This window comes from Methylomonas sp. Kb3, from assembly GCF_002834115.1.
Lineage (GTDB): Bacteria > Pseudomonadota > Gammaproteobacteria > Methylococcales > Methylomonadaceae > Methylomonas > Methylomonas defluvii.
Genome location: NZ_PIZT01000024.1, coordinates 1 through 56,620 on the forward strand (window position 1 = coordinate 1; position 56,620 = coordinate 56,620).

A 56,620-nucleotide genomic window follows, 5' to 3' on the forward strand; every position below is an offset into this window, starting at 1 on the left:
GGAACCAGCCGGCAACGTTGCCATGACCACGGACTTCGCCGTCGATGGAGATGTTGTTGTCGTCGTAGAAGGCGATCAGTTTACCCAGTTTCATGGAGCCGGCCAGGGAGCAGGCTTCGTGGGAGATACCTTCCATCAAGCAACCGTCACCCAGGAATACGTAGGTGTGGTGGTCGACGATGTCGTGACCGGGACGGTTGAATTGGCCGGCCAGGGTGCGTTCGGCCAAGGCGAAACCGACGGCATTGGTGATGCCTTGTCCCAAGGGCCCTGTGGTGGTTTCCACACCTTCGGTGTAACCGTATTCAGGATGACCCGGGGTTTGCGAGTGCAGTTGGCGGAACTGTTTCAGTTCTTCGATCGGCAGGTTGTAGCCAGCCAAGTGCAGCAAGGAATAAATCAGCATGGAGCCGTGACCGTTGGACAGGATGAAGCGGTCGCGGTTGGGCCATTTGGGGTTGCTGGGGTTGTGTTGCAGAAAATCATTCCACAATACTTCTGCGATGTCGGCCATCCCCATCGGGGCTCCGGGGTGACCGGAGTTGGCTTTCTGTACGGCGTCCATGCTAAGTGCGCGGATGGCGTTCGCTAAGTCTCGGCGCGANTAATTCTCCTTTGAATCTGGTAGTGCGAGCCGGCTCGTGATCGGCCGTGCCCGGTAAAAACTGGGGGTTATAACGAACGAAAGGACGAGTGGCGCTAACCACCCGTCCTTATATTTCCTAACAAATAGGAATTGACAAAGCTGGTTTATGCAGCAGCAGCGTCAACCAGTTCGCGGATTTCGCGAGCAGCTGTTGCTGGGCATGGTGCGCCATAGATAGCAGCACCAACCACGATGATGTTAGCGCCAGCTTCAACGACTTGTTGAACAGTCGCTTGTTTGATACCGCCAGCAACAGAAATACGTACGCCCAAGCCCAAACGAGCGATGTCGTTCAAGTCGCCAAATGGGGTTTGGCCTGCCGCTTGTGCATCCAAACCGGTGTGAATACCGACGATTTGCGCGCCCAATTTAACAGACTCTCTCGCGCACTCGGCTTTGTCAGCCACGTTGATCAAGTCGATTTGGGTTTCGGCAGCGTGTTTTTTTGCTGCTTTGATAACGCCAGCGATAGTAGCCAAACCGGATACGCCCAACACGGTGCAGATGTCTGCGCCTGCAGCGTAGAAAGCGCCTGCTTCGTATTCGCCGGCGTCCATGGTTTTCAGGTCAACCAACAACAATTTGTCTGGGTAACGTTGTCTCAGTTCTTTAACCAGGTTGATACCGTTGTATTTAATGCAAGGAGTGCCGATTTCAAAAATATCGACATAAGGCGCTACTTTATCAGCCAATTCGACAGTTTGGTTGAAATCCAGTGAATCCAACGCCATTTGAATTAATGGTCTTGCCATATTTATGTGCTCCGATTGTTATAGTTACAGTTATTGTTTTAAGACCCACCCCCCAACCAAACACCATTTTCAGGTCTTTAAGTCGAGAGCGCCGCAAGCCTTTGTCGATGGGCATTTTTCGCGAGTGCGGCAACTCTAAATCAGAATAAGGCACCCTGTCAATTGAAGACCGACTATTTACCCGGCAAAAACCCTGTATTTAGTCGAGACCGATAAAAACTTAACCGCCCAGACCCGTCCAAGGCTTGAATAGCCCTGTCGCGTCCACCCCAAACATATCCAGAATTCGCCCCACCCCCTCATCAACCATTGCCCGCACGGAATCGGTCTTGTTGTAAAAAGCCGGCATCGGCGGATAGATAACCCCGCCCATTTCCGTAACGCTGGCCATATTGCGGATATGCGCCAAATTTAACGGGGTCTCGCGGGGCACCAGCACCGTTTTGCGGCGCTCTTTCAACGCCACGTCCGCCGCTCTGGAAATCAAGTTATCGCCAAACCCATGCGCTACCGCCGCCAGCGTCTTCATCGAACACGGCGCAATCACCACGCCTTCGGTCTTGAAAGAGCCGCTGGCAATACAGGAAGCAATATCGTTTATGCCATGCGTAACATCCGCCAGTTCATACAAAGCAGCCCGATCCATATCTAGTTCGTATTTCAGGTTAACCAAACCGGCGGACGATACCACCAGATGCGTTTCCCATTCGTCTTGCTCTCGCAATATTTGCAGCATCCTGACGCCGTAAATAGCCCCGGTAGCACCGGTCATGCCGATGACCAGTCGTTTTTTATTGCTCATAATGCCCTTGTCTACGCTAAAAGCCTGGCCATTTCATCGGTCGCGGATACTAACGCATCGATCATTTCGTCGCCCCGCGCAATGTGGCCGGCATTAGGCAGCACTACGAAACGAGATTGCGGTAAGGCCTGACGCAGGCGCCAACCGGCTTCTATAGGACAGGTCAAATCGTTTCTGCCGTGAATGATGATAGTTGGTATCGACTGTAACGCCGCACAGTTTTCCAGGATTTGATTTTCGCGGATGAAATAATCATGGATGGCATAAGACAATTCCATTTTTACTTGCCGTAGCATTTGCTCGCTAACCGACTCCATACTTTCCAGATAGTCATTCCCCAGCGCCACTTGCCCGCTCCAGGCTTGCCATTGTTGAGCAGCACGTTTAGCCACATCCTGATCGGCACCAAAAATCGCCTCCACCAATCGCTCCAGGACATTGGCATCCGGCAAATTGGGCAAAGCATCCAGCAAGATCTGCCAGCGTTCGGGGTAGATTTTATTGACGCCGTTACCCAGAAACCACTCCATATCGGCCTGCCGCGCTAAAAACACGCCGCGCAAGATCATAGCCAACACCTTTGTCGGATGCTGCTGAGCATAAAGCAAAGCCAACGTACCACCCCAGGAACCGCCGAATAACAACCAACTATCAATCCGTAATTGCGTGCGGATACGCTCCATATCGGCCAGCAAATCCTGAGTGGTATTGCCTTGCAATTCACCAAACGGCTCGGATAATCCGCAGCCACGCTGATCCATCAGGATAATGTGGTAACGCTCGGGATCGAAAAAACGCCGATGATCCGGCTTGGTGCCGGAACACGGGCCGCCATGCAAAAAAATCGCCGGAATACCGGCCGGATTGCCGGATTGCTCGACATAGACGCGATGCTCGCTATCGGTTTCCAGAAAAAAGGCATGAAACGGCGAAATGTCCGGATAGAGGGTTTTCATTGATTTTCATCCATAAAAAAAGGGAAGGCTGTGACACCTTCCCTTTTGCGTGCTAACTAAGTGTCAACTTAGAATTTGAAACCCACGTAGCCGCCAGCATTGAAACCGTCGGTAGGTGTACCGTCCAGTTTGCTGGTTGAGTAGTGGTAACGCACGTCAGTACCCAATACGATGCCTCTGTAAAGATCGTATTCAGCACCAGCGCCGAAGTTCAAACCGGCATTCAACACAGAAACCGCGTTGGACGGAACGCCCAGAATGTTGATGTCAAGACCGACAGGGATAATCCATGGGCGCAATTTGCTGTCGTGCATGAATTTAATTTTTGGAGATGCATTGATTCTCAAGCGAGCGTCTGTTGCTCTTGGAGAAGCGCCATTAACCCTTACAGCACCAGTACCGCCTTCTGATACAGGAACCACAACAGTGCCATCAGTCAAAGTATTAGGTCCTGATCCGTACTGAGCATATTCAATACCCAACTCGATGGCGAAAGAAGTATCGTCCATCAAGCCGAACAAATCATTATTAACATTGAAATCAAACGCACCACCAAAGTAGTAGCCTTCGTTGTTTCTGTTGTTCGATAAAAAAGCACCATCTGTCAATACGTTGGTGTTACCTCTGGCATGATCCAGCGCTGACCAACCGCCACGAACCGCTACCAAGTTATCTTTGGCAGACGCTTGCGCAGGAGTTGACTTAACAGACGCCATCCATTGATCCAACTCTTGAACTTTTGCATTCGCAGCAGTGGAGCTGGCAGATGAAGATTTAACGCGGCTCAATTCAGCTTGCATGGCTTGCATTTGCTCGGCCATTTGTTGCATTTGCGCTTCCAGAGCTTCGGTTTTTCTGGCGGCCGCGTCAGCGACGCGCTCGGCACTGGAACCGGCAGCTTGGGCTTGTGGGGCAATGAATGCTCCAGCCATTGTTAAAGACGCTGCGGCAACACCCAGCGCTAATTTGCTTTTAGTAAAACTCATTGTTGTTCCCCCCAAGGGTAATTATTGTTAAGACTGAATAGCTTTAAAGCAACACAGGATTTCTTCACGTGGGCAATAATAGCAGCAAAACACTAGCCTTACAAGTTTTAAGTCTATTTTTTTTACTCAAAAAATTTGTTTTATATCAATAAGATACAAATACTTTGTAAACTATAATCCATATTTGTCAAAAATTAACAACAGCCATTTGCTTTTTCACACACCCATGGACAATCGGCAAACCCTATCAAAATAAGCCGCCTTCGTGTTACCTTAAAAAAGCCTTCTTACACCCGTTTTCCTCGGCATTTGCATGACCACACACCTGGATATTCTGATCATCGGCGGCGGTATCAGCGGCCTATTAGCCGCTCGCGAACTGCGCCTGGCTGGCCGCGACGTCACCATCCTCGACAAATCCAAACCGGGCCAGGAATCCTCATGGGCCGGCGGCGGCATTTTGCTGCCGATTTATCCCTGGCGCCAAGCCGCAGCGATCTCTGATTTGGCGGTCAACAGCTTAAAAAAATACCCGGCCTTAAGCCGGGAACTGCTCGCCGCGACCGGTATCGATCCTGAATGGTATGACTGCGGCATGCTGATCTGCAAAAACCCGGACTACGCACAAGCCATACAATGGTGTGAGCAGTACCACATCGACTACCAGCCGGCCGCAACGGCCTTGACCGAGCCGTTTACCAGCGATCTCGACCAACCGCTATGGCTGCCGGGAATTGCCCAAGCCCGCAATCCCAGATTATTAAAATCGCTCCACGCTTACTTAATACAATCCGGCGCGAAATTTCTGGATAGTACCGAAATTCGCAAGATCGGCATCGCCAACCACCGAGTTGAGCGCATTGACACCAACAACGGTACCTACACCGCTCAGCACCTAATCGTCAGCGCCGGCGCCTGGACCACCGATTTAATGCGGGATTTATTACCGGATTGGCCGGTAGACTTGCAAATCAAGCCGGTCAGAGGACAAATGCTGCTGTTCGATGCCACGCCAACTACCTTGCCTTATATGGTGCTGGATGGCGATCAATATTTGATCCCGCGCCGTGACGGCAAAATCCTGGCGGGCAGCACCGTGGAGCAAGCCGGCTTTCACAAGGTCACCACAGAAGACGCCAAGCAACAGCTTTACCAATTCGCCACCGAATTACTGCCGACCTTGAAAACCTATCCCGTTTGCCATCATTGGGCCGGCCTGCGCCCAGGCAGCCCGCAAGGCATACCTACGGTTGGACAACATCCCGAAATTGAGAATCTCAGCATCAATGCCGGCCATTTTAGAAACGGCTTGGTGATGGGACCGGCTTCCGCAAAGCTGTTGGCGGACCTGATTTTGCAGCGCCCCACCGAAATAGACCCGACCCCGTATTCGCTAACTCGAGCAACCGCGCCATGAACCTTTATCCTTTGCTACGCCCCTTACTGTTCTCCCTGGACCCGGAAACCGCGCATCATGTCACGCTGGATTTGTTAAAACTGGCCCAGCGCAGCGGCTTGTCGGTTTTGAGCAAACCCAAAGTCAGCGACAAGCCGGTCGAAGTGATGGGCTTGAATTTCAAAAACCCGCTTGGCTTGGCTGCCGGCCTGGATAAAAACGGCGATTACATTGATGCGTTGGCCGAGTTGGGTTTTGGCTTTATCGAAATCGGGACTGTTACGCCGCGCCCGCAACCCGGCAACCCCAAACCGCGCCTGTTCCGCCTGCCGGAACACCAGGCCATCATTAACCGCATGGGTTTTAACAACCTGGGTATCGATCATTTGCTGGAACAAGTCGGCACCTGCCGGTATCGCGGCATTTTGGGCATTAATATTGGCAAGAACGCCGATACGCCATTGGAAAACGCGACTGAAGATTATTTGATTGGCTTGCGCAAAAGCTACGCGGCGGCGAGCTATATCACGATCAACATTTCCTCGCCCAACACCAAGAATTTGCGCCAACTGCAGCAAGGGGACGAGATCAAGCAATTGCTCAGCGCTTTGAAGGAAGAACAACTGACGTTGCAAGCGGCACAGGGCAAGTACACGCCCATCGCGGTAAAAATCGCGCCGGATTTAACGGATGAAGAAATCCGCCACATCGCGGCATTGCTGGTGGAATTTGGTATGGACGGAGTGATTGCCACCCACACGACCATCGCCCGCGATAAAATCCAAGGGCATATCCACGCCAACGAAGCCGGCGGCTTGAGCGGCGCGCCGGTTAAAGACAGTTCGACTCGGGTGGTGAAAGCCTTGGCGACGGAATTGAACGGCAAACTACCGATTATCGCGGCCGGCGGCATTCTCAGCAGCGCGGACGCTCAGGAAAAACTCGCCGCGGGCGCCAGCCTGGTGCAAATTTATAGCGGCTTGATCTATAAAGGCCCGGCGTTGATTGAAGAGATATTGAGCGCTATCTGACAGCCAAAGGGTACGCGGTGCGTACCCTGCCAAGCTACGTTGCTTCCGACTTAATTTCTAATCTTGTACCCGGTCTTAAATACCCACCAGACAAAAATCAAACACACGGTCAGAAAACCAAAGGTCATGGCTATGCTCATGGCAACATCCACGTCGGCCATGCCGTAAAAGCTCCAGCGAAAGCAGCTGATCAAATACACCACCGGATTAAACAAGGTGACTTTCTGCCACAAGGGCGGCAGCATATTGATCGAATAGAACGCGCCGCCCAGGAAAGTTAGCGGAGTCACCACCAACATCGGCACCACCTGCAGCTTCTGAAAACTGTCGGCCCACAGGCCGATAATGAAGCCGAACAAGCTAAAGGTCACGGCCGTCAGCAGCAAAAAGCCGATCATCCACAGCGGATGGGCAATCTCGTAGGGCACAAATAGGCGGGCGGTTCCCAGAATTAGCAGACCCAACAGCACCGACTTGGTCGCCGCCGCGCCCACATAACCCAGCAGCACTTCGATCCAGGACACCGGCGCCGACAGCAGTTCGTAAATCGTGCCTGCCCACTTGGGCATGTAAATACCGAACGAAGCGTTGGAGATGCTTTCGTTGAGCAGATTCAGCATCACGAGGCCGGGGATGATGAAGGCCCCGTAGCTCACGCTGTCAATGTCGCCCATCCGCGAACCGATGGCTTTGCCAAAGACAATGAAGTACAGCGAGGTGGTCAGCACCGGCGCGGCGATGCTTTGCGCCAGCGTGCGAAAGGTGCGGGCCATTTCGAAGCGGTAAATGGCGCGAATGCCGTAGATGTTCATGATTGCGTCCCTTGGGATTGGTGAACCAGGCTGACGAAAATATCTTCCAGCGAGCTTTCGCTGGAGCTGAGGTCTTTGAAATCGATCCCGTGTTCGCTTAGCCGGCGCAGTAGTTCGGCAATGCCAGTCTCCTCTTCCTGGGTATCAAAGCTGTAGACCAGGCGTTCGCCGTCTTCTGTCAGCGTCAACGCCCAGGCGTCAAGCTCGGCCGGAATCTCGGACATGGGCTGACGCAAGGTCAGCGTCAGCTGCTTCTTGCCGAGCTTGCGCATCAGCACGGCTTTGTCTTCCACGATGATCAGTTCGCCTTTATTGATGACGCCGATGCGGTCCGCCATATCTTCGGCTTCTTCGATGTAATGCGTAGTCAGAATGATGGTGGTGCCGTTGGCGCGCAGCTCGCGCACCATCCGCCACATGTCGTGGCGCAACTCCACATCGACACCGGCGCTCGGCTCATCCAGAAACAATATTGTCGGCTCATGCGCCAGGGCTTTGGCGATCAGCACCCGGCGTTTCATACCACCGGAAAGCGACATGATTTTCGCGTCGCGCTTGTCCCATAACGATAAATCCCGCAGCACTTTTTCTACATAAACAGGATTGGGCGGCTTGCCGAATAATCCGCGACTGAAACTAACCGTGGCCCATACCGACTCGAAGGCGTCGGTATGCAATTCCTGCGGCACTAGGCCAATGGCGGCGCGCACGGCGCGGTAGTCTCGGACGGTGTCGTGGCCGTCGGCGATGATGGTGCCGGCACTGGCGTTGACGATGCCGCAAATGACGCCGATTAACGTGGTTTTGCCTGCGCCATTGGCACCGAGCAAAGCAAATATTTCACCGCGCCGGATGTCCAGGTTGATATTTTTCAATGCCTGAAAACCGCCGGCATAGGTCTTGTTGACCCCGCGTATGGAAATAATAGGGTCGTTATTCATGGACAATACGCGATTAAGGGTTGCCGATAAGATTTAGTCATGTGGTTTCCTGTGGGCAAAAATTGATATGACTTTCGTTGATGTTGCTATTGCTTGTCGCGGCTAGCGATCGATTCATTGTCGATCCCACTCACCAATGAATCAACTGTCCAGCCGCCGCCAAACGCCCGGTACAACGATACCATCGCCACGCCGACCGCCGTTTCGGCTTTGGCGCGTTCGTCGCTCACAGACAGTTTGCTGCGTTGGGCATCCAAAACGGCCAAATAATTCCCTGCGCCGCGACTATACAAGGTATCGACCAGCCGGTAGGCTTTTTCCGCAGAAGCTTCCGCTTCAGTCAATTTTCCCAAGCTATCGGTGGCGGAACGATGGGCGACGAAGGCGTTTTCGACGTCTTCCAAAGCCAGCAAAAAAGTCTTCTCGTAATTAGCCGCGACTTGCTCCAGCCGGGCATCGGCGGCGGTAATCTGGGCGCGGATGCGTCCGGCGTTGAATATGGGCGCCGAAAGCCCCGAGCCGAGCGCATAAACGCTATCGGCCAGACTCGGAAAACCGCCGACCGCAATCGCGCCTAGACCGCCACTCGCCGACAAAACGATCTTGGGATAAAGATCGGCCCGCGCCGAACCTAGGCTGGCCGCCGCCGCGCTGACTTCGGTTTGCGCCAAACGCAGATCCGGCCGTTGCGCGAGCAAATCGGCCGGCAGTAGCTTGGGCATGATCGGCGTTTGTTTCGGCAACGGGCCGACAGCGGCCAGCCGCGTTCCCAGGCTTTCCGGCGGCTCGCCCAGCAACACGCCCAAACGATGGATCAGGTTTTGCTCGGCGTTGACCAATGTCGGCAGAGTCGCTTCGGTACTCTGTAACAGCGTTTGCTGGCGGGCAAGGTCCGCCTCGTTAGCCAGTCCGGCTTTAACAAATACCTGTACCGTCCTCAACCGCTCGCGCTGCAAGGCGATATTGTTTTGCAGAATGCCGGTGCGTTGCTGCACGCCGCGCAGTTCCAGATAATTGGTCGCCACCTGGGCCAACAGGCCGACTTGCGCCGCATGCAAGCCTTCCTGGCTGCCTTCGGCTTGCGCGGCAGCGGCTTCCGCTTCCAAATGCCGGCCACCAAACACGTCGATTTCCCAACGCGCCGCCAGTCCGCCGCTGACGGCATCGGCGGTCGGCGTAATCAATTTGATGCCTTGCCCGTCCGGCACGCCGACGATGCGGTCGATGCGTTTTTCCCGGCCGCCGGACAGCGAGAAATCCAGACTGGGATACAGCGCCGCTTCGGCAACGGTGACCATGGCGTTGGCTTCGCGGACGCGAGCGGTGGCTATTTTCAGATCGTGGTTGGCGGCCAAAGCCTTGTCTATCAATTCGTCCAGCAAGGGATCTTTGAAACCTTGCCACCAAGTCTTTAGGTCCACCGTTTCGGCGGTTTGAGTATTGGGTGCGTGTTGCCAGGTTGCCGGGCTGTTGAGTGCTACTTGGTCGCCGACGCGGGTTGGTGTACAAGCGATTAGACCAACCAAGGATAGAATGGCTAGCGGTGTTAAATATCGGTTATTCATCGTAAAACTCCGTGGGCGCCGTAGGGTACGCAATGCGTACCCTACGGCTATTTTTTCTCCCCTCTTTGGAAAAGAGGGGCTGGAGGAGATTTTTCAAATAAATCCCCCTCGATCCCCCTTTGTCAAAGGGGGAAGTGTCGTTGATTCGATAGCGTTGCCATTAGCTGAGGGCTTTAACACCTCCGTCCTTGCGCTCTACCCTGAACCACGCCGCATACAGCGCCGGCAGGAAGAACACCGTCGACACAGTTGCCACCGTCAGCCCGCCCATGATGGCGATGGCCTGCGGGCCGAAGAAGTCGTTGCGCGACAATGGAATCATCGCCAGGATCGCCGCTGCCGCGGTCAGCATGATCGGCCGGAAACGCCGCACCGTCGATTCGACGATGGCCGACCAGGTGTCGAGCCCCGACTGTTCGTCCTGATCGATCTGATCCACTAAAATCACCGAGTTGCGCATGATCATGCCGGCCAGCGCCAGGATGCCGAGCAGCGCCATAAAGCCGAACGGTGCCCCGAACAGCAGTAAGGCGAAGGCGGCGCCGATCACGCCCAGCGGCGCGGTGCTGAACACCATGAAAGTCCTGGACAGGTTCTGCAACTGCATCATCAACAAGATCAGCGTGACGATCAGCACCAGCGGAATCCAGATCAGAATCGACTTCTGCGCGGTCCAGGCGTCTTCCTTGGTGCCGCCGGTCTCGATGAAATAACCGGCCGGCAGACTGTCTTGTATCGGTTTAAGTTTCGGGATGATTTGCGCCGACACGTCGGGAGCCAGCATGCCGTCGACCACGTCGGCGCGCACCGAAATGGTGGGGAAGCGGTTGCGCCGCCAGCGCACGCCGTCTTCGAACACGGTCTCGAATTTGACGAACTGCGACAGCGCTACCGACTTGCCATTAGCGGTGCGCACCGCGACGTCCGGCAATTCATCGGCAGCGGTGCGCAATTCGGGACTAGCCCGCCAGACGATGTCGATCAATTTATCCTGCTCGCGCAACTGCCCGACCGGGATGCCGGTGTAATGCGCCTGCAAGGCTTGCGACAGGCTAGCCGTCGACACGCCCAGGGCGCGGGCCTTGTCCTGATCCAACATCAGGCGGAACGACGGCATGCGGTCATGCCAGTCGTCGTTGACGTCCACGGTGCCGGGATGCTCGCGCACGACCTCGGCTACCTGGTCGGCAATGCCGCGCACGATGTTGGGGTTTTCGCCTAATACTCTGAACGCCACCGGATAATCCATCGGCGGACCGACATTCAGGCGCTTGACCCGGCCCCTGACATTCGGGAAATCCGTCTCCAAAATCCGCCGGACGCGCTGCATCACCCGCTCGCGGGCCTGGTTATCCTTGGTCATCACCACCAATTCGGCCAGATTGGTATTCGCCAATTGCTGCACGATCAGCAGGAAAAATCTCGGCGTGCCGCTGCCGATATAGCTGGCGACATGTACCACGTCTTCGTCCTTGGCTAACAGCGCTTCCATGCGTTTGGCGGCGGCTTCGGTTTGCTCGAAGGCGCTACCCTCCGGCAGCCACAGGTTGACAATGACTTCCGGGCGGTTGGAAAGCGGGAAGAACTGTTCGGGGACGTGAACCAAGGTCACGATACCGAGGCCGAACAACGCCAATGTGGCGATGATGACTTTGTTACGGTGCGCCACGCAGGCATCCACCCAACGCCGCAGCCGTTTGTAGAACGGCGTATCGAACAAATCGTGGATAGGACCATCGGCGGCGGTATGGACTTTGAGGATCAAAAATCCCAAATAAGGAGTGAACACCACCGCGCCTATCCACGACAGTAGCATAGCGATGCCCACCACCTGAAAAATCGACACAGTGTATTCGCCGGCTTGCGACTTGGCCAAACTCACCGGCAAGAAACCGGCGGCGGTGATCAAAGTCCCGGTCAACATCGGAAAAGCGGTGGCAGTGTACGCATAAGTCGCGGCACGAATCCGGTCCCAACCTTCCTCCAGCTTGCGGGCCATCATCTCGACGGCAATCATCGCATCGTCCACCAACAGGCCCAGCGCCAGAATCAAAGCACCCAAGGAAATCCGTTGCAAATCGATGCCGCAGAGCAACATCACCAGCAAGGTCGCGGCCAGCACCAGCGGCACGGTCAGGGCCACCACGGAACCGGTGCGCCAGCCCAGGCTCAAGAAGCTGACCACCAACACGGTGGCCAGAGCTTCGAAAAAAGTGCCGCCGAATTCAGACATTTGCGTTTTTACGACATGCCCTTGATTGGCGACCGGCTCCACATCCATACCCAACGGTAACTCGCTTGCCATACCGGCAAGCGTGTCATCCAAGGCGTGCTCCAGGTCGATCACATTGCCTTTCTTGTTCATCGTCACGCCGAGACCAAGAGCTGGCTTGCCGTTGAAACGCATCTTGAATTCGGCGGGATCAATATAGCCGCGCGTCACCTGGGCAAAATCCTTGACCTTGAAGGTGCGATTGGCGATGCGTACCGCCATATTGGCGACGCTGTCTTCCGAGTCGAACGAGCCGGTCAGGCGTATCGGCAGATTGCGTTGCGCGGAATATACCGTGCCGGCCGGGGCCATGCCGTTCTGTGCCTGCAAAGCCTGAGCAACCGCCGCCGTGTCCAAGCCCAGTTCGGCCAGCTTCTTGTCGGAAAACTCGACGAAAATCTTTTCGTCCTGCACGCCGATCAGATCGACTTTCTCGACATCCTTGACCCGCAACAGCTGTTGGCGAACCGAATCGGCCGCCAGTTTGAGGTCGGCATAATTAAAGCCGTCGCCAGAGAAGGCATAGAGCAGACTATAGGTATCGCCGAACTCGTCGTTGAAAAACGGCCCGATGCTGCCGGGCGGCAGCGTCATGCGGATGTCATCGACTTTTTTGCGCACTTGATACCAAAGCTCGGGAATCTCCTTGGGTGGCGTATCTTCGCGCGGGGTGACGAAAATCACCGATTCGCCGGGTTTGGAGTAACTGCGCAGATAATCCAGGTTAGGCAATTCCTGAATTTTCTTTTCCAACCTATCGGTCAACTGCTGCTCGACTTCCAAAGCGGTAGCGCCGGGATAGAGGGTCTTGACCACCATGATACGGAAGGTGAACGGCGGATCTTCCTGCTGGCCCAGCGTGTAATAAGCAAATATCCCACCAAGCATCACCAATACCAGCATGAAGCCGGTGAAGGAACGGTGGTTTAGCACCCATTCGCTGAGGTTGAATGCTTTCATAGCTGTTCCTTGGATAGAGGTTCCTGGCCACCGTGATTGTTAGGCAATCCCGGTTGTTCCGGCAAGCGGACAGCCTGGCCCTCGGCCAGGCGCTGCACGCCGGCGCTGACCAGCAATTGGCCGGGAGTTACTCCATCGACGGCAATGCGTTCGCCGGGCTGCGTCTCGCCCAACTTAACTGGCACGGCTTTGACGGTGGCGGCCTGCTCATCGATCAACCACACGGCGGGATGATCGGGTTGGTTTTGCGGGGTATAGACGGCGGACAGCGGGATGGCGATACCGGAAGCGGTGTTCGCCGTTATATGAACGGTCGCCGTCATGCCCAATTGCGCGGCGTCCAGACCTTCTAGCAAGCTGGCCTTGACGCGATAGGTGCGGCTGGCCGGATCGGCGGCCGAGGCGATCTCGCGGATTCTGGCCTTGAGCGGCCGATCATCGTCTAACCACAACGACACATTAACTTCTTGTTGGCGCTGGATTTCCGCCAGTCTATGCTCGGGCACGTCGAAATGGATTTCCTTTTCGTCGAGCTGGGCCAACGTCACCACTGCCTGACCCGCCGCCAACACTTGCCCGGCCTCGACAGCCAAGGCCGTGACCACGCCGTCGCGGTCGGCATGCAATTCGGTATAGCTCGGTTGGTTATGCGCCTCGGCCAATTGCGCTGCCAGCGCCGCCGTCCGCTCCCGCGCCGTGGTATAGGCGGTTTCGTGCCGTTCGAACTCCGGCGGGCTGATGACTTGCTGGGCCAGCAGTTCGCGGTATCTCACCAGATCGTCGCGTAGAAAAGCGCTGTCGGCCTGAGCGGCAACCAGCTGAGCCTTAATGGCCTGCACGGCGAGGCGGTAATCGTTGCCATCCAGTATCGCCAGCAGTTGGCCTTTGTGCACTGGGTCGCCGACGTCGACTTTGCGCTCCAGCAGTTTACCGCCCACCCGGAAGGATAAGGGCGTCTCGAATCTTGCCCTGACTTCCCCGGCAAAGCTTCTGGCGCCGGCGACGGCGTTTTGCTCGATGCGAAACACCTTCACCGGGCGGACAACCGATTGTGTGGGTTTGTCCTGGTCGCTGCAGCTGGCATTCATCATAAGCGGCAACAGCCCAGCCAGCAGCCAGCCTTTGTTGGTGAAGCGGAATTGCGGCCGGTCAGGGGCAATCGGTGTAAACGGCGTATTTGGTTTCGGCATGTGGCTGCCTCCTTCGGTAAAAGGTTGAGTGATATTCGAAATAATCATTCGCTGCTGTTATTGATCAGGATCTCGGCGGCCAACTTGGCATCGACGGCTGCAGGGGAATTACGCTGCAATGGTTCGGCAAAGCAATGGCCATCAATTAGCCTCTCGCCCGAAAATCAATAATGTCGATGACGCCGAGGCATAGAGCTGGTCTTCTGCATCAATCAGACGGGCTTCGGCAAAAGCGACTCGCTTACCTAACGACAAAACCCTGCCTTCCGCTCTTACCAAGCCCGTGTGCTTGGTCATGGCCTGATGATAGGCAATTTTCAATTCCAAGGTGGTATAGGCCTGCTTTCCGGTTAGTCTGGAATGAACGGCACAGCCGCAGGCGGAATCCAGCAAAGTGGCCGCATAGCCGCCGTGAACGGTGCCCAGGGGGTTATAAGCATGTTCGCCAGGCTTGCCGGCAAACACGGCTTTGCCTAGATCGACTTCCACCAGCTCGAAATCCAGCGACATCAACATTCCCGGCTTACGCTCGGAGGCCATCAGGGCGCGCAACTGGTTTAAGCCATTGAGCCCGGCGCCGGTTTCTGTCACAAGACTCATATCGCTACCGTTCCTTCTCGGACATGCTTACCCACTGTCATGGCATTCTTAGATGAATAGATCATGTGCTTATCTTCCAATCATTCAGACTATCGGCAGCTGGTTAAACTGGCGCAAGCTCTTGTCCACCAAGGCTTCCGGCATGAAACGGCGCAGAACGCGCACTTGGGTTGCCTGTTTTCCGGCGGTATAGCGCCTTTTGGGAGCCACGGCAGTCGCGGCTTTCAACACCGTGTCGGCGACCACCTGCGGAGCGTCGCCCGCATTCACGCCGTTGCGCATGACCACTTCCATACCGGCACGCACCGAGTCGTAGACGGCCAGCGGTTGATCGGGCTTGGTTAGACTGGCTTCGAACGCGGTGCGGGTATATCCCGGTTCAACCAGGACCACCCGGATGCCGAAGCTGCGCAGTTCGTGGTCCAGCGATTCGGAATAGCCTTCGACCGCATGCTTGGTCGCGGCATACAGCGCGTTGTAAGGCGCTGGGATAAAACCAAGGGCGGAGCTGATATTGACGATTCTGCCTTTACCTTGGCTGCGCATGGCCGGCAACACGGCATTGGTCACGCGAGTAATGCCAAAGACGTTGACGTCAAACAAAGCCTGGGCTTGCGCGGTGGACGATTCTTCCGCGCCTCCTAGCAAGCCGACGCCGGCATTGTTGACCAGCAGATCGATGCGTCCGGCCTGTTTCAAGACCTCGGCTACCGTGTCGTTTACCGAGGCTTCGTCGCTGACGTCGCAGCTCAGCATCGTGATGCCGTCGACGCTTGCCGCTGCCTTGCGGCTGGTGCCGAATACGCGGTAACCCGCGCGTTGCAGGGCCTTGGCCGTTACCAACCCAATGCCGGAGGATGCACCGGTGATCAAGGCTACGGCTTGGTCTTTATTATTCATATCAAGTCTCCCGTGAGGTGGATTGTCTATCGCTTAAGTGTTACTATCATTTTGAAATCAATGTTACTATCAATTTAATATTAAGTCACTACTAAAAACGTATGAACGATAAAAATATTTGTGCTGATCCTTGCCCTATCGCGCGCAGCCTGGCTTTTCTCGGCGACGCCTGGAGTCTATTGATTCTGCGGGACGCGCATTTTGGCCTGACGCGCTTCGACCAGTTTCGGAAAAGCCTGGGTATCGCGCCGACGATGTTGACCCGGCGCTTGGCGACGCTGACAGAGGAAGGTATCTTGGAAAAGCGGCTTTACTCGGAGCGTCCGCCGCGCGAGGAGTATGTGTTGACGGCCGCCGGCCGCGATTTTCTGCCGGTGTTGATCATGATAGGTGCATGGGGTAGCCAACACCGTAGTGGCGGCAAACTGGTGTATATCGAGGACGCCGAAACCGGGCAGGCAATTAAACCGGTGGCCATCGACGAGGTGACGGGTGCAAAGATCGGTTCACGGCCGATTCGCTTTGTGTTGCCGGATGGTGGCTAATCTTTGGCCCATTTCTGCGTATAGACCAACCGCATGTCAAGAGCCGGATTCAGCCAAACACTGCATGGTACTATTCGATCACGACACCGTTTGTTTTATAGAGGATGCAATGACCAGCTATTTCTACGGAGCCTGTCGCCAGTGTTTACAGAGACATAAACAAAGTTCCGCATGATTACGTTGTATCAATTTCCCAGAGCCTGGAACATCCCCAATCCAGGCCAGTTTTGCGTAAAGCTGGAAACTTATCTGCGCATGGCCGGCATCGAGTATCGGATCGCTGAAACCCTGCCGCTTTATGCCCCATTGGGCAAACTACCTTTTATAGAAGACAACGGCCAAAAGCTTGCCGATAGCCGGATGATTATTCGCTATCTGCAACAGCATTACGGCGATAGCCTGGATGGGCATCTGTCGGCCGAGCAAAATGCGCAAGCTCTGGCCTGGCAACGCTTATTGGAAGAACATTTGTATTGGGTGTGCATGTATAGCCGCTGGCAATACGGAGCGGAGAATTGGCAGATCAATAAGCAGGCGATCTTTCAAGGTTTGTCCCAACCCATGATGGACATAGTTGCCGCAATCTATAAGCGGCGGATTCGGGGACAACTACGCGGCCATGGCATTGGCCGACTAGCCGCTGCCGACATTTTCGAATTAGGTCGGCGCGATGTGGCGGCTCTTGCCGCCGCGCTTCACGGCAAGGCGTTTTTGTTGGGAGACCGGCCCAGCAGCGTCGATGCTTCGACCTTCGGCTTATTGATCAATCTATTGGCCTGCCCGGTCAGTTCGCCCGTCAAGGATTACGCCTTAACGCAATCCGCTTTAGTCGATTATTGTCGGCGCATTCAAGACCGCTATTTTCCCGAACTGGGTGAACCGAAGTTTGGGGAATGATGGTCCAGCATGGCGCAAGCGGCGCGAATTTCATCCCTTAGCCAGCGGTTGGCAAGGTCCTGGTCTTGCAGCGGATGCCAGACCAGGACCGTATCGTAATGCGGTAAATCCAGCGGCAAGGGCACCCATTGCAATGGCAAGTTCCGGACGAATTGCTCGGCCGTTCGTTTGGGAAAAGCCATGACCATGTCCGTTTGTGCCACGATCAACGATGCGGACAGAAAATGCGACACGGTCAGCGCCACTCGCCGCTCGCGGCCGTGTTCCGCCAACCAGGCGTCCACTTGGCCCATGCCGGCCCCGGTTCTGGATAGCAGAATATGCGGCAAGTCGATATAGTCTTCCAGCGTCAATACCGTATTCACGCGCGGGTGACCGATGCGGGCCACGCAGACCATGAAATCGTCGAACAGGCGTTCGCAATGTAGATGCTTGGGTGGATTCAACATCACCTCAAAACCCAGTATCAGGTCTATCTCGCTTTGCTCCAAGGCATTAATAGGAAAGCGGCTGCTGGTACGTTTGAAATGAATATCCACGCCGGGCGCCTGGCGGGCGATGCGCGGCGCCAGTATCGGCAAGAGCAAGGCTTCCACGTAATCCGTTGCCGCAATGGTAAAAGCGCGCCGGCAGGTGGCGGGATCGAACGGCGCCGGCGCGCGAATCAAGCTTTCCACCTCTTTAAGTACCGCTGTTACGGGAGCCACCAGGGACAGGGCGCGTTGCGTCGGAGTCATACCCTCCGGGGTTTTCACCAGCAAGGGGTCTTCCAATTGTTGCCGCAAGCGTTGCAGCACGTGGCTCATTGCCGATTGGCTAATGAACATTTTTTCCGCGGCCCTCGACACGTTGCGTTCCTTCATCAGCAGATCGAAGGCGATCAATAGATTCAAATCAAACGTTCTTAAGTCGGCCATGGCTGGGTTTCCGGAATGTAAACGCAGGCTATGTTACCGAAAATGCCTGGGGCGTTTGGCATCAATTATTTTCATAGGCGCATGAATACAAAGCATTTTACCGTTTGCCTCCTCAGGCATAGATTTACCGCCGACGCAGCCGCCGGCGCTTAGATCCCCCCAAGGAATTTGCAAGTCAACGCGGTGGCGTCGCCTCACTCTCAATCGTGCATCAAGCCTCAGTTTTTGGCGGGATGCTGATTAAGAACAACAAGGCGGTCAGTGGATCACCAAAACTTACTCAATTATCAGGAGAATCATCATGCCTTTGTGGAAAGTCTACCATCCCAGCGGAGCCTTCAGCGCAGAAGACAAACAGGAACTGGCTGAACAAATCACCAGCGTCTATGCGGCGGTGCCAATCCCAAGATTTTACGCCGTCGTTATTTTCGAAGAAGTGGTTAAAGGCAATTGTTTTGTCGGTGGCGTGCGGAATGACAAGTTTATTCGCTTTAAGGTTGACCAAATCGCCCGGACATTGCCGGGGCCAATCATACGAGAATGGTGGATGCGAACGCTTGACGACGTGATTGCGCCTTTTGTCAAAGAGCGTGGTTTCGATTGGGAGATTTCAATTGACGAAACTCCGTTCGATCTTTGGTCGCTGCAGGGCGAATTGCCGCCGCCTTTCGAGTCGATAGCGGAAAAACGCTGGGTCGAGGAAAACAAGGCTAGCCCTTACACATACCCAGAAAAACTCCCCGCAGGCCACTTTTTACTGACCCCTGGCGTAACGGGTTGATTGACTATTAACCCGGCCCTAATTATCACGGGTATTCCGTTCGGGCTGAGCGGAAGCCCTGGCTGGATTGCCTCTCGACAGTGCAAACAGGATTTAAGGGCCGGGTTAATAATGCCGAAGTCGTCTGAGACGCTTAGACTTATATAGCGGCTGAACAGACAACCCACCGGGCATTTACTCGCCCGCAATCGCCATCTGTTCCAGCAAAATCGAGCCCACCCGGATATTGCCGCGCAAATCCACATCGTTGCCGATGGCGACGATGTTGCGCAGCATGGACTTTAAATTTCCGGCAATCGTGATTTCCTGTACCGGGTATTGAATAACGCCGTTTTCCACCCAAAACCCCGAGGCGCCGCGCGAATAGTCGCCGGTCACCCGGTTCACGCCCTGCCCCATCAATTCGGTGACCAGCAAACCGGTATCCAGCAATTTCAGCATGCCGGCAAAATCGTTGCTGCCGGGTTCGACGGTCAAGTTGTGCACGCCGCCGGCATTGCCGGTGGTTTGCATGCCCAACTTGCGGGCCGAGTAGGTGCTGAGCACGTACGATCTTAAAATACCGTCGCTGACAATATCCCTGGCCTTAGTCGCGACACCTTCCGAGTCGTAACTGGCGCTGCCCAGCGCGCCGCGCAGGAAGGGTTGCTCATGAATGCGCACGAAATCCGGCAAAATTTGCGTATCCAGCGTATCCAGCAAAAACGAAGATTTCCGATATAAACTGCCGCCGCTGATCGCACCGATCAACGCCCCGATCAAACCGGACGCCATTTCCGATGCAAACAATACCGGACACTGCCTCGTACTCAGACTACGGGCGTTCAAGCGAGCTATGGTGCGTTGCGCGGTTTTTTCGCCGACTTGTCTAGCCGATTCCAGAGCTGCCGCATCACGCGCCACGCTGTACCAATAATCGCGCTGCATCGCGTCGCCGCTGCCGGCCAGCACCGAGCAACTTAGAGAATGCCGGCTGGATTGGTAACCTTGCAAAAAGCCCAGCGAATTACCGAATACCCGCGTGCCTTGATGCGTATTCACCGACGCGCCTTCGGAATTGCTAATCGCTTTATCGTAGCCGCGGGCGATGTTTTCGCATTCGATGGCGATATTGATGGCTTGCTCGGCGTTAATATCCCAGGGGTGGTTCAGCTCCAGATCCGGAAACTCGGTTGCCAATAACTCGGCATCCGGCAAGCCGGAATAGGCATCGTCGCTGGCGTAACGGGCGATACTACAGGCTGCCTTGACGGTTTCTTTTAGCGAATCACTGGAAATATCGTTGGTACTGGCCGAACCCTTTTTCTGGCCGAAATAAACGGTAACCCCGATGCCTTGATCGCAGTGATACTCGACGGTTTCCACTTCCCCTAGCCGCGCCGACACCGACAGCCCGTTGTCTACGCTGAACGCCGCTTCGGCGCCACTGGCGCCTTGTTGTTTGGCTTCGTCCAATAACTGTTGAACGACATTTTTTAAGCGATTAATTTCTTCCTGATTTTGCACGGTAAGTCTCTTAGAATTCGATTGCAGGTGTGGGCCGAGGCCGAGCGGCCCGAGGCATTAAACGCTGGTGCCGCCGACGGTTAGACCATCGATTTTCAAGGTGGGCTGACCGACGCCGACCGGTACGCTTTGCCCATCCTTGCCGCAAGTGCCTACGCCGCTATCCAGGGCCATGTCGTTGCCGACCATGGATACTTTGGTCAACACATCCGGACCATTACCAATTAGCGTGGCGCCTTTCACGGGGCGGGTAATTTTGCCGTCTTCGATCAAGTAGGCTTCGCTGGTGGAAAACACGAATTTGCCGGAGGTAATATCCACCTGCCCGCCGCCAAAGTTACGGGCGTACAAGCCTTTCTTAACGGAACGGATAATTTCTTCCGGATCGCTCTGCCCCGGCAGCATGTAGGTATTGGTCATGCGCGGCATCGGCAAGTGCGCATACGATTCCCGGCGGCCGTTGCCGGTGGGTTTTACGCCCATCAAGCGCGCATTGAGTTTGTCTTGCATATAGCCCTTTAAAATGCCTTTTTCGATGAGTACGGTATTTTCGGTGGGCGTGCCTTCGTCGTCGATATTCAAGGAGCCGCGCCGCCCAACCAGTGTACCGTCGTCGACCACGGTGCATAAATCCGACGCCACCCGTTCGCCGACTCGGCCGCTAAATGCTGAAGTACCTTTGCGGTTGAAGTCGCCTTCCAAACCGTGGCCGATGGCCTCGTGCAACAAAATCCCCGGCCAGCCCGGCCCCAACACCACGGTCATATTGCCGGCCGGTGCTTCCTGGGCCTGCAAATTAACCTGGGCCAAACGCACCGCTTCGCGGCCGTATTCGAAAGCCCGGTCATTTTCCAGAAAAAAGCTGTAATCGCTGCGCCCGCCGCCGCCCATGCTGCCCTGCTCGCGGCGACCGTTTTCGACCATAATCACCGTCACGTTCATCCGCACCAAGGGCCGCACATCGGCCGCCAACGAGCCATCCTGATTGGCAATCAGCACGCTGTCATAAGCGGCAATCAAACTGACCATCACCTCTTCGATGCGGCTGTCCAGTTTACGGGTTTCGCTATCGACACGTTTTAGTAAGTCGATTTTTGCCTGATCGTCCAGAGACTTTAACGGATTAACCGGTTGGTATAACTGCGGCCAACTCTTGGCGACTTCGATCTGGCGCCGCGCCTGCTGACCGTGTCTGACAATGGCTTTGACGTTATTGGCGGCCTCCAGCAGAATCGGCAATTCGATGCGGTCGCTGTAAGCAAAGCCGGTCTTATCGCCGCTCACCACGCGCACTCCGGCGCCGTGTTCTATGGAATGACTACCTTCCTTGATAATGCCGCCCTCCATGGACCAGGACTCGAAATGACTGGACTGAAAATAAATATCGGCCGCGTCGACCGGCGCACTGAGCAGCGCCGCCATCACTCGGTCTACGTCCTGGGTTTGCAGGCCGTTGCCGGCCAGAATGGATTGGGTAACTTGTTCTAGTAATGGCATAAGAAAATTAAAAATAAAACGGTTTCGTCAACGGTGCACGCCATCACATCACGAAAAATGACGCGATATAAGCAACAGCCACGGCAGTAAAAGCGATAGTCACCTTGTCCCTTATCGTCAGCGACAGCCAATACAACTCTAATTCGGTCTTCCGCCGTACCCAGGTATTCAAAAGCATTTGCTTAAAAGAGGCCCAAAGCCGGGGAACTAATTTCGAGAGTCGATAAAAACCGAACCACGCAATGGTGACCAAAATATAAAACGTTACCACCTGGCTACCGTGGCGGTCGGACTCGAATAGATACTCGATGATTTCACCAACATCCAAAACGTGGAATACCAATTCGACGGCTTCTTCAATACCTAATTCGACATACTCGAAGGCCACATGAAATCCTTCGAACACCAGATGCATCAATTCACCCAGCAGCTCCAACGTCACATCGTACATGACGATAGCAAGTACCACAAAACCGACGATGATCAAGTCGAGATTCTTTCTAATCATGGCTAATTCCTTACCGCGCTCGCCACTGTCGCTTCGGGCACCTGCCACTCTACCCGCCAATGCCCCCGGCCATCCGCCAACGCTTGATTCAAGCAAGGCAACAAGGCTTCGGCTTGACTATCCAGTTGCCACGGCGGATTGATGAATAACATGCCGGAACCGGTCATGCCGCGCCCCGGCCCGTCATCGGCTATACAATGCTCGATGCGCAGTTGGCGAGGAATACCGCTTTGCTCTAGTTGCCGCATGAAGTTTTCAGTGGCCGCGCGGTCGATGACCGGATACCACAGCGCATAAACACCGGTAGCGAAGTGTTTATATGCGGTCGCCAGCGCGGCAACGATTTTTTTGTATTCGTCGCGCATTTCGTAACTGGGATCGATCAGAATCAAGCCGCGCTTTTGGATGGGTGGTAATTTTTTGCTCAAGGTTTGCAAGCCGTCTTCCTTGGAGACGCTGACCTGCTTGTCGCCGGCGAACAATTGTTGAAGGGCTTCGACATCGCTGCTATGCAATTCGGACAATACCAAGCGGTCTTGTTGCCTGACCAAACGCTTGACCAATTGCGGTGAGCCGGGGTAACGCACCAGTTGCCGTCCGGTGTTTTCCGCACGTACCGCGGATAGATAATCTTTTAATTCCGGCGGCGTGTCCTGGCTGTCCCAAAGTTTGGCGATGCCTTGCTGGTATTCGCCGGTTTTTTGGGCAAACTCGGATTTAAAAGAATATTTACCGGCTCCGGCGTGGGTATCGATGTAAACAAACGGTTTGTCTTTCTGTTTCAAAGCGTTGATCGCCAGCGTCAGCAGACTGTGCTTTAAAACATCGGCAAAATTGCCGGCGTGGAAGCCGTGGCGGTAACTAAGCATGCTGTTCACCCATTATTATTGTTATTCCATTCCGTTCAATTTCAGCTTAATTTGGCTCTGAACATAAAAAACACCGCACCCAGCAAACATAGCCCGGCCCAGAGATAATCCAGTTTCAACGGTTCTTTCATGTAATACACCGAGAACGGTACAAAGACGCTCAGCGCTATCACTTCCTGCATAATTTTCAGTTGGGCAACACTGCACTGGGTGTAACCAATGCGATTGGCGGGCACTTGTAACAGATATTCGAATAGGGCGATGCCCCAACTGACGAATGCGGCCAGCAACCACGGTTTGTTATTCAATTCCTTTAGATGTGCGTACCAGGCAAAGGTCATAAAGACGTTGCTGCAAATCAATAAGCCGGCGGAGACCAGGATGGCATTCATGCTGATTCGATTGTTAGTTGCTGATAGCGTTGTTTGTAATCGTTGATGGCCTGAGTCCGCAATTTGCGGATGGCGAGTCCAATCTGTTCGCCTTGCAAGCCTTTCAGCAAAGCCGCCGAGGTATCGACAGCCGTGGCCGCCAGTGCCGCCGAGCGAATGTAGTCGGCTTGCGGGTAGGGCCGGTCTTCGAATCCGGTCCGGCCGCGCGCGTCGGCTTCGCACGCCTGGAGAAATTCAGCCAAATGGCTATCGGGCTTGAATGCGCCCAGGGTTTGCAACATATCGGTCAAGGTATCCGCCCGCAATTCCAAAGCCCGGTGGCAATGGGTGTGGTATTGCATGACCTGCGCACACAGCGATTTAAAATGATTCGGCACCCGCAATCTTTGGCACAGTTTGGCAAGCACCGGCAAACCTTTTTGCTCATGCCCATGATGGCTGGGCCAATGCTGGCTGGGGGTCAAGGCCTTACCTAGATCATGTAACAAGGCCGCCAGGCGTACCTCTGGCTTTTCGGAAAGCCGCGCCGCCTGCTCCAGCACCATCAAGGCATGCACGCCGGTATCGATTTCCGGATGATATTTCTCCGGTTGCGGTACGCCGAATAAAGCGTCGAGCTCGGGAAAAACCACTCGCAAAGCGCCACAGTCTTTCAATACCTGGAAAAACGCCGCCGGCGTTCGCTCCAATAAGGCTTTGTGCAATTCGGCCCACACCCGCTCGGCAACCAGAAAATCCGCTTCGCCGGCCACTACCATCTTGCGCATCAATTCCAGCGTTTCCTCGGCGACAATAAAGCCCAAATGGGCATAACGGGCAGCGAAACGGGCCACACGCAAGATCCGCACCGGGTCTTCACTAAAAGCGGGTGACACATGGCGCAAGATGCGGTTTTCCAAATCGCGCCGTCCATGAAACGGATCAATCAATTCGCCGTCATCCGTCATTGCCATTGCATTGACGGTTAAATCCCGTCGCAATAAATCCTCTTCCAGCGTCACATCCGGTGACGCATGCACCGCAAATCCCTTGTAACCCGGAGCCGTTTTACGCTCGGTACGCGCCAAGGCATATTCTTCGTGATCGATAGGATGCAAAAATACCGGAAAGTCTTTGCCCACCGGCCGAAAACCGGCGGCCAGCATACTGTCCGCAGTCTCACCTACCACCAGCCAGTCACGCTCCTTAACCGGAAAATCCAGCAAACGGTCGCGAACTGCGCCGCCGACCAGATACGTTTTCATGCCTTAGCCACTCGCCTACTTAATGGATCAAAAGACACAGTATAAATGAGTCGCTATCATAGTGCTTTGCTTATTCCCCAGCCATTAATCATCATGACGGAAATTTTTTTAGCCGGCCTTTTACTGGGCATTCTAGCCGGCGTCGCCGCCGGTTTGTTCGGTATAGGCGGCGGCGCATTGATTGTGCCGGTGCTGGTGTGGGCGTTCCAAGCTCAGCGCTTTGATCCCGAGCAAATCATGCTGATCGCCGTGGCCACATCTTTAGCAACCGCAATATTTACTTCGCTGGCCTCTGTGCGTACTCACCACAAACTTGGGAACATCGACTGGCATCGGGCAAAACATTTAGCCCCGAGCATGCTGCTGGGCGCCGTTGGCGGTGCCGTATTGGCCGAATATATCAGCGCCGACTCACTCCGTTGGTTTTTTGTTGCGTATCTAATATATACCAGCGTACAAATGGCTATACCCAAGCCCAACAAAGCGTCATCACACCCAGCCAAATTCTCCCTGGATTACCCGATGGGTCTGTTGATCGGCGTACTATCAGCCATTTTAGGCATCGGCGGCGGCACCATGACCGTACCTTATCTGGCGAGCAACGGCCTGCCGATGAAAAACGCGGTCGCCACCTCCAGCACCTGCGCAATCCCTATTGCCCTGGCGGCTGCGACCAGTTACGCGGTATTGGGTTGGCAAGATAGTCATTTACCTGTTGGCAGTTTCGGCTATCTGTACCTGCCCGCCTTCGCCGGCATAGTCTTAACCAGCATATTTACCGCACCGTTAGGCGCCAAATTGGCGCACAGTTTGCCGGCGCAAAAATTGAAGCGTTACTTTGCGATTGTGCTGTTGGCACTTGCGCTGAAAATGGCCTGGTAAGGCCGGGAACTTAAGCGCAGAGACATCGCTCCAAGTGCTGTTAGTTCCGGTTTGATTGCTCTGTTGCGCAAAGAAAAACTTCATCGTATACTTCGGCGCAGCTTTCTCGATCAAGCTATCGCACACAACAACAAAACCTCTGGAGGGTATATAAATGAAATGGGAAACACCAGCTTACAATGACATGCGTTTCGGTTTTGAAGTTACCATGTACATCTACAACCGTTAATCCTTAGGGATGACGATAAAAAAGGGGCATTTTCCTGCCCCTTTTTTTTGCCTGGCGTTTTTTAATCCCGTATCATGCGGCGCTCATTCATCATTCCCCTTAGGCAAACATGAAGATTAGAGTTCTCGGCGCCGGCGCCGGCGGCGGCTTTCCGCAATGGAACTGCAACTGCGACAATTGCCGACGCCTGCGTAATGGCCAATTCAACGGCAAAGCCCGCACCCAGTCATCAATCGCGATCAGTACCGACAACCGCAACTGGCTGCTGTTTAACACCTCGCCGGACATTCGCGCCCAATTGGAGGCGTTTCCCGCCATTCAGCCTAAAGAAGGCATCCGCGATACCGGTATCAAGGCCGTGCTCTTGATCGACAGCCAGATCGACCATACCACCGGCATGCTGATGCTGCGCGAAGGCAAACCGTTGAACGTGTATTGTACCGAGATGGTCAGGCAGGATTTGACTAGCGGTTTTCCGCTATTCAACATGTTGAAAGACTATTGCACCGTCAATCACCATCCGATTGCCTGCGACGAAACCCCGTTCGAGATTCCCGGCATTGATGACATCCGCATTTATGCCCACGCCCTGAAAAGCAAGGCACCGCCCTATTCGCCGCACCGCCACGATCCGCACGACGGCGACAACATCGGCGTCATCGTCGAGCAAATTTCCACCGGTAAAAAACTGTATTACTCACCCGGCCTCGGTGAGATCGAGCCTCACGTCCTGCAAGCGATGCTGAACGTTGACTGTCTAATGGTAGACGGTACCTTCTGGACCGATGACGAAATGGTGACACGCGGCATTAGCCAAAAACGTGCTCGCGACATTGGCCACTTGCCGCAGTCCGGGCCTGGCGGCATGATTGAAGTATTGAATGGCGTGGCGAACGCTCGCCAGATTTTGATTCATATCAACAACACCAACCCGATTCTCGACGAAGATTCGCCGGAGCGTAAAACCCTGGATGCCAACGGCATCGAAGTGGCTTACGACGGACTGGAAATTGACTTATAAAAAGGTGTGACATGACTGCAGATAATCAACCGTGGAGCCGCGAAGAATTCGAAGCCAAATTGCGTGGGATGGAAAAGTTCTACCACATCCATCATCCGATGCACACGCTGATGAATGAAGGCAAACTGACCAAGCAACAATTGCAAGGCTGGGTAGCCAACCGCTTTTATTACCAGGTGATGATTCCGATCAAGGACGCCAATATCATGGCCAACTGTCCTGATCGAGAAACCCGCGCCAAATGGGTTCAACGCATACTCGACCACGACGGCCATCCCGGCGACCCGGGTGGCATCGAAGCCTGGATACGTTTAGGCATCGCGGTTGGCCTGAGCCGCGAAGAAATTACTTCGCTGGAACACGTGCTGCCCGGCGTACGTTTTGCCGTGGACGCTTACGTCAATTTCGCCCGCCGCGCCGAGTGGCATGAAGCCGCCAGTTCCTCTCTAACGGAACTATTCGCCCCCAAAATTCATCAACAGCGCTTGGACAACTGGCCCGACGTCTATCCTTGGGTAGAACAAGAGGGTTACACTTACTTCCGCAAACGCCTGACCGAAGCCCGCCGCGATGTGGAACACGGCTTGGAACTGACGCTAGACTGGTACAAAACCCGCGAACAGCAGGAACGCATGGTGCAAATTCTGAAATTTAAACTGGATGTATTGTGGAGCATGGCCGATGCGATGTATCTGGCTTATGTCGCCGACATGCCGCCGTATTTCAATATCGAAAAATAACCATGCAAACCGCCGAGCGACTTCATTTTAGTGCCGAGGATTATCTGGCTTGGGAAGCAACCCAGGCCGAGAAGCACGAGTTCGTCGCCGGCGAAGTGTTTGCGATGACGGGAGCTCGACAGGATCATGTCGTCGTCAGCCTGAATATCGCATCCGCCTTGAAACAACGCTTACGCGGCACGTTTTGCCGGCCTTATATCGCAGATTTGAAATTGAAAGTCGAAGCAGCCGAAGCGTTTTTCTATCCTGATGTGATGGTATCCTGCCATCCTGGCGATCTAGGCAACCAGCAATATATTTCCAACCCAACGCTGATCGTCGAAGTTCTATCCGACTCGACCGCTGCTTACGACCGCGGCGGCAAATTCGCCGCCTACCGCAAACTCGCGTCGCTACAGGAATACCTGATCGTCGACATCGACGCGCGCCGCGTCGAGTGCTTCCGCCGCACAGCCGAAAACGATTGGCTACTGCACGATTACATAGGCGACGTCGATTGCCAACTACACAGTTTGAGCCTCAGCCTGCCGCTCGCGGAAATTTTTGAAGACATCGAAACGACCTGATTCTCCAGGCGTTTGCTTAAACACCGGAACCCCATGACCATCGCCCCAGACCAACTTATCCAATTCTCGCCCCTGCACAGGCTGCAATGGGAAGAAGCCCAGCAAAAATATGTGATTCTCTATCCCGAAGGCATGGTCGAGTTAGACCAAAGTTCGGCAGAAATCCTCAAGCTATGCGACGGTAGCCGGCTGCTGGCACAAATCGTCAGCGAACTGGAGGAGAAATTCGCCACCTCCGGCCTGACCAACGACATCACTAATTTTTTGAACGTAGCATTGCAAAATGGCTGGATCAGACAAGCTTAATATCACCCCACCGCGCTGGCTGCTGGCGGAACTGAGCTACAAGTGCCCGCTGCAATGCCCTTATTGCTCCAACCCCTTGGATTACGCTAAATATCCGAACGAATTAAGTACCGAGGATTGGAAGCGCGTATTAAGCCAAGCGCGCAAAATGGGTGCGGTACAGCTAGGCTTTTCCGGCGGCGAACCGCTAACCCGCCAGGACTTGACAGAATTGGTAGCATACGCGCGCGAACTGGGTTATTACTCCAACCTGATCACTTCGGGTTATGGCTTGAGCGAAGAAAAAATCGTCGAATTGAAACAAGCCGGTTTGGACCATATCCAGATCAGTATTCAGGCCAGCACCCAGGAACTGAACGACCACATCGCCGGCACTTCGACTTATCAGCATAAGCAAGAAGTGGCAAAGCTGATCAAGAAACACGGCTATCCAATGGTGCTGTGTGTGGTGATCCACCGCGAAAATATTCACCAAATGCCGGAAATTTTGCAGATGGCCGAAAACCTCGGCGCCGATTATCTGGAACTGGCCAACACCCAATATTACGGCTGGGCGCATTTGAATCGAGACGCCTTGCTGCCCACCCGCGAGCAGTTTCAGGAAGCGGAAAAAATTGCCCAGGCTTATAAAGAAAAAGTAGCCGGCAAAATGAAAATTTATTACGTGGTGCCAGACTACTACGAAGACCGGCCAAAAGCCTGCATGAACGGTTGGGGCACGACGTTTTTGACCATCGCCCCGGACGGTACCGCGTTGCCCTGCCATTCGGCTCGCGAATTGCCCGGCCTAGATTGCCCGAACGTCAAGGATTTCAGCATCGAAGAAATCTGGAATGAGTCGAAAACCTTCAACTTCTTCCGCGGCACCGAGTGGATGCAGGAGCCTTGCCGCAGCTGCGACGAGAAGCTTAAAGACTTCGGCGGTTGCCGCTGCCAGGCCTTCTTGTTCAATGGCGACATGTACAGTACTGACCCGGTATGCAGCAAATCGCCGGAGCGACACAGAATTGACGCCGCGATTGATTCGGCGCGCGAACTCGCCTTGTCCGACCGGGAAAAGCCGCTGATATTCCGCAACAGCAAAAACTCCAAACAATTTTAAACGCCTATCCCAGCCGGCGGATCATCTGAGCCGCCGGCTGACTCTTCACTCCTGCCCGACAGCAGTCTCCGGCTGCTCTGTTTGACCGCCATCCTGAAACTGCATCTTATGCAATTTGGCATACGCCCCATCGCGAGCCAACAGTTCGCGATGCGAACCTTGTTCGACAATCCGGCCTTTGTCCATTACCAAGATCACGTCCGCACTCTCGATGGTGGACAAGCGATGCGCCACCACCAAAGTCGTGCGGCCTTGCATCACCCGATTTAATGCCGCCTGAATATAGCGCTCCGATTCGGTATCCAGCGCTGAGGTGGCTTCATCCAGAATCAAAATCGGCGCATCTTTTAACAAAGCTCGCGCCAAGGCCAAGCGCTGGCGTTGGCCGCCGGACAGTTTCACGCCGTTCTCACCGATTTCGGTTTCCAATCCTTGCGGCATTTTGCTGATAAAGTCCATCGCATAGGCATCGACCGCGGCCTGCTCTATCTGCTCTCTGGCCGCGCCTTGTAACGCGCCATAGGCGATATTATTCGCGACGGAAGCGTTGAACAAGGTAACATTCTGCGTGACCAAGGCAATCTGTCGGCGCAAACTGTCCAGACGGTAACGTTTTAACTCCACGCCGTCGATCAAAATCTCGCCCTGCTCGTAGTCGTAAAAACGTGGCAACAGGTTAATCATCGTGCTTTTGCCGCCGCCGGACGCCCCCACCAAAGCTACGGTCTGGCCGGGTTCAATTGTCACATTAATATTATTCAATGCCGGGGTTTCACTACCGGGATAGCTAAAACTGAGATTCTTGAATTCGATGCGACCCTGGCTGCGCTCAACCTGATAGTCGCCACCATCGATTTCCGCCGGCTCGTCCAATACTTCGAACAAAGACTCCGCCGCCGCGATACCGCGCAGGATCTCGGAATTGGCATCGCTCAATTGCCGAATCGGTTTGGGCAACAAGAACGCCGCGGTAAAAAAGCCGACAAATTCACCCGGACTAGATGATTTCATCATGATCAAGGCCAAATACATCATGCCGGCCAAAGCAAAAGAAATGACCAGTTGCATCAATGGGTTATTTAACGACACTGTCATGATCAGCTTGCGATGTTGACCACGATTTTCCAGACTGGCTTTCTTAAAGCGTTGCCGCTCGTAATCTTCCCCGCCGAAACTTTTTACGATACGGTTTCCGGAGACCATTTCCGAGGTGATATGCGTCAAATCGCCGACCGTATCCTGCATGTTGCGGCTTAAGCGTTTTAAACGTTTGCCGACATAACGCACCATGATCGCTACCACCGGTGCTATCGCCAAAAACACCAAGGAGAGCTGCCAGTTGGTATAAGCCAGATAACCCAGCAAGCCAACCGCAGTAAAACCTTCGCGCACGAAAGAACGAATCGAATCGGACGTCGCCCGCGTGACTTCGCCGATATTATTGGTAATCCGCGAAATCATGTAGCCGCTGTTATGCGCATCGAAATATTGCACCGACAAGCGGGTGTACTGATTAAAAATCTCGCAACGCAGCTTGTGAATCAAATTGCCGGAAATTCGCGCCAGGTAATAATTACCCAAAAACGAGCCTATGCCGCGTACCAGAAACAACACCACGAAGGCCAGCGGCAGATATTGAATATCTCCCCGATCCGGCGCCCCAAAGCTGTCGATGATGCGCTGAATAATCATCACCACCGCCGGCTCGGTTGCGGCATAGATCGCAAAACCGATGGCAGTTACCAAAAATAAACGCCAATACGGCAACACAAACGCTAACAAGCGTTTGTACACCTGCCCGTCCGTCATGGTTTTGCGCGAATTTTGTAACGTGTTCAATACTGTTTACCTTTAAAATGTACAGCCATGTTGATCAGCCAGCGTTCCATGCCCAACCAAAAACCGCTCAATATACAACCTAAACGCATTTTGGTGATAACCCTGCGATATCTGGGCGATACGCTGCTGGTTACCCCACTCATCTCGTCGCTGAAGCAAGCCTATCCAAACGCCGACATTGACGTTTTACTGCCGGCCAGCAACGCCGGTATGCTGGAAGGCAATCCCGACATCCGGCGCTTATTAACCGTAGCGGGCAAGCCCGGCGGTTTGGCATTCGGCAAATTGTTATTCAGCCTGTTTCGCCGTTACGATTTAGCCATTTCCACGCAAGCCGGCGACCGGCCAACTTTGTGCGCAGCGATAGCCGGCAAAACCAGCATCGGCTTTGTGCCTGGCGATGCTACTAAGGCTTGGTGGAAAAAAGCGCTACTCAAGCGCTGGCTGGTATTTAGCAGCGATTACGGTCACGCCGTCTTGGAAAACTTGCGCTTCTGCAAGTTACTGGGAATAGCGCCTTGCTATCGCCTGACTCCGCCGCAAAGCTCGACGCCGATACCCAGCATAACTGATCCCTACGTCGTTCTACATATTATGCCGCAATGGCGCTATAAACAGTGGCACGCCGAGGGCTGGTGCGAGCTCATCGCCTTTTTAGACCGGCAAGGTTTTAAAGTCGTATTAACCGGCAGCGGCAATCCCGCCGAGTTGGCAGCCTTGCGAGAAATACAGCAACAACTGCCAACAGATGTCATCAATCTTGCCGGTCATCTGTCGCTGGCGCAATTGTCCGCCTTGATTGGCAAAGCCGCATTCTTCGTCGGCCCAGACACCGGCATCACCCACTTGGCGGCGGCCACCGGCACACTGACTTTTGCCTTATTCGGACCCACCGATCCGGAAAAATGGGCACCCTGGCCGTGCGGATACGGCGAAGATAAAACGCCATTCGCGTCTCGTGGTGCAAGCCAAGTAAATAACGTGTATCTGCTGCAAGGCCAAACCGAACAAAACTGCCTACCCTGCCAACTGGAAGGTTGCGACCGGCACCGTGAGAGCTACAGCGCCTGCCTTGATCAGTTATCCAGTGGCCGGGTGATCGACGTGATCGCGCAAACATTGCAAGCCAAACGGCCATAACGATGATGTTATTTTCCACAAAACCGTCGATAATCGCCGCTTTTTTCAGCAGCCTAACTACAATTTCGCATGATGCAATCGCCTAGCCTTGACCGCATTTTGGTTTTGAATGTCAAAGCGTTCAGTCAACGCCGTATGTTCATGGAACAACAACTACGCGATTTCGGGATGTCGGCGGAATTTATTTTCGACTGGGATATAGGCGATTTGACAGACAGCGTGGTGGCCGAGTATTTCCGTGACGACCATCATCTGACTACGGCTCAGCAATCCTGCGCATTAAAGCATGTGGCAGCCTTACAGAGAATTGCGGACGGTAATGGCCAAGGATTCTGTTTGGTACTGGAAGACGATGCCGTGTTCAGTAAGGATATTCAGCTCGGTTTGCAACGCGCGCTCAGTCAGAGCGGGCAATTTCCCGACAACAAAGTCATCTACGTCGGCTCCGGCGGTAATTTTTTTACGCCCAAGAGTCAGCGCAAACCGGATCAATACCTGTATCTCGGGCATCGCGGTCGCTTTGCCGATTCCTATCTTATTGATTCCAGCACCGCCCGCCAGAGACTAGACTGGATTAAAACTAACAAAATAGCCGAACCGATTGACAATCAGTTCGAAAAAATCGACAAACAGCTCGGCATTCAAATGATTTGGCTGGAAGATCCTGTCATCGAACAAGGCAGTAAAAACGGCCTGTTCAAAAGTGCTTTGGAAGCCGATCCGCCCATCTGGCTGAAAGGACTGTTTTTCCGCTGGGAAAAACTCAAGCGTAAATACATTTATCAGTTATGGCGCTAAGGCTACAAAATATGCTTGCATCCCCCCTGACATCCGAGACATCGCTCAACATCTGTCGCTGCCTCACTATTGCCGCTGCTATCGCCGCCCCCGTTTCCACGGCGGTTGCCAGCATAGCCAGCGTGGCGTTGCTGATATTCTGGCTACTTTCCGGCCAGGCAGTGCAGACCCTTAAGTTATCCTGGCAACAGCCTGTCGGAAAAATGATCGTGCTTTTCTTTGCCTGGTTAATCATCGGCACGCTTTACGCCGAAACAGACTGGCACAGCAAATTGGAAACCTTATCCAGCTGGAAAAAACTACTTTACGTGTTTCTGCTACTCGGTGTTTTTCAGCAATCGCAGTGGCAAAAACGTTTTGTCTACAGCTATTTTGTCGCCATGGTGGTGGCTGGCATGATTGCGATGCCGCTTTGGGCGTTGGATCTTATCGTTAGAGACGGCCGGGAAGCCGGTATTTTCATGACCAATCACGCCACCCAGAGCACTGCTTTTGTGGCGGCCCTGCTATGCGCTATCTTCCTGGTGCAGGAACCGCTAACCCCTCGTTGGAAATGTGCCGTGTGGGCGGGAATTGCCATATTTTTATTCAATATTTTCTTCATCAGTACCGGTAGGAGTGGCTATTTGGCCGTACCCATCGCCGCGGTTTTTGCATTGGGCTCGATATATGGCTACAGCAAACTACCACAAATTATTGGGATAGCCGCCATCGTGCTGGTGGCCTTTGGCCTGAGCTCCAACACCTTGCAAGACCGATTCAGACTGGCCTGGGACGAACAATCAGGCTATCAAAGCAGCCAGGATTTAACATCGGTAGGCATTCGGGTGGTCTTTTACAAAAACACCGTGGAACTCATCGAGAAAGCGCCTTGGTTTGGCTATGGCACGTCATCGTTCAAGCCGACCTACAGTAATTATGCCTTGGCCAAAAGCCAGGGATGGCAAGGCACCAGCACTAGCGACCCGCATAATCAATACCTGTTTATTTGGCTGGAAAACGGCTTGGTCGGCTTGCTGTTGTTCTTTGCTTATATTGTCGTCGCATTGCGCCAGGGCATGAATAACAAGCCCTACGGGCCGATTGCCGCCAGTTTTTTGGTGGCAATTTGTGCTTCAAGCCTGTTCAACTCGCATTTCAAAACTTTTGCTGAAGGCTATTTGCTGGCGTTTTTTCTCGGTGCCTTACTCAGTCATCCTGCCGACTCCACCCTTCGTCAGGCCAATGCTTAGCGTTATCGTCATCACCAAAAACGAGGCGCAACATATCGGCCGCTGCCTGGCATCGGTTGCTTGGGCCGATGAAATCATTGTTCTCGACTCGGGTAGTAGCGATGAGACTGTCGCGATTTGCCGACAATTTACCAACAAAGTCTTCATCACCGACTGGCCCGGGTTTGGCCCGCAAAAACAGCGGGCCTTGGATAAGGCGCGCGGCGACTGGGTGCTATCTATCGACGCCGACGAAGAAATCGGGCCGGCGTTAAAAGCCGAAATCCTGCAAGCCATGCAGCAAAACGAGGTGCAGGGCTTCGAAATCCCCCGCTTATCCAGCTACTGCGGCAAGCCAATCAAGCATGGCGGCTGGTGGCCGGATTACGTGCTTAGGCTGTTTCGCCGCGATGTCGGACGGTTCAGCAGCGAAGTCGTGCATGAGCGTATTGAGGTTAAAGGGGCTATCCTTCGGCTTAATAACCCGCTTTGGCATGAAGCCTTCGTCGACCCGGCAGAGGTGTTACATAAGATCAACGCTTATTCCTCGCTGGGCGCCGAGAAAATGTTTAAAAGTGGTAAGCGCGCCAGCTTGGGCAAAGCTATCGGCAAGGGCCTGTGGACCTTCATCCGCACTTACTTCGTCCAGGCAGCCATTTTGGATGGCGCGGAAGGCCTGATGCTGGCCATATCCAACGCCGAGGGCAGTTATTACAAATACCTGAAACTACGCGAGCTTTGCAGCAAATCAGCCAGCAAATGAACAGCTTGATTTCTGTCATCGTCACCACCTATAACTGGCCGGAAGCGCTTTCCGCCTGTTTACGCGCACTGATGGCTCAACAAGATCGCCGGTTTGAAATCATCATCGCCGATGACGGTTCCGGTACTGCAACGCAGGAATTGATCAAAGGCTTTATCGAAACCAGCGAAATTCCACTAGGGCACGTTTGGCATGAGGATAATGGATTTAGGGCCGGCACCATTCGTAATAAAGCGGTTGCCGCCAGTCGCGGCGATTATCTGCTGTTTATGGACGGCGATTGCGTCGCGCTGCCGGATTTTATTAGAAATCATCGGCAATTGGCCGAAACCGGTTATTTCGTTCCGGGCAACCGGCTGTTATTGAACGAAGCTTACACATCACTGGTACTAAAGCAAAAAATCCCGCTACATGAGCAGTCGTTTGGTTTTTTTTTATGGCAACGGCTGCGAGGTCGCATCAATCGTCTACTGCCTTTACTGTATTTACCGCTGCGCAGCTGGCGTTATTGGCAATCGCAGAATTGGCAAAAAGCCATGACCTGCAATCTGGCAGTCTGGAAAGACGATTTCCTGGCAACAAACGGTTTTGATGAAGTCTTCGAAGGCTGGGGATATGAAGATTCGGACTTGGTGATCCGCCTGATTCATCAAGGCGTCAAACGGAAAGAGGGCCGCTTTGCGGTACCGGTATTACATCTTTGGCACCGGCATAACGATAGAAGTCAACACGATGAAAATTACCGGCGTTTGTTACAGAGGGTAGCGGATATATCGATAACTCGTGCGGAACGGGGCGTGGACCAGTATCTGGAAACGACCAGCGCCTAACCCAAACCGGAACGTTTGCCGCCGCCATGCAAACGCATTAATAAAACCGCTTCATCACGGGTCAAGCCGCAATCCCGGACCAGCGCCTCAATGCCAACCCCGCTGCGGATTTTTTGGATGACATCTTCATAGCCGCCTGCGGGGATAGGTTCAGCGGGCGCCACGTCAGCAACGGTTTGCCGTTGCGTGTTGACTTGATCGACAATGCTATTCAATCGCGAGTCGTTCGCCGCCAGCCGCCGGTCAACAGCCACAGCGGCAGAGCAAAGGCCGGCCACATCCTCGTTGCTACGCTGCACCCGCTCTTCAAGACGCTGAAATTGTTGTTTTAGTGTTTGCTGCTGGCGCAACAGCCGAACTAACACCGCTAGCATAAATACGACTACCCCCGCCAAAACCAGCACTAAATATTCGCTCATCACACTATTTCGTCAACATGCTCGGCAGGCTGTTTATCGTCTTTGTTTGGGTCGGGTTTGGTCTGCGGTTGTTTTTGCGGCTGGCGCTTTTCACGCTCTTCGCGCTCGACCTTGTATACGGTATGTATTGGAGAAAAAGGCGTGATCGGTGTTATCTCGGCCATCTGGCACCTCGCATGCCTAGTTAGGCAATCAAAACATATCCAGCTCGGCTTTTTCGTCGTCGCTGAGGAATTTATTCAAATCCACCAGAATTAACAACTGATTATCTCGGCTGGTGACACCTTGAATGTATTTTGAGCTTTCTTCATTGCCGACGTTAGGCGCGGTTTCAATCTCGGAAGCGCGCATTTCCACGACTTCGGCGACGCTATCCACCAAAATGCCGATGATATGCCGGTCGGTTTCGATGATCACTACCCGTGACGCATCATCGGTGTCTTTGGAAGGTAAGCCGAAACGGTTACGGGTATCGATCACCGTCACCACATTACCGCGTAAATTGATAATCCCCAATACATACGACGGCGCGCCGGGCACTGGGGCAATTTCGGTAATCCGCAATACCTCTTGTACTTGCATGACATTGATACCGTACTTTTCGTCACCTAGACAAAAAGTCACCCATTGCATGATAGGGTCGCCTTGTTTTTTATCTTCGCTCATTTTGCTTTATCCAGATGCTGTTTAACTATTTTTTCTATGCGGTACCAACTGTTTAACATCGATAATCGCTGTCAACTCGTCTATTACCGTACCGATTAACCATGGTTTTTTTTGTCTGGCCGTTCGCCATCTGACCCCATCGGGCTTTACTTTACCGATGGAGAGAATTTCATCACACACCAAACCCCATTTTTTATCCTGGGTGATTAAAATGCGCTCGAACGGATATTCTTCACTATCCGGTTGCAGGCCTCGGCTTTTGCCAAAAATCAGCTGCCGGGTATCAAGCACGCCGATACGGCTATCATGCTCGTCCAGCAAACCCAAGAACCAAGAGGGTTGTCCGGGAATTTTCGTGGGCTTGCGGTCGATTTTGATCGTTCTCGACAACTCGATCAGCGGCGTTGCCAATATCAGCTTATCAACCTTAAAAAACAAAGCCTGAAACTCATACTGCGACCAATCCGGCATGATAGACAGTGCCTGTAGTTTAGCCGGGATTTCCGGCTCTACAAGCTTGGGTTGCCGGTTCCTGACCAGTGCTTTGGAGATTGCTTTTGGACTGCCGGTCACGACCGGAGCAGGATCCGGCAATTTGATAGGCTCCTCAACAACAAGCTGTTCCAGCAATATTGCCGGCTTTACGCTAACAGCTTCCTCAGCCTCGGGTACCTCATCCAATAGCGTCTGCAGATACACATCAAGCGCTAACTGTTGATGAACGATACTGGGGGGTGGTTTTGCCTGAGTCATTTATGCGGTGCCAAGTTTTTGTCTGGACTCTTATCAAGCAATAACAGTTCCAACAATTCGGCATAGGCTTCGGCCGCACGCGCGCTTTTGTCGTAAAGGGGTAAGGGAATACCGGCCTGGCTGGCATCCCGCACTTTAGTATCCACCGGGACGACCGAACTCCAGGCATTGTCTGGATACTGTTGATGTAAGGCCGCTAAGCTGTCGCGAGCCGCCTTGGTGCGTTTATCAAACATGGTCGGCACGATAGTGAATTTAGGCGGTGTTTTCCGGGAATGAAAAACCATTTTTATGGTATGCACCATTCTATCCAGACCTTTTAGGGCCAGGAATTCGGCTAAAACCGGAATCACTAAATGATCGCAGGCCGCCAGCGCATTGATCATTAACACCCCCAACATCGGCGGGCTATCGATAATCACATAGTCGTATTGGTCGGCCACTTTGTGTAATGCGGTAGCAACCACCAAGCCCATGCCGCCGATTGCGGCGACCTGCCTATCCAAGGTGGCTATAGCAGTGGATGCGGGCAAGACATCGATACCGTCGAAGTCGGTTTTGGCGATATAGACCTGAGGATCGACGTTTTTCTTTTTCTCGCTAGCGTCAAGAAATAAATTGTAAACGCCAAGCTCGATCTCATCCGGATTCATCTTGAAATAGCTGGTCAACGAACCATGGGGATCCAAATCGACCAGCAAAGTCCTGAACCCCCAGGACGACAATAAGCCACCCAGTGTCACCACGGTAGTCGTTTTACCGACTCCGCCTTTTTGATTGGAAACTGACCATATTTTCATAACTGAGCCGGCGTTTCCGGCGTCTTTTCAACTGCGGTTTCAGGTGGCGAGCTAGGCTGCGACGGTGCCAAATTCAGCACTTTTGCGCGTTCGTCGTCAGTCATACCGTAACGAGCGAAGGCTTGCGACATCAGCACTAATACAACTCGCCGATTCTTAAAGCGCCCTTCTTCGTCTTTGTTATCGGCGATCGGATGAAATTCTCCATAGCCCACAGCCGATAATCGTGTCGCCGGAATATTGTTTTTTACCAATTCCTTGACAACACTGGTTGCCCTGGCTGAGGACAAGTCCCAATTGGATGGATAAAAGCCGGTGGAAATCGGTACGTTGTCGGTGTATCCCTCGACATTGATCACATTGGGTACGTCGCGCACGGCCTCCGCAACTTTCTGCAACACCGGAACAGCCTTGCTGGAGAGCTCGGCCTTACCGCTGGCAAACAGTAACTCGCTATTCATTTCCAGTTCCACCCAGAAATCGTGCTGTTTGATACCCACCAACTGGCTTTCCACAAAAGGCTGCAAGGCTCGTTGAAACTCCTGCGACACTTCATCCAGCCGGCGTTTTTCCTGCATGATTTCTTCGCTCAGCTCTCTTTCCGCGGCCGTCATCAAATTTGGCAATTCAATCGGCTGGATCGTGGTGGGAATCGCACCAATCTGAATCGGCTCTGCTTCTTTTTGAATCTTCTCGTTGTGAAACAGAGCCTGGTCCAGCGATTCGGAGAATGTTTCGTACTTACCCTTATTTACCGAGGAAATCGAATACATCACCACAAAAAACGCAAACAGCAAGGTCACGAAATCCGCGTAAGACACCATCCAGCGGTCGTGATTATCGGCCTGTTGCAATGGTCTACGTTTGCGCCGACTCATAAGGTCTCCCTTATTTTTCCAATAAAAAACCGGATAATTTCAACTCGATATTACGCGGGTTTTCGCCCTCGGCTATCGACGAAATGCCTTCTATCACCATTTCCCTGGCTTGCGATGCTTCGAAAATCAGACTCTTCAGCTTATTGGCTATAGGAATAAACAATAAGTTGGCTAGGCCGACACCGTAAATAGTCGCCACGAAAGCTGTCGCGATGCCGCTACCCAATAACTCCGGTTTGGCTAAATTCTGCATGACGTGAATCAAGCCTATTACCGCGCCAATAATGCCGATCGTCGGCGCATACCCACCCATCGCCTCGAAAACCCTTGCCGCTTGAGTATCCAAATGCTCCTTTGTAGTCAGCTCAACCTCAAGGCAATCGCGTATCACTTCCGGCTCGTTGCCGTCGACCAGCAACTGCAAACCTTTTTTGGCAAAACTGTCTTTTTCGGTTTCGATAACCGATTCCAGCCCCAACAGGCCTTCTTTACGCGCCAACGAACTCCAGCGCACAATCTTGTCGATTTGCTTTTTAAGCTGCAAATTTTGCGGCACAAAAATCCAACTCAAAATGCGTAAACTGCGCAGAAAAACCTTGGGCGGAAATTGCAACAGTGTCGCTCCCAGCGTACCGCCCACCACAATAATAAAGGCATGAAAATTGACCAGGGACCCGAGTTCTCCTCCGCCCATTAGGTTACCGCCGATAATCGCGGCAAAGCCTATCAACACACCCAAAATACTGAGAATATCCATCAATGTAATTTTTTAAATTGGTTGGCAATCTCTTCCAGAGAATAAATATGATCCGCCAGACCGGCTTCTGCGATGGCTTTCGGCATGCCGTAGATAGTACTTGTCGCCTCGTCCTGCGCCCATATTTGCGCGCCGCGCTGCCTTAACTTCATAGCGCCAGCCTTGCCGTCTGCGCCCATGCCGGTCAACACCACCGCCAACACATGCCCGGCGAATACCTCGGCAAGCGAGTCAAAAGTAATATCGACACAGGGACTATAAATTTCCCCACTTTGCTTGGCCCGCAACACAATCCGCCGCTCACCGGCTACTTGCTTAACTTGCATCTGCATTGCACCTGGCCCCAATAACGCGGTCCCCGGCTGCAATACGTCACCATCCCGCGCCTCCCTGACATTAATATTGCAAAGCAAATTCAAGCGTTCGGCAAAGCTTTTGGTGAAATTAGGCGGCATGTGTTGCACCAGCAATATGGGTATCGAACACTCAGCCGGAATTTTGCTCAGCACGTATTGCATGGCGACCGGCCCGCCAGTCGAGGCGGCAACCACCAAAAGCTCGATTTTGCTGCTGGTTGCAGTTTTGGGCCACGCGGACGCAGCGCGTATCGGCTTAACTACGGGGTTTTCGGCGGTTGAGCTCTGATGTTCTTCTTGATTCACGCGCGGCAGAGGTCGTGGGGAAGACATTCTAGTCGCCTGAGAAGCCACCATTCTCACTCTATATCTCAGTAAGTAGCGAGCCGTTTCACGATTAGCATCAATGTCTTCCAACTGCTTGGGCAAAAAGTCGATAGCGCCGGCATTCAACGCATCCAGAGTGGCTTGAGCGCCGACTTGCGTCATTGCCGAAAACATTAGTATCGGACAGGGCCGGGTGCCCATGATTTTTTTGACTGCCGTGATACCATCCATGATTGGCATCTCCACATCCATGGTGATAACGTCCGGTTGCAGACTTGCCGCAAGTTCTATAGCTTCGCGACCGTCGTGAGCGACGCCTATCACTTTAAACTCTTGATCCTCTTCTAAAATTTCCCGAATTCTTTTACAGATAAAACTGGAGTCGTCGACGATCAGCACCCGAATGGTCATATTGCCGCGTCACATCGCATACTTCTTCATCAGGCCAGGCACATCGAGTATCAGCGCTATCTTGCCGTCACCGGTGATGGTTGCTCCCGCCAATCCTTCCAATCCATGTAACTTGGCACCCAGCGCTTTAATCACCACTTCTTCCTGACCGATTAATTGATCCACCACGAATCCGACATGCCTGCCGCCAGCGTTGACGACCACCACATGATTGGTCGGCTGCGTTTCGCCTGTGAAATAAGAACCTCTAACCAGCCACTCACTTAAATAAAACAGCGGCAAGGCCTTGTTTCTGACCATTACCACCAATTGACCATCTACCTTATTGGTTTTGCTCAAATCCAGATCGAGTATTTCCAAGACGCTGGCCAAGGGTAACGCGAAAGCCTGCCCGCGCAACTTCACCATAAGGGTCGGCATAATAGCCAAAGTCAACGGCACCTTGATGATAATGGTGCTGCCCTTGCCTTCCACCGAATCAATTTCCACCACGCCGTTCATTTGCGCGATCCGTGTTTTCACCACGTCCATGCCGACACCGCGACCGGACACGTCGGAAATTTCAGTTTTGGTGGAAAATCCGGGCAGAAAAATCAGGTTGTAACACTCTTTATCGTCAAGACGGGCGGCGCTTTCTTCATCCATCAAGCCTTTTTCCACTACTTTGGCGCGCAGTATGTCGGGGTTCATGCCCTTGCCGTCGTCTTTGATGGACAACTGGATATGATCACCTTCCTGAGACGCTTTCAATATCACCACGCCTTCCCGAGGTTTGCCGTTGGCTTCGCGCTCATCCGGCGATTCGATTCCGTGATCTACCGCATTCCTGACCAAATGCACCAAAGGATCCGCCAGAGCCTCGACCAGATTTTTGTCGAGATCGGTTTCTTCACCCACCAACTCCAGCCTGATTTCTTTTTTCAGACTTCTAGCCAAATCGCGTACCACACGCGGAAAACGTCCAAAGACTTTTTTGATTGGCTGCATCCGGGTTTTCATGACCGCCAATTGCAAATCGGCGGTCACCACGTCCAGATTGGATATCGCCTTGGACAACTGCTCGCCTGCTTCAGCATTGGCTTTAAGCGTCTGGAAACGGTTACGCACCAGAACCAGCTCGCCGACCATGTTCATAATATCGTCCAAAATCTGAGTATCTACCCTGACGGTGGTATCGGCTTGGGGTGTGGCGGCTTTACTTTTGTCGGAAACGGAATCTACTACCGGCGCTACTTTGCCTAAGCTATTTTCCGGCTCTACATCGACGGACGGTTTTGCGACCGGCTCAGGTTTAGCCGCCACGAACGGTTTCTCGACAGGCAACTCTACATTTTTAATTGGTGGGTTTTTTTCACCCGCAGCCGGCTCATCAATCTTGCCCAAATTGGCAGCATCGAACTTACCTTTGCCGTGCAAAGCATCAAGTACCTTATCGAACTCCTCATCGGTAATATCGCCGGAATCGCTGGCGGGCGCAGACGGCTCGGTTTTTACCGAAAACTTGCCTTTGCCATGCAACTCGTCCAGCAGATTTTCAAACTCGTCTTCACTGATTTCGTCATCCGCCGCCGGCGCTGCCGATTGCGCCGCAATGTTCGCGGTCGGAGAACCGCCCTTACCATGCAGCGCATCCAGCAAATCTTCGAATTCCTGCTCGGTAATTTCATCGCCATCTTCCGAGGCGGATTCGCTGGCCAATAACTCCTCTGGATCGAGCATTGCATCATAGTCTTGCGCTGCGGATTCTTGAGGGGATAGCGGCGGGGTGGATTCGAAGGTTTCGTTGATGACAGCGGCTTCAACCGCTATCTCAGCAGGCGCGGCAGCTTCGGCCGGCCCCGCGTAAGATTTCAAGCGTTTTAATAGACCTTGATCGGCCGATTTTGGCGTATTACCGGAACGGACTTGCCCGAACATCTCGTTGACGATGTCCACGACTTGCAAAATCACGTCCATCAAATCCGGCGTGACTTGGCGATCACCCTGCCTGAGTACGTTAAAAACGTCTTCGGCGTTATGACAAACATCGACCAAAGCGCTGATAGCCAGAAAACCAGCGCCGCCCTTTATGGTGTGGAACCCACGAAATATCGAGTTGAGAAGATCAAGGTCGCCAGGTGATTGCTCCAGCTCCACAAGCTGCTCACCCAATGAATCAAGAATCTCCCCGGCCTCGACCAGGAAGTCTTGCAATATTTCGTCGTCCAGATCGATCGCCATGTTGTTTTCCTCAGAAACCTAGACTAGACAGTAAATCGTCAACATCGACCTGACTGGTGGCCACATCACCGGCTCTGTCATCTACTCCGGGGACAACCGGTCCGGGCACTTCGGGCTGCAACGCGGCACCGCTGCTTGACGTAATTTTACGACTGGAAATTTTGATCAGATTCACCATGCTGCCTTCAAGATCCTGCACCAAATCGATAACCCGGCGGATAATCTGCCCGGTAATATCTTGAAACCCTTGCGCCATCAATATATCGCTTAGGCCCGCCTGGATTTTCTCCAGAGACACTTGCGACTGCTCAAAATACTGACTGAGATCGGCGCTCATGGCCTTAAACTCGTCGAACGGCATTTCCCGATCCAAAAAGCGATTCCATTGCGCCGACAATTGTTTAACCTGCCCGTTTAGCTCATCTGATACCGGCAACAACTCTTCAACGGCGGTTAAGGTTTGATCTGCGGCTTGCTCCGTCATCGCGATCACATAATGCAGACGCTCCTTGGCATCCGGTATATCGTGCTCAGCCATGGCTGCTATTTTTGAGTCGACGGAAAAACTCACCATAGTGTCGTGCAATTGGCGAGTTAGGCGGCCAATTTCTTTAAACAATTGTGTTTCTCTTAATCCGGCTACTTGATCAAGAATTTCATCGGCAGCCGCTTCGTCGCACTTTTCTAATGCTGCGACCAAATCTCGGGCCAAACTCAGCAGGTCAGTATTCATGGTAATCTCCCTGTGCTTCAGCCGTCGATGCGTTCAAAAATCTTTTCGATTTTCTCTTTAAGCGTAGCAGCCGTAAAAGGCTTGATGACATAACCATTTACACCGGCCTGTGCAGCCATAATGATTTGCTCGCGCTTGGCTTCAGCTGTGACCATCAACACCGGCAGATTGGCCAAACTGGGAGTAGACCTGACGGCCTTCAATAAATCGATGCCGGTCATGCCCGGCATATTCCAGTCAGTAATCAAAAAATCGATACCGCCTTTTTCCAGAATAGGCAGTGCTGTTTTACCGTCGTCCGCTTCCACGGTGTTGGTAAAACCCAGATCTTTCAACAGGTTTTTTACTATTCTCCGCATTGTCGAAAAGTCATCGACAACCAGAATACGCATATTTTTATCCAAGGATAATCTCCACCCAGATTACTTTATTGTTAAGAAACCGCTAAATTGTGACCAATAATTGCGAAAAATTCCTGCAATAACCACACATTAGCTGCACTTTTCATTATCTTTCCCTTCCACCCAATCCGCAAGTCTAGCGCGTAAGCGCAACATCGCCTGACTACAAATTTGGCTAACCCGCGATTCGCTGACATCAAGCACCTTGCCTATCTCACGCAAATTCAGCTCTTCGTCGTAATACAGCGATATGACTAAGCGCTCCCGTTCCGGTAATTCCGAGATGGCCTTGGCTAGGGCTTTTTGAAAATTCTGTTGGATCAGCACATCTTCCGGCTGCTGATTGCCGTGCACATCATCTATAACACTGTCTTCGCCTTGCACCAATTCTTCGACGCTAAAGGTCTTACAAGACACCGCGTCCTGCAAAATATGATGGTATTCAGTCAGATCGATACCCATATGTCCGGCCACTTCGGTATCCTTGGCATCACGTCCCAGTTGATTCTCAACCTCGCGTATCGCCTCCGCCACCATCCGGGCTTTCTTATGCACCGAACGCGGCGTCCAATCCGAACGGCGCAGTTCGTCCAACATGGCCCCGCGAATCCGGATACCGGCATAGGTATCGAAACTGGCACCCTGCCCAGCATCATAATGTTTCAGCGCTTCCAGCAAGCCCAGCATGCCGGATTGAATCAAATCATCGAGCTGCACCGTATCGGGCAGTCGTCCCATTAAGTGGTAGGCAATGCGTTTTACCAGCGGCGCATGCTGAATGACTAAGGCATCAACATTTCCAGCCTGCACAGCAGCATACATTGCCGCTCCACTCATGCAACATCCTCTTTCGCGCTGTACTGAATCATCCGTTCGACAAAAAACTCCAGGTAGCCGCCCGCTTTGGGCTTGATCGGCCAGCTGTCGATTTTTCGCGCCAAATTCTTAATCGCCAGCGCCGCCTTACTTTGCGGGAATGCTTCCACCACTGGCGTTTGTTTTTGCACGGATTTTTTCAAATATTCGTCCTGCGGCACCGCGCCGACAAACTGCAAGGCCACATCCAAATAACGGTCGGTTACCTTACTCAGCTTATTGAACAAGGCCTGTCCATGCTCAGCCGACTGCACCATATTCGTAATGATATGAAAGCTATTCAACCCGTAATCTCTATTCAACAGCTTGATATACGCATAAGCATCAGCCAACGAGGTGGGTTCGTCGCAAACCACCACGATTATTTCTTGGCAAGCCCGGGCAAAATTCACCACGCTTGCCGAAATACCGGCAGCGGTATCGACGATCAACACATCCAACTCTCGGTCGATTTCGCTAAAAGCCCTTATCACGCCGGCTTGCTCGATACTCGACAAATCGGACATCCGCTGAATACCCGACGACGCCGGAATGATTTTCAGCCCCGAAGGTCCGGTCATCATGATTTCCTTCAAGCTTTTTTCGCCGCTCAATACATGCGACAAATTGAATTCGGGAAACATGCCCAGCAAAATATCGACATTAGCCAAGCCCATATCGGCATCGAGTATCGCCACCCGCCTACCCATTTTAGACAGCGCCACGCCGATATTGACGGAAAGATTGGTTTTGCCAACCCCGCCCTTGCCACTTGTTACCGCGATTACTCGCACCGGTTTCATATGTCTCATTTGTCTAATTCCAGCTGCCTGATCGAATGACTTATGCATGGCTTTCCGCCAGCCAGTCTTCAACATTCACATCGTCGCCATAGCCATGGTCCTGATCGACACTTTCCATACACTGCCGAATCAAAGCATCGGCATCGGGCAAGTAAATATCTTCCGGAACCTGCTGACCGTCAGTGATAAATGACAATGGCATACGCCGCTCGATAATCGCCGACAACGCGGTACCTTTGCTAACTGCCTCATCAAACTTGGTTAGTATAGTCGCTTGTGGTTCGAGTATTCGGAACGCATCCATAATTTCCAGCATTGCTTTGTATTGCGTGGTGGCGGACATCACCAGATAAGAGCGTATAGGCAAATCGCCGTGTTGCAAGGTTTTCAGCTGCTCGGCCAAACGCATATCGCGCTGACTCATGCCGGCGGTGTCGATCAAAATCAGGCGTTTATCGGAAAAACTATTGATATGCCTGCGCAATTCTTCCGCATCACCCGCTACTCTGACCGGCACATCCAAAATTCTGCCGTACGTATTGATTTGCTCGTGCGCGCCTATCCGATAATTATCGGTGGTAATCAGCGCGATCTGCCTGGAACCGTGTTTTAAAATAAATTGCGCAGCCAATTTAGCGACTGTCGTGGTTTTACCGACCCCGGTAGAGCCAACCAACGCGGCGATACCGCCTTGATCCAACAGGTTGTCGTCGGCTATCGGCACCAGTCTGGCCAACATTTCCTGGGCTTTGCCAATGGCCAAATCGAATTGCTTGTGGCTACCCAACCGGTTGGCTATCTTGCCTGCCAAGTTTTTCGAGAAGCCACACTCCAACATCCGGTCGCGCAAATCATCGTGTAAAGGTAGCCCGTGTTGCGGCATTTGCATGACGATATTCGACAGTTTGCTGTCCAACATCGTCCGCAGTTCTTTCATTTCCGCACGCATTTCGTCGATAAATTTATCGCCGTTGTGCGCTTGCACCGGCCGTGGCTCGGTCAACGGTTTGATTTTGGGATCGGCACTTGCCCAGGCTGGTTTTTCAATTTTTTCAACTTGGCGAACTTTTTCGGCGATTTTCTGTGCGTTGTTATGCCCAACCTGGAGTTTTTCGGCATAACCGACGTATTGATCCAGGTTGCGACGGATCGGATTTTCCGGAATGCTGCCTTCCGCGCCGCGTTTTCTGGCGCTGCTTAAAACATGCAGCGATTTCTTTTCGGCTTCGAGATCGGGCAAATCGACTTTTTTAACTTCATTGGGCGGCGATTTTTCGTCTTCGCGTTGCTTGAGATTTTTATGAATGACCTGTTCGTCAAAGTCGCGGGCCGCCACGATTTCCACGCCGCCATCCACCGAACGGTTGGACATAATCACTGCATCGGCGCCCAATTCTTCTTTGACCATGCGCATGGCCTGCCGTATGTCTGCTGCAAAAAAGCGTTTAATTTTCATCGCGCAACCTCTGTTTTATTGTCCCCGCTGTCCCACTGTGGAAACCACCCTGATCTGCCGATCTTGCGGGATTTCATTATAGGCCAGCACATGTAAGCCGGATATCGAATGACGAACGAAGCGAGCCAACCAAGGACGAATATAAGAAGACACCAACAACACTGCGGTTTGTCCTTCCATTTCCATCCTTTGCGCACTTTCCTCCAGGGATTTGTGCATCTGCTCGGCTAGACCCGGTTCTAAACCCGCACCACCTTCGCCCGCCGTCTGCAATGACCTATGCAATATCTGTTCCAATCCAGGATCGAGGGTAATAACCGGAATCTCTGTCTGTACACCATTGATTTCATGGACAATTGAGCGCCCCAAGGCCGCCCGCACCGCTGAGGTCAAGATGTCCGGATCTTGACTCTTCACCCCGTACTCCGCCAAAGTTTCGGCGATGGTTCGTAAATCGCGAATGGAAACCCGCTCTTGCAGCAGATTTTGCAGAACCTTGACCAAAATACCCAAGGGCAAGGTTTTCGGCACCAGATCCTCGACCAGCTTCGGCGCCACTTTGGACAAGTTATCCAGTAACTGCTGCGCCTCCTCGTAACCGAACAATTCATGCGCATTGCTTTGCAGAATATGACTGAGATGCGTGGCCACCACGGTGCTGGGATCGACGACCGTGTAACCCAGAGTTTGCGCTTGGTCTTTTTGATTGGCGTCGATCCAGATCGCATCCAAACCAAACGCCGGATCCTTACAAGGCGCGCCTTGCAAAGTACCGAACACCCGGCCGGGATTAATCGCCATTTCTTTCTCGGGCATGATATTGGCTTCGCCGACGCTCACGCCCATCAAGGAAATCCGGTATTCGGTAGGCGACAAATCCAGGTTGTCCCGAATATGCACCGACGGAATTAGAAAACCCAGCTCTTGCGACAATTTCTTGCGCACACCCTTGATACGCATCATCAATTGCCCGCCCTGATTTCTATCCACCAGCGGAATCAAGCGATACCCCACTTCCAGACCAATCGCATCGACCGGCATCACATCGTCCCAGCCCAATTCCTTGATCTCGGTTTTGGCTAGTTGCTGCGGGGAAACGATGCGCTCCATTTCCAGGGCTTTTTCTTCCTCCAACTTGCGGCGTCTGTCGATCAAATAGGCGCCACCGACCAATGTCAGCGCTAACAGGATAAACACCAGATTCGGCATGCCGGGAATGATACCCAGGATACCCATCACCGCCGCCGTCACCAACAAAGTACGCGGATCTTCGAACAGCTGTGAACTTAACTGTTTACCAATATCCTGCTTGCTGCCGCGAACCCGCGTCACCACCATCGCCGCGGCCACCGACAACAATAGCGACGGAATCTGCGCCACCAAACCGTCACCGATGGTCAGCAACACATAAATATTGGCGGCGTCGGCAAAGCTCATGCCGTGTTGGCCCACGCCTATCGCCAAGCCGCCTATCATGTTCACGAACAAAATGATAATGCCGGCTACCGCGTCGCCACGCACGAATTTACTGGCACCATCCATGGAACCGTAAAAATCGGCTTCGGCGGCCACTTCTTCGCGGCGGGCACGCGCTTCATCCTGGTTGATCAAGCCGGAATTCAAATCGGCGTCGATAGCCATTTGCTTACCCGGCATCGCATCCAAGGTAAAACGGGCGCTCACTTCCGCGACTCGTCCGGCGCCTTTGGTGACCACCATAAAATTGATGACCACCAAAATCGCAAACACCACGATACCGACCGCGAAATTGCCGCCGATGACGAACGAACCGAAGGCTTCAATGACTTTGCCGGCGGCATCTCCGCCCTCATGGCCGCGAATCAACACCACCCGGGTGGAAGCCACGTTCAGGGATAGCCGCAACAAGGTTGCGACCAGAATGACGGTAGGAAATGAGGCAAACTCCAGCGGCTTGAGGGTGTAAATCACCACCAACAAGATGATCAGCGAAAACGCGATATTGAAGGTAAAAAACAGATCCAGCACAAACGGCGGCAGCGGCAAAATCAACAACGCCAGCAACATCACGATCAATAGTGGCGCGCCCAAGCCCAAGCCGGTCAGCGCCTTAAGTGAGTTGAGTATTTTCGTAAAATCCATAATTCAGCTCGATACCGGGCTATTGCTTAAAGTCGTCGGGTACTTGCACATCGGTAGGCGGAACCGGTTTGTTCCAGCCGTGTTGCGTCGAAGCCCGTAATTGAAAAACATAGGCCAATACTTGAGCGACGGCTAAGAATAAGCCGCGCGGTATTTCCTGATTCAGGTCGGTGGAGTAATACAAAGCCCTGGCCAACGAAGGCGCTGCCACCAAGGGTACTTGCGAGGCCATTGCCAGCTGACGAATCTGCGCGGCAACTAAATCCGTCCCCTTGGCAACCAGCAAAGGTGCGCCATTGCCGTTTTGATCGTATTTTAAGGCTACCGCGAAATGGGTAGGATTGGTGACGATGACGTCGGCACTAGGCACCGCATCCATCATCCGCCGCTGCGCGGCCTCCATCTGCATGCGGCGGATTTTGCCTTTAACTTCCGGATTACCCTCTTGATCCTTAGCCTCGTCCCGAACTTCCTGCTTGGTCATTTTCAGTTGGCGCTGGTGATTCCATAACTGATAGGGGGCATCCAGCATTACCAACAATAAAAAGGTAGCACTCAAAATCACTAAACAAAAGGAAATAATATCGCCGACATGATGGATGGCTTGATCGAGCGGCAAGCGGCTCAAGCCCATGAAATCGTCGAAGTACAGTTTGAATAAATTCCAGGAGACAATCGCAACCAGTATGGTTTTGATGATGGCCTTGACCAATTCGACCAAGCCTTGAATCCCGATGATTTTTTTTATCCCAGTCAGCGGATTAAGCTTGGAAAACTTCATTTCGAAGGCTTCGCTGGTAAAGTTCCAACCACCCAACATCATCGCCGCCGCCAAATCGGCAACCACCAATACCACCAAAAACGGCAGGATTACCCACAAACCTTCGGCAAACGCTGCCTTCAGATAAATCAGCGGAGTCGCCGGATCGAACACAGCCTCCCGCGACAACTGCAAGGGATGCTTCATCATCTCCAGCATACTGCGCCACATGCCTTGCCCGAAATAGAAAAACAGCGCCGAACTGGTAATCAACGTTACAAAAGTGTTGAGTTCCTTGGAACGGGGAATCTGGCCTTTTTTACGCGACTCGCTGAGTCGCTTGCCGGTGGGGTCTTCGGTTTTATCTTGACCGGAATCTTCCGCCATTTATTGCAACCTCAATAATGCATGGACCAGCGCGAAGCCGTTGTGCAGCATATCGCTAAAACCTTCCAGCATGGTCGGCAGGCCAATCCAGATTAAGCCCATACCCAGCATGATGGTGATAGGGAAGCCGACGCCGAATATCTGTAGCTGCGGCGCGGCTTTTGACGCCACACCGAAGCTGATGTTGACGAATAACAAGGTCGCCATCACCGGCATAGCCAGTAGCAGACCATCAGCAAATATCAGACTGCTCCAACTGATTACTCGCCACACATCGCTCTTATCCATACCCATACTGCCGACCGGTAATGTATGGAAGCTTTGCGCCAACATCTCGATCAGCAATAAATGGCCATCCACCGCTAAAAACAACAAGCTGCCGCTAATCACAAATAGTTGGGCGATCACCGGCACCTGCACCCCAGTTGCCGGATCGACCATGGATGCAAAGCCCAAACCCATGCTGTAAGCGATAGTCTGTCCGGCAAACAACATGATGGAAAACACCATTTGCAGGATGAAGCCTGTGGTCAGCCCCAAGGCGACTTGCTGTACCGCCACCATAAACCCTTGGTAGCTAAATATTTCAATATCCGGCATCGCCGGCAAAGTTGGCATAATGACCCAGGTAATCAATAGGCTGGCGATTAATCTTACTTTGGCCGGCACCGCTTTAACGCTAAAAACCGGCACGGTGATGAACATGGAACTGATGCGAAAGAATGGCCAGACAAACGAAGCAAGATACCGCAGTAGCTCGTCTTCGCCGAAGTTCATCCTATTAGCGTAGGAATATCGCGCATCAAATCTTGGAAATAATCGATGAGCATTTGTAACATGCCGGGACCGGCTATCATCAACACGGCGATAATAGTCGCCAGCTTGGGGATAAAGGTCAGAGTCTGTTCTTGAATCGAAGTCGCCGCCTGGAACATGGACACCAGCAAACCAACAACCAAGGAGGCAATCAGGATAGGACCCATTAATTTCAAGGAAATCAATACGGTGTCCTGGGCTATTGCCGAGATGGTTTCCGGTGTCATCATCGGCTTGGCCTATACGTAAAAGCTGGCTGCCAGCATTTCCATCACCATGGTCCAACCGTCCGCCAGCACAAACAACATAATCTTGAACGGCAACGACACGATCATCGGTGACAGCATCATCATACCCATAGACATCAATACACTGGCTACCACTAGATCGATGACCAGGAACGGCAGAAAAATTAGAAAGCCTATCTGAAACGCGGTTTTCAATTCGCTAGTCACATAAGCCGGCACCAACAAGGAAAACGGCACATCTTCCGGTTTGTCAATTTGTTCACGTCCGGAGATACGCACAAAGGTATCCAGATCCGCCTCGCGGGTTTGCTTGAGCATGAACTGTTTAAACGGCTCGGAGGCATTTTGTAAGGCAGTCACAGCGTCAATTTTTTCTTCCATATACGGCTGCACAGCGGTTTCATTAACCTTTTCCAACACCGGCATCATAATGAAGATAGTGAGAAACAGAGATAACCCCAGCAACACTTGATTGCTTGGCGCTTGCGCGGCACCTATGGCTTGGCGAAGCAAACCCAATACAATCATGATCCGGGTGAAAGACGTCATCGATAACAACAATGCCGGCAATAAGGTCAGCATAGTCATCAACGCTAAAATCTGGATGGTAACCGTATAGGTTTCGCCGCCTTTGGGGTTGCTAGTCACCGTAATAGCATCTATGCCTACTGCGGCGTAAACAGCTTCCGGCAAAAACAGTAAGCCTATTATCAGGCAGGAAAAAATCAACTTAATCATGGTGCTTACCTTGCATGACCTGCAGCAATTTCTTGGCAAATAAGCTGGCTTCCTGCCCGTCTGCGCTATTCATAAACAAGCGCTGGTCGCCTTCAAGCTCAAGCAGTTTATCGATACGCCCGCCACTAACGCCTAACAGTAGCTGTTTTTCACCGACTTTAACCAACACCAATTTTTCACGCATACCCAATGACAATCCGGCCAGCACTGCCAACTGACTTTTACCGACAAAAGCCAAACTGCCGCTTTTACGTAATAGCCACACCGACAGAAAAAATAGCGCCAACACCAATAGCAACGCCAACAGCCATTGTGCGACATCCCCGGAAGTCACTACTTTCGCGGTCTGCCTGGGCAACGTAGCCGCTTCGTCAGCCCATGCAACAGGTGCAATCAATACCGAAATAATTTGGGTAGCCAGGCGAGATACAGACATCAGCCGAGCTTTCTGACTCGTTCCGACGGACTGATAATGTCGGTCAGCCGAATACCAAACTTGTCGTTAACCACCACAACTTCGCCGTGAGCAACTAAAGTACCATTCACCAATACATCCATCGGTTCGCCGGCAAAACGATCCAGCTCTACAACCGAGCCCTGGTTTAGCTGCAATAAATTGCGGATATTAATTTTGGTTCGACCGATCTCCAGCGACACGGTCACCGGCACATCGAGAATGACGTCCAGCTTGACTTCATCGCTGCTGGGACCGTTATTTCTGGATTTTTGCTCGCTAAACTCGGGAAACTCCGCTGCGGCAAAACCTTGCTGAGAGCTCTTTGCGGCGTTTGCTTGTTCCTTCAGTGCATCGCCCCAATCAGCTTCAGCATCAGCTTGCTCGTTCATCGCTGCGGCCCAGTCGTCACCGATTTCGTCGTTTTCACTCATGCTTATCCTTCCCTGCTGTCAAATATTATCCAGCGTCATTTTTTCTGTAATTTCGATGGCGTAGTTACCATCGGAAAGCCCTAATTTGCCCCGAAAAACCGGCACATCCTCAACTTCGAGTAATACGGTTTCCGGCATTTCTATAGGAATCACATCGCCTTTTTTAAGCTCAATCACTTCGCTGATAGACATTTCTTTTTCTATCAGTTTACTGTTGACGACCACTTCGCTACGCATAATTTCAACTCTTAGCGAATCTTGCCAACGCCCATCCACCTCACCTCGGTCGCTGGTTACCGCATCCAGCAATTCTCTGATAGGCTCAATCATGGAGTAAGGCATTGCAATATTGATATCGCCGCCGCCGCCCTCCAACTCCACATGGATAGTGGAAATCACCACGATTTCCGAAGGGCTGACAATGTTGGCGAATTGCGGGTTGACTTCTGAATTGATGTATTCAAAGTCAATATCCATCACGGGTTTCCAGGCTTCGGCTAAATCCTTGAAAATCATGTCGATGATCAGCCGAATAATGCGCATTTCGGTCGGCGTGAACTCCCTGCCTTCGACCTTGTTATAAAACTGGCCGCCACCGCCGAAAAAGTTATCGACAGCGGTAAACACCAATCGCGGCTCCATCACGATCAATGCCCGCCCGCGTAAAGGTGACATCCGAATCACATTCAAATTAGTCGGTACGAATAAGCCCTGAATGAATTCGGAAAACTTCTGTACTTGAATCCCGGATACGGAGATTTCCGCGGCACGCCGCAAAAAGTTAAATAAAGCTATCCGAAAATGGCGAGCGAAGCGCTCGTTGACCATTTCCAAGGTGGGCATCCGCCCCCGAACAATCCGTTCCTGACTGTTAAAATCATAGACTCTCGCTGTGCCTCGACTGTAGTCTTCATCAGCCCCTGTATCGACGTCGCCATCGTCCACGCCATGCAGTAGCGCATCGATTTCGTCTTGTGATAATAGATCGGCGGTTGACATTTATTGCATTACAAATTCAGTGAAGTACACATCTTTAACGGTGTTTTTACCGGCCATTTTTTCCAAAACTTTACCAATTTCGGCTTGCATCATGGTTTTTAACTCTTGTTTTCCTTCCAAGGTTTTCGCCTTTTCCGCACCCACCGCACTGATGGCCATCAACAAATTGTTGCGTATCATCGGCTCATGTTTTTTCATTGCATCCTTACTCGCCTCACCTTTCATCAGTATTGTCAGGGATATTCTGATCACTTTTGCGCCGGAGCTGGCGGGGAAATTAACCAATAAGGGGCTTGGTAAATCATAATAAACATCAGGCTCAGCGACTTTTTCGTGGCCGGCCTCTTCTTCATGCGCGGCTTCATCCTTGTGCTCCGCCTTGTCATGCTTGGCATCGCCTTCTTCCTTATGCTCGGCGTCGGCCGGCTTATTCAGAAAGAAGTAAGCCCCGCCTCCCGCGCCAGCCAAAACCAAGACAACCGCGACGATTATTATGATTATTTTCTTGGAAGACTTCTTACCTTCTTCTTTCCCATGGGCTTCTGCCATTTTCCACCTTTTAAATTTTTACAGCACAATACGCGCCAAAATATTCAAGCTCAATCAGACCACTGTACGAAAATCAGCTGGATTTGATCATACAAGAAAAAACATCGTTTTAGAATAATAGTATAGCCGTCACTGGAAAGCAGTTAGGCAAAAAGCGGAGCTCAGGTATGCGAAAAATACCTGGAGGAATTGTAGCTGTTAAGTCAAATTTTTGACTCAGCTTGTGGATGTTTTGCAGAAAGAACTGCAAAGACCTCACGGCCTTTGCAGCTTTATCAAGATATTACAGCGAATTAACTGCGTTTAATTCTTGGAAGGCTTGCTCTAAACGAGTCACCATGCCAACTTGGCCGGCACGTTGCCAAACACGTGGGTCATAGTATTTTTTGTTCGGTTTATCGGCACCTTCCGGGTTACCGATTTGACTTTGCAAATAGCCTTCGTTCTTTTTGTAAAACTCCATCACACCGGCCCAGCTAGCCCATTGGGTATCGGTATCGATGTTCATTTTAACGACGCCGTAGCTGATGGATTCTTTAATTTCTTCAGGAGAAGAACCTGAACCGCCATGGAATACGAAGTTCAAACTGTTATGCGGCAGACCGAATTTCTCTGAAACATACTTTTGTGAGTTGTCCAAAATTTTCGGCGTCAATTTGACGTTGCCTGGAGAGTAAACACCATGCACGTTACCGAATGACGCGGCAATTGTGAAACGATGGCTGATTTTGCTCAGGTGCTCGTAAGCGTAAGCAACATCTTCCGGCTGGGTATACAAAGCAGAATGATCCATGCCGCTGTTGTCGACGCCGTCTTCCTCGCCACCGGTACAACCCAGTTCGATTTCCAGAGTCATACCCATTTTGGACATGCGCTCCAGATACTTA

The 56,620-nt window shown here is 52.7% G+C and carries 60 protein-coding genes and 1 pseudogene (1 of these 61 cut by a window edge); 17 read left to right on the forward strand and 44 right to left on the reverse strand.

What is annotated here, in order from left to right:
- From CWO84_RS13560 to CWO84_RS13580, 5 genes and pseudogenes are all read right to left on the reverse strand, one after another.
- A pseudogene (locus tag CWO84_RS13560) lies at positions 1–565 on the reverse strand (transketolase); the annotation flags it as partial.
- Positions 566–750: 185 nt separating this feature from the next.
- A complete protein-coding gene (gene hxlA, locus CWO84_RS13565; RefSeq protein ID WP_033159367.1) occupies positions 751–1,398 on the reverse strand; it encodes a 3-hexulose-6-phosphate synthase in 648 nt (215 codons plus the stop codon).
- Between the two features lie 220 nt (positions 1,399–1,618).
- Positions 1,619–2,200, reverse strand: a complete 582-nt coding sequence (locus tag CWO84_RS13570; RefSeq protein ID WP_101053228.1) for a UbiX family flavin prenyltransferase — start codon at positions 2,198–2,200, stop codon at positions 1,619–1,621.
- Between the two features lie 11 nt (positions 2,201–2,211).
- Positions 2,212–3,156 (reverse strand): prolyl aminopeptidase, encoded by a 945-nt coding sequence (gene pip / locus CWO84_RS13575; RefSeq protein ID WP_101053230.1) that lies wholly within the window; start codon positions 3,154–3,156, stop codon positions 2,212–2,214.
- A gap of 68 nt (positions 3,157–3,224) precedes the next feature.
- The gene (locus tag CWO84_RS13580; RefSeq protein WP_101053232.1) at positions 3,225–4,142 is read right to left on the reverse strand and encodes a hypothetical protein; all 918 of its coding nucleotides are present in this window, start codon (positions 4,140–4,142) and stop codon (positions 3,225–3,227) included.
- A gap of 313 nt (positions 4,143–4,455) precedes the next feature.
- On the opposite strand from CWO84_RS13580, the gene CWO84_RS13585 reads away from it, so the two are divergent.
- Both CWO84_RS13585 and CWO84_RS13590 read left to right on the forward strand, forming a co-directional pair.
- Positions 4,456–5,559: an FAD-dependent oxidoreductase gene (locus tag CWO84_RS13585; RefSeq protein ID WP_101053234.1), complete on the forward strand. Its 1,104-nt coding sequence runs from the start codon at positions 4,456–4,458 to the stop codon at positions 5,557–5,559.
- Entirely contained in the window at positions 5,556–6,569 is a 1,014-nt protein-coding gene (locus CWO84_RS13590) for a quinone-dependent dihydroorotate dehydrogenase (RefSeq protein WP_101053236.1), read from the forward strand. The genes CWO84_RS13585 and CWO84_RS13590 overlap by 4 nt, the downstream gene beginning before the upstream one ends.
- A gap of 50 nt (positions 6,570–6,619) precedes the next feature.
- Here the strand turns inward: CWO84_RS13590 and CWO84_RS13595 are convergent, their stop codons facing one another.
- From CWO84_RS13595 to CWO84_RS13625, 7 genes are all read right to left on the reverse strand, one after another.
- Positions 6,620–7,381 carry an ABC transporter permease gene (locus CWO84_RS13595; RefSeq protein ID WP_101053237.1) on the reverse strand — a complete coding sequence of 254 codons (762 nt, stop codon included), beginning with the start codon at positions 7,379–7,381 and terminating at the stop codon, positions 6,620–6,622.
- Positions 7,378–8,322 carry an ABC transporter ATP-binding protein gene (locus CWO84_RS13600; protein WP_101053239.1) on the reverse strand — a complete coding sequence of 315 codons (945 nt, stop codon included), beginning with the start codon at positions 8,320–8,322 and terminating at the stop codon, positions 7,378–7,380. Before CWO84_RS13600 ends, CWO84_RS13595 begins: the two co-directional genes overlap by 4 nt.
- 86 nt (positions 8,323–8,408) lie before the next feature.
- Positions 8,409–9,887, reverse strand: a complete 1,479-nt coding sequence (locus CWO84_RS13605) for a TolC family protein (protein WP_101053241.1) — start codon at positions 9,885–9,887, stop codon at positions 8,409–8,411.
- A 160-nt stretch (positions 9,888–10,047) separates the two neighbouring features.
- Entirely contained in the window at positions 10,048–13,119 is a 3,072-nt protein-coding gene (locus CWO84_RS13610) for an efflux RND transporter permease subunit (protein WP_101053243.1), read from the reverse strand.
- Positions 13,116–14,309: an efflux RND transporter periplasmic adaptor subunit gene (locus CWO84_RS13615; RefSeq protein WP_240618053.1), complete on the reverse strand. Its 1,194-nt coding sequence runs from the start codon at positions 14,307–14,309 to the stop codon at positions 13,116–13,118. The genes CWO84_RS13610 and CWO84_RS13615 overlap by 4 nt, the downstream gene beginning before the upstream one ends.
- Before the next feature lie 141 nt (positions 14,310–14,450).
- On the reverse strand, positions 14,451–14,909 hold the full coding sequence (locus CWO84_RS13620) for a PaaI family thioesterase (protein ID WP_101053245.1): 459 nt from the start codon (positions 14,907–14,909) through the stop codon (positions 14,451–14,453).
- 84 nt (positions 14,910–14,993) lie between these two features.
- Positions 14,994–15,809 carry an oxidoreductase gene (locus tag CWO84_RS13625; RefSeq protein ID WP_101053247.1) on the reverse strand — a complete coding sequence of 272 codons (816 nt, stop codon included), beginning with the start codon at positions 15,807–15,809 and terminating at the stop codon, positions 14,994–14,996.
- A 101-nt stretch (positions 15,810–15,910) separates the two neighbouring features.
- Here CWO84_RS13625 and CWO84_RS13630 point away from each other — a divergent pair, with 101 nt between their 5' ends.
- Together CWO84_RS13630 and CWO84_RS13635 are read left to right on the forward strand one after the other, a co-directional pair.
- The gene (locus tag CWO84_RS13630; protein ID WP_101053249.1) at positions 15,911–16,354 is read left to right on the forward strand and encodes a helix-turn-helix domain-containing protein; all 444 of its coding nucleotides are present in this window, start codon (positions 15,911–15,913) and stop codon (positions 16,352–16,354) included.
- Between the two features lie 171 nt (positions 16,355–16,525).
- Entirely contained in the window at positions 16,526–17,251 is a 726-nt protein-coding gene (locus CWO84_RS13635; protein ID WP_101053251.1) for a glutathione S-transferase family protein, read from the forward strand.
- Here CWO84_RS13635 and CWO84_RS13640 read toward each other — a convergent pair.
- Positions 17,212–18,168 (reverse strand): LysR family transcriptional regulator, encoded by a 957-nt coding sequence (locus CWO84_RS13640; protein WP_101053253.1) that lies wholly within the window; start codon positions 18,166–18,168, stop codon positions 17,212–17,214. The genes CWO84_RS13635 and CWO84_RS13640 overlap by 40 nt on opposite strands.
- Before the next feature lie 301 nt (positions 18,169–18,469).
- On the opposite strand from CWO84_RS13640, the gene CWO84_RS13645 reads away from it, so the two are divergent.
- Positions 18,470–18,949: a tautomerase family protein gene (locus tag CWO84_RS13645; RefSeq protein ID WP_033159382.1), complete on the forward strand. Its 480-nt coding sequence runs from the start codon at positions 18,470–18,472 to the stop codon at positions 18,947–18,949.
- A gap of 174 nt (positions 18,950–19,123) precedes the next feature.
- On the opposite strand, the gene pmbA is transcribed toward CWO84_RS13645, so the two are convergent.
- The 6 genes from pmbA to CWO84_RS13675 are packed head-to-tail and all read right to left on the reverse strand — an operon-like array spanning position 19,124 to position 24,965.
- Entirely contained in the window at positions 19,124–20,455 is a 1,332-nt protein-coding gene (gene pmbA, locus CWO84_RS13650) for a metalloprotease PmbA (RefSeq protein ID WP_033159383.1), read from the reverse strand.
- A 57-nt stretch (positions 20,456–20,512) separates the two neighbouring features.
- Positions 20,513–21,952, reverse strand: coding sequence for a metalloprotease TldD (gene tldD, locus CWO84_RS13655; RefSeq protein ID WP_101053255.1), 1,440 nt, complete (start codon positions 21,950–21,952; stop codon positions 20,513–20,515).
- A gap of 43 nt (positions 21,953–21,995) precedes the next feature.
- Complete coding sequence (locus tag CWO84_RS13660; protein ID WP_033159385.1) at positions 21,996–22,460, reverse strand: hypothetical protein; 465 nt, start codon at positions 22,458–22,460, stop codon at positions 21,996–21,998.
- A gap of 2 nt (positions 22,461–22,462) precedes the next feature.
- Positions 22,463–23,329, reverse strand: coding sequence for a 23S rRNA (adenine(2030)-N(6))-methyltransferase RlmJ (locus tag CWO84_RS13665; RefSeq protein WP_033159386.1), 867 nt, complete (start codon positions 23,327–23,329; stop codon positions 22,463–22,465).
- Between the two features lie 41 nt (positions 23,330–23,370).
- On the reverse strand, positions 23,371–23,721 hold the full coding sequence (locus tag CWO84_RS13670) for a DMT family protein (RefSeq protein ID WP_033159387.1): 351 nt from the start codon (positions 23,719–23,721) through the stop codon (positions 23,371–23,373).
- A complete protein-coding gene (locus tag CWO84_RS13675) occupies positions 23,718–24,965 on the reverse strand; it encodes a multifunctional CCA addition/repair protein (RefSeq protein WP_033159388.1) in 1,248 nt (415 codons plus the stop codon). Before CWO84_RS13675 ends, CWO84_RS13670 begins: the two co-directional genes overlap by 4 nt.
- A 93-nt stretch (positions 24,966–25,058) precedes the next feature.
- Here CWO84_RS13675 and CWO84_RS13680 point away from each other — a divergent pair, with 93 nt between their 5' ends.
- The 7 genes from CWO84_RS13680 to pqqE all read left to right on the forward strand — a co-directional run bounded on the left by CWO84_RS13680 (position 25,059) and on the right by pqqE (position 29,811).
- On the forward strand, positions 25,059–25,847 hold the full coding sequence (locus CWO84_RS13680) for a sulfite exporter TauE/SafE family protein (protein ID WP_033159421.1): 789 nt from the start codon (positions 25,059–25,061) through the stop codon (positions 25,845–25,847).
- 154 nt (positions 25,848–26,001) lie between these two features.
- Positions 26,002–26,076 (forward strand): pyrroloquinoline quinone precursor peptide PqqA, encoded by a 75-nt coding sequence (pqqA, locus tag CWO84_RS13685; protein WP_054760176.1) that lies wholly within the window; start codon positions 26,002–26,004, stop codon positions 26,074–26,076.
- Between the two features lie 109 nt (positions 26,077–26,185).
- Positions 26,186–27,097, forward strand: a complete 912-nt coding sequence (gene pqqB, locus CWO84_RS13690; RefSeq protein ID WP_101053257.1) for a pyrroloquinoline quinone biosynthesis protein PqqB — start codon at positions 26,186–26,188, stop codon at positions 27,095–27,097.
- Positions 27,098–27,108: 11 nt separating this feature from the next.
- On the forward strand, positions 27,109–27,837 hold the full coding sequence (gene pqqC, locus CWO84_RS13695; protein ID WP_033159390.1) for a pyrroloquinoline-quinone synthase PqqC: 729 nt from the start codon (positions 27,109–27,111) through the stop codon (positions 27,835–27,837).
- A gap of 2 nt (positions 27,838–27,839) precedes the next feature.
- Positions 27,840–28,403, forward strand: coding sequence for a Uma2 family endonuclease (locus CWO84_RS13700; protein WP_033159391.1), 564 nt, complete (start codon positions 27,840–27,842; stop codon positions 28,401–28,403).
- Between the two features lie 33 nt (positions 28,404–28,436).
- Positions 28,437–28,709 carry a pyrroloquinoline quinone biosynthesis peptide chaperone PqqD gene (pqqD, locus tag CWO84_RS13705; RefSeq protein WP_101053259.1) on the forward strand — a complete coding sequence of 91 codons (273 nt, stop codon included), beginning with the start codon at positions 28,437–28,439 and terminating at the stop codon, positions 28,707–28,709.
- Positions 28,687–29,811, forward strand: a complete 1,125-nt coding sequence (pqqE, locus tag CWO84_RS13710) for a pyrroloquinoline quinone biosynthesis protein PqqE (RefSeq protein ID WP_033159393.1) — start codon at positions 28,687–28,689, stop codon at positions 29,809–29,811. Before pqqD ends, pqqE begins: the two co-directional genes overlap by 23 nt.
- Before the next feature lie 45 nt (positions 29,812–29,856).
- On the opposite strand, the gene msbA is transcribed toward pqqE, so the two are convergent.
- Positions 29,857–31,620, reverse strand: a complete 1,764-nt coding sequence (gene msbA, locus CWO84_RS13715; protein WP_033159394.1) for a lipid A export permease/ATP-binding protein MsbA — start codon at positions 31,618–31,620, stop codon at positions 29,857–29,859.
- Positions 31,621–31,677: 57 nt separating this feature from the next.
- On the opposite strand from msbA, the gene CWO84_RS13720 reads away from it, so the two are divergent.
- From CWO84_RS13720 to CWO84_RS13740, 5 genes are all read left to right on the forward strand, one after another.
- Positions 31,678–32,790 (forward strand): glycosyltransferase family 9 protein, encoded by a 1,113-nt coding sequence (locus tag CWO84_RS13720; protein WP_051670517.1) that lies wholly within the window; start codon positions 31,678–31,680, stop codon positions 32,788–32,790.
- A gap of 72 nt (positions 32,791–32,862) precedes the next feature.
- Positions 32,863–33,588: a glycosyltransferase family 25 protein gene (locus CWO84_RS13725; protein WP_240618054.1), complete on the forward strand. Its 726-nt coding sequence runs from the start codon at positions 32,863–32,865 to the stop codon at positions 33,586–33,588.
- 11 nt (positions 33,589–33,599) lie between these two features.
- Entirely contained in the window at positions 33,600–34,820 is a 1,221-nt protein-coding gene (locus tag CWO84_RS13730; protein WP_101053289.1) for an O-antigen ligase family protein, read from the forward strand.
- The gene (locus CWO84_RS13735; protein WP_101053261.1) at positions 34,813–35,562 is read left to right on the forward strand and encodes a glycosyltransferase family 2 protein; all 750 of its coding nucleotides are present in this window, start codon (positions 34,813–34,815) and stop codon (positions 35,560–35,562) included. Before CWO84_RS13730 ends, CWO84_RS13735 begins: the two co-directional genes overlap by 8 nt.
- Positions 35,538–36,392 (forward strand): glycosyltransferase family 2 protein, encoded by an 855-nt coding sequence (locus CWO84_RS13740; RefSeq protein WP_346426967.1) that lies wholly within the window; start codon positions 35,538–35,540, stop codon positions 36,390–36,392. Before CWO84_RS13735 ends, CWO84_RS13740 begins: the two co-directional genes overlap by 25 nt.
- Here the strand turns inward: CWO84_RS13740 and CWO84_RS13745 are convergent.
- The 24 genes from CWO84_RS13745 to fbaA all read right to left on the reverse strand — a co-directional run.
- Positions 36,389–36,811, reverse strand: a complete 423-nt coding sequence (locus tag CWO84_RS13745; protein ID WP_033159398.1) for a DUF2802 domain-containing protein — start codon at positions 36,809–36,811, stop codon at positions 36,389–36,391. The two genes, CWO84_RS13740 and CWO84_RS13745, sit on opposite strands and share 4 nt — an antisense overlap.
- Positions 36,811–36,975: a hypothetical protein gene (locus CWO84_RS24410; protein ID WP_165786323.1), complete on the reverse strand. Its 165-nt coding sequence runs from the start codon at positions 36,973–36,975 to the stop codon at positions 36,811–36,813. Before CWO84_RS24410 ends, CWO84_RS13745 begins: the two co-directional genes overlap by 1 nt.
- A 28-nt stretch (positions 36,976–37,003) precedes the next feature.
- Complete coding sequence (locus CWO84_RS13750; RefSeq protein WP_033159399.1) at positions 37,004–37,477, reverse strand: chemotaxis protein CheW; 474 nt, start codon at positions 37,475–37,477, stop codon at positions 37,004–37,006.
- 21 nt (positions 37,478–37,498) lie between these two features.
- On the reverse strand, positions 37,499–38,230 hold the full coding sequence (locus tag CWO84_RS13755; protein ID WP_101053265.1) for a chemotaxis protein CheW: 732 nt from the start codon (positions 38,228–38,230) through the stop codon (positions 37,499–37,501).
- Positions 38,227–39,030 carry a ParA family protein gene (locus CWO84_RS13760; protein WP_101053267.1) on the reverse strand — a complete coding sequence of 268 codons (804 nt, stop codon included), beginning with the start codon at positions 39,028–39,030 and terminating at the stop codon, positions 38,227–38,229. The genes CWO84_RS13755 and CWO84_RS13760 overlap by 4 nt, the downstream gene beginning before the upstream one ends.
- Positions 39,027–39,908, reverse strand: coding sequence for a flagellar motor protein MotD (gene motD / locus CWO84_RS13765; protein WP_101053269.1), 882 nt, complete (start codon positions 39,906–39,908; stop codon positions 39,027–39,029). The genes CWO84_RS13760 and motD overlap by 4 nt, the downstream gene beginning before the upstream one ends.
- Before the next feature lie 10 nt (positions 39,909–39,918).
- Complete coding sequence (locus CWO84_RS13770) at positions 39,919–40,665, reverse strand: flagellar motor protein (protein WP_101053271.1); 747 nt, start codon at positions 40,663–40,665, stop codon at positions 39,919–39,921.
- Positions 40,665–41,759, reverse strand: coding sequence for a chemotaxis response regulator protein-glutamate methylesterase (locus CWO84_RS13775; protein ID WP_033159404.1), 1,095 nt, complete (start codon positions 41,757–41,759; stop codon positions 40,665–40,667). The genes CWO84_RS13770 and CWO84_RS13775 overlap by 1 nt, the downstream gene beginning before the upstream one ends.
- Before the next feature lie 9 nt (positions 41,760–41,768).
- On the reverse strand, positions 41,769–43,979 hold the full coding sequence (locus CWO84_RS13780; protein WP_033159405.1) for a chemotaxis protein CheA: 2,211 nt from the start codon (positions 43,977–43,979) through the stop codon (positions 41,769–41,771).
- A gap of 10 nt (positions 43,980–43,989) precedes the next feature.
- Positions 43,990–44,712, reverse strand: coding sequence for a protein phosphatase CheZ (locus CWO84_RS13785; protein WP_033159406.1), 723 nt, complete (start codon positions 44,710–44,712; stop codon positions 43,990–43,992).
- A gap of 17 nt (positions 44,713–44,729) precedes the next feature.
- Positions 44,730–45,116, reverse strand: a complete 387-nt coding sequence (cheY, locus tag CWO84_RS13790) for a chemotaxis response regulator CheY (protein WP_020483669.1) — start codon at positions 45,114–45,116, stop codon at positions 44,730–44,732.
- A gap of 87 nt (positions 45,117–45,203) precedes the next feature.
- Positions 45,204–45,950 (reverse strand): RNA polymerase sigma factor FliA, encoded by a 747-nt coding sequence (locus tag CWO84_RS13795; protein ID WP_033159407.1) that lies wholly within the window; start codon positions 45,948–45,950, stop codon positions 45,204–45,206.
- Positions 45,947–46,780, reverse strand: a complete 834-nt coding sequence (locus CWO84_RS13800; protein ID WP_033159408.1) for a MinD/ParA family protein — start codon at positions 46,778–46,780, stop codon at positions 45,947–45,949. The genes CWO84_RS13795 and CWO84_RS13800 overlap by 4 nt, the downstream gene beginning before the upstream one ends.
- A 31-nt stretch (positions 46,781–46,811) precedes the next feature.
- Positions 46,812–48,227 (reverse strand): flagellar biosynthesis protein FlhF, encoded by a 1,416-nt coding sequence (gene flhF / locus CWO84_RS13805; protein WP_033159409.1) that lies wholly within the window; start codon positions 48,225–48,227, stop codon positions 46,812–46,814.
- A 15-nt stretch (positions 48,228–48,242) separates the two neighbouring features.
- Complete coding sequence (flhA, locus tag CWO84_RS13810; RefSeq protein ID WP_033159410.1) at positions 48,243–50,348, reverse strand: flagellar biosynthesis protein FlhA; 2,106 nt, start codon at positions 50,346–50,348, stop codon at positions 48,243–48,245.
- A gap of 19 nt (positions 50,349–50,367) precedes the next feature.
- Positions 50,368–51,495, reverse strand: a complete 1,128-nt coding sequence (flhB, locus tag CWO84_RS13815) for a flagellar biosynthesis protein FlhB (RefSeq protein ID WP_101053273.1) — start codon at positions 51,493–51,495, stop codon at positions 50,368–50,370.
- Positions 51,496–52,272 carry a flagellar biosynthetic protein FliR gene (gene fliR / locus CWO84_RS13820; RefSeq protein WP_101053275.1) on the reverse strand — a complete coding sequence of 259 codons (777 nt, stop codon included), beginning with the start codon at positions 52,270–52,272 and terminating at the stop codon, positions 51,496–51,498.
- Complete coding sequence (fliQ, locus tag CWO84_RS13825; RefSeq protein WP_020483676.1) at positions 52,269–52,541, reverse strand: flagellar biosynthesis protein FliQ; 273 nt, start codon at positions 52,539–52,541, stop codon at positions 52,269–52,271. Before fliQ ends, fliR begins: the two co-directional genes overlap by 4 nt.
- Positions 52,542–52,550: 9 nt before the next feature.
- Positions 52,551–53,297, reverse strand: a complete 747-nt coding sequence (fliP, locus tag CWO84_RS13830; RefSeq protein WP_033159413.1) for a flagellar type III secretion system pore protein FliP — start codon at positions 53,295–53,297, stop codon at positions 52,551–52,553.
- On the reverse strand, positions 53,290–53,733 hold the full coding sequence (gene fliO / locus CWO84_RS13835) for a flagellar biosynthetic protein FliO (protein WP_101053277.1): 444 nt from the start codon (positions 53,731–53,733) through the stop codon (positions 53,290–53,292). The genes fliP and fliO overlap by 8 nt, the downstream gene beginning before the upstream one ends.
- A complete protein-coding gene (gene fliN, locus CWO84_RS13840) occupies positions 53,733–54,185 on the reverse strand; it encodes a flagellar motor switch protein FliN (RefSeq protein ID WP_020483679.1) in 453 nt (150 codons plus the stop codon). The genes fliO and fliN overlap by 1 nt, the downstream gene beginning before the upstream one ends.
- An 18-nt stretch (positions 54,186–54,203) precedes the next feature.
- Positions 54,204–55,184, reverse strand: a complete 981-nt coding sequence (gene fliM / locus CWO84_RS13845; protein WP_033159415.1) for a flagellar motor switch protein FliM — start codon at positions 55,182–55,184, stop codon at positions 54,204–54,206.
- Positions 55,185–55,733, reverse strand: coding sequence for a flagellar basal body-associated FliL family protein (locus CWO84_RS13850; protein WP_101053279.1), 549 nt, complete (start codon positions 55,731–55,733; stop codon positions 55,185–55,187).
- A gap of 283 nt (positions 55,734–56,016) precedes the next feature.
- Positions 56,017–56,620, reverse strand: the 3' portion of a protein-coding gene (fbaA, locus tag CWO84_RS13855; RefSeq protein WP_101053281.1) for a class II fructose-bisphosphate aldolase. 476 nt of this gene lie beyond the right edge of the window; 604 of the gene's 1,080 nt are visible here — the last part of the coding sequence; the start codon falls outside the window, past its right edge; it ends in the stop codon at positions 56,017–56,019.

Excerpts from the sequence above, each read along its gene's own strand:
- hxlA (WP_033159367.1), bottom strand. The coding sequence starts at position 1,398 with ATGGCAAGACCATTAATTCAAATGGCGTTGGATTCACTGGATTTCAAC.
- CWO84_RS13570 (WP_101053228.1), bottom strand. The coding sequence starts at position 2,200 with ATGAGCAATAAAAAACGACTGGTCATCGGCATGACCGGTGCTACCGGG.
- pip (WP_101053230.1), bottom strand. The coding sequence starts at position 3,156 with ATGAAAACCCTCTATCCGGACATTTCGCCGTTTCATGCCTTTTTTCTG.
- CWO84_RS13580 (WP_101053232.1), bottom strand. The coding sequence starts at position 4,142 with ATGAGTTTTACTAAAAGCAAATTAGCGCTGGGTGTTGCCGCAGCGTCT.
- CWO84_RS13585 (WP_101053234.1), top strand. The coding sequence starts at position 4,456 with ATGACCACACACCTGGATATTCTGATCATCGGCGGCGGTATCAGCGGC.
- CWO84_RS13590 (WP_101053236.1), top strand. The coding sequence starts at position 5,556 with ATGAACCTTTATCCTTTGCTACGCCCCTTACTGTTCTCCCTGGACCCG.
- CWO84_RS13595 (WP_101053237.1), bottom strand. The coding sequence starts at position 7,381 with ATGAACATCTACGGCATTCGCGCCATTTACCGCTTCGAAATGGCCCGC.
- CWO84_RS13600 (WP_101053239.1), bottom strand. The coding sequence starts at position 8,322 with ATGAATAACGACCCTATTATTTCCATACGCGGGGTCAACAAGACCTAT.
- CWO84_RS13605 (WP_101053241.1), bottom strand. The coding sequence starts at position 9,887 with ATGAATAACCGATATTTAACACCGCTAGCCATTCTATCCTTGGTTGGT.
- CWO84_RS13610 (WP_101053243.1), bottom strand. The coding sequence starts at position 13,119 with ATGAAAGCATTCAACCTCAGCGAATGGGTGCTAAACCACCGTTCCTTC.
- CWO84_RS13615 (WP_240618053.1), bottom strand. The coding sequence starts at position 14,309 with ATGCCGAAACCAAATACGCCGTTTACACCGATTGCCCCTGACCGGCCG.
- CWO84_RS13620 (WP_101053245.1), bottom strand. The coding sequence starts at position 14,909 with ATGAGTCTTGTGACAGAAACCGGCGCCGGGCTCAATGGCTTAAACCAG.
- CWO84_RS13625 (WP_101053247.1), bottom strand. The coding sequence starts at position 15,809 with ATGAATAATAAAGACCAAGCCGTAGCCTTGATCACCGGTGCATCCTCC.
- CWO84_RS13630 (WP_101053249.1), top strand. The coding sequence starts at position 15,911 with ATGAACGATAAAAATATTTGTGCTGATCCTTGCCCTATCGCGCGCAGC.
- CWO84_RS13635 (WP_101053251.1), top strand. The coding sequence starts at position 16,526 with ATGATTACGTTGTATCAATTTCCCAGAGCCTGGAACATCCCCAATCCA.
- CWO84_RS13640 (WP_101053253.1), bottom strand. The coding sequence starts at position 18,168 with ATGGCCGACTTAAGAACGTTTGATTTGAATCTATTGATCGCCTTCGAT.
- CWO84_RS13645 (WP_033159382.1), top strand. The coding sequence starts at position 18,470 with ATGCCTTTGTGGAAAGTCTACCATCCCAGCGGAGCCTTCAGCGCAGAA.
- tldD (WP_101053255.1), bottom strand. The coding sequence starts at position 21,952 with ATGCCATTACTAGAACAAGTTACCCAATCCATTCTGGCCGGCAACGGC.
- CWO84_RS13660 (WP_033159385.1), bottom strand. The coding sequence starts at position 22,460 with ATGATTAGAAAGAATCTCGACTTGATCATCGTCGGTTTTGTGGTACTT.
- CWO84_RS13665 (WP_033159386.1), bottom strand. The coding sequence starts at position 23,329 with ATGCTTAGTTACCGCCACGGCTTCCACGCCGGCAATTTTGCCGATGTT.
- CWO84_RS13670 (WP_033159387.1), bottom strand. The coding sequence starts at position 23,721 with ATGAATGCCATCCTGGTCTCCGCCGGCTTATTGATTTGCAGCAACGTC.
- CWO84_RS13675 (WP_033159388.1), bottom strand. The coding sequence starts at position 24,965 with ATGAAAACGTATCTGGTCGGCGGCGCAGTTCGCGACCGTTTGCTGGAT.
- CWO84_RS13680 (WP_033159421.1), top strand. The coding sequence starts at position 25,059 with ATGACGGAAATTTTTTTAGCCGGCCTTTTACTGGGCATTCTAGCCGGC.
- pqqB (WP_101053257.1), top strand. The coding sequence starts at position 26,186 with ATGAAGATTAGAGTTCTCGGCGCCGGCGCCGGCGGCGGCTTTCCGCAA.
- pqqC (WP_033159390.1), top strand. The coding sequence starts at position 27,109 with ATGACTGCAGATAATCAACCGTGGAGCCGCGAAGAATTCGAAGCCAAA.
- CWO84_RS13700 (WP_033159391.1), top strand. The coding sequence starts at position 27,840 with ATGCAAACCGCCGAGCGACTTCATTTTAGTGCCGAGGATTATCTGGCT.
- pqqD (WP_101053259.1), top strand. The coding sequence starts at position 28,437 with ATGACCATCGCCCCAGACCAACTTATCCAATTCTCGCCCCTGCACAGG.
- pqqE (WP_033159393.1), top strand. The coding sequence starts at position 28,687 with ATGGCTGGATCAGACAAGCTTAATATCACCCCACCGCGCTGGCTGCTG.
- msbA (WP_033159394.1), bottom strand. The coding sequence starts at position 31,620 with ATGACGGACGGGCAGGTGTACAAACGCTTGTTAGCGTTTGTGTTGCCG.
- CWO84_RS13720 (WP_051670517.1), top strand. The coding sequence starts at position 31,678 with ATGTTGATCAGCCAGCGTTCCATGCCCAACCAAAAACCGCTCAATATA.
- CWO84_RS13725 (WP_240618054.1), top strand. The coding sequence starts at position 32,863 with ATGCAATCGCCTAGCCTTGACCGCATTTTGGTTTTGAATGTCAAAGCG.
- CWO84_RS13730 (WP_101053289.1), top strand. The coding sequence starts at position 33,600 with ATGCTTGCATCCCCCCTGACATCCGAGACATCGCTCAACATCTGTCGC.
- CWO84_RS13735 (WP_101053261.1), top strand. The coding sequence starts at position 34,813 with ATGCTTAGCGTTATCGTCATCACCAAAAACGAGGCGCAACATATCGGC.
- CWO84_RS13745 (WP_033159398.1), bottom strand. The coding sequence starts at position 36,811 with ATGAGCGAATATTTAGTGCTGGTTTTGGCGGGGGTAGTCGTATTTATG.
- CWO84_RS24410 (WP_165786323.1), bottom strand. The coding sequence starts at position 36,975 with ATGGCCGAGATAACACCGATCACGCCTTTTTCTCCAATACATACCGTA.
- CWO84_RS13750 (WP_033159399.1), bottom strand. The coding sequence starts at position 37,477 with ATGAGCGAAGATAAAAAACAAGGCGACCCTATCATGCAATGGGTGACT.
- CWO84_RS13755 (WP_101053265.1), bottom strand. The coding sequence starts at position 38,230 with ATGACTCAGGCAAAACCACCCCCCAGTATCGTTCATCAACAGTTAGCG.
- CWO84_RS13760 (WP_101053267.1), bottom strand. The coding sequence starts at position 39,030 with ATGAAAATATGGTCAGTTTCCAATCAAAAAGGCGGAGTCGGTAAAACG.
- motD (WP_101053269.1), bottom strand. The coding sequence starts at position 39,908 with ATGAGTCGGCGCAAACGTAGACCATTGCAACAGGCCGATAATCACGAC.
- CWO84_RS13770 (WP_101053271.1), bottom strand. The coding sequence starts at position 40,665 with ATGGATATTCTCAGTATTTTGGGTGTGTTGATAGGCTTTGCCGCGATT.
- CWO84_RS13775 (WP_033159404.1), bottom strand. The coding sequence starts at position 41,759 with ATGACCATTCGGGTGCTGATCGTCGACGACTCCAGTTTTATCTGTAAA.
- CWO84_RS13780 (WP_033159405.1), bottom strand. The coding sequence starts at position 43,979 with ATGGCGATCGATCTGGACGACGAAATATTGCAAGACTTCCTGGTCGAG.
- CWO84_RS13785 (WP_033159406.1), bottom strand. The coding sequence starts at position 44,712 with ATGAATACTGACCTGCTGAGTTTGGCCCGAGATTTGGTCGCAGCATTA.
- CWO84_RS13795 (WP_033159407.1), bottom strand. The coding sequence starts at position 45,950 with ATGAGTGGAGCGGCAATGTATGCTGCTGTGCAGGCTGGAAATGTTGAT.
- CWO84_RS13800 (WP_033159408.1), bottom strand. The coding sequence starts at position 46,780 with ATGAGACATATGAAACCGGTGCGAGTAATCGCGGTAACAAGTGGCAAG.
- flhF (WP_033159409.1), bottom strand. The coding sequence starts at position 48,227 with ATGAAAATTAAACGCTTTTTTGCAGCAGACATACGGCAGGCCATGCGC.
- flhA (WP_033159410.1), bottom strand. The coding sequence starts at position 50,348 with ATGGATTTTACGAAAATACTCAACTCACTTAAGGCGCTGACCGGCTTG.
- flhB (WP_101053273.1), bottom strand. The coding sequence starts at position 51,495 with ATGGCGGAAGATTCCGGTCAAGATAAAACCGAAGACCCCACCGGCAAG.
- fliR (WP_101053275.1), bottom strand. The coding sequence starts at position 52,272 with ATGAACTTCGGCGAAGACGAGCTACTGCGGTATCTTGCTTCGTTTGTC.
- fliQ (WP_020483676.1), bottom strand. The coding sequence starts at position 52,541 with ATGATGACACCGGAAACCATCTCGGCAATAGCCCAGGACACCGTATTG.
- fliP (WP_033159413.1), bottom strand. The coding sequence starts at position 53,297 with ATGATTAAGTTGATTTTTTCCTGCCTGATAATAGGCTTACTGTTTTTG.
- fliO (WP_101053277.1), bottom strand. The coding sequence starts at position 53,733 with ATGTCTGTATCTCGCCTGGCTACCCAAATTATTTCGGTATTGATTGCA.
- fliN (WP_020483679.1), bottom strand. The coding sequence starts at position 54,185 with ATGAGTGAAAACGACGAAATCGGTGACGACTGGGCCGCAGCGATGAAC.
- fliM (WP_033159415.1), bottom strand. The coding sequence starts at position 55,184 with ATGTCAACCGCCGATCTATTATCACAAGACGAAATCGATGCGCTACTG.
- CWO84_RS13850 (WP_101053279.1), bottom strand. The coding sequence starts at position 55,733 with ATGGCAGAAGCCCATGGGAAAGAAGAAGGTAAGAAGTCTTCCAAGAAA.